Here is a 42,231-nt window from a genome sequence, read left to right on the forward strand (position 1 = left end):
CCTGACCCGGAACCCCGGGTTGCCCCGGCTCGCCCGCCCCATTGGACTGCCCCGGCCCTGGCGATGGACCGGGCTGCCCCGGCACCGAACCACCCGGACGCGGCCGCTGCTGATCGGGCCGGTTCGACCACGGCGTCACCGGCCCCGGCGGCGCCTCGGCTTCATCGCCCGCCTCTATCTGCGGCTCTACTTCTGTAGGTGGCATCTTGTATCCATCACATTCCGCTGCCGAGCACTCGCTTCACCCGCACGTCATCGGTGCTGGGTATCGCCTGCTCGACGAAACCGCGGGTCGCCGAATCGAGGGTGACGAGCATCGTGCCGCTGATCGCGATTCCGACTTCGGTGGGCGCATTCTTTCGGTAGTTCCAAAAGACCAGGTCGCCCCCCGATACAGCCGACAGGTCCACCCGTTGACCGCACGCTCCTTGCGCCGCGACCGTGTTCGGCAGCACAACCACCGTGGTTCCCGAACTGTCGGACTGCCCGCATGGCCGCCCAGTCGCACCGCTCGGTTGCTGCGCGACGTCCACTGACGGCGGCAGCGCCACCGCCGCCGTGACTTCGCACCGCCCGCTCGACTGTGCGGCGGAGGCCTGATAAATGACTGATCTGGTGAACTCGGCAGCATCCGCTGGGCCACCGGCGCGGCCCTGACCTCCGTTCGACGAGGCTCCGGCTTGTGCGAGCGCGAGCCGACGCGCGCATTCGGCGCCGATTCCCGAATTACCCGAGAGCAGGGGCGGATCTTGGTAGGGGGCGTCCTTCAGCGCAGTGGCACACGCGCGCTGCCAGTCGGACACATCGGTGTCGTCCGGTGCGATGGTCAGTTGCGCATACGGATTCGTCGTGGGAGCGGTGGTCACCCCAGCCGCAGGTGCGCTGAGCGCAGTGGGCCGTGCCGCCGTCGACGCCCGGGTCGCAGTCACGGTCTGGGAGGGGTCGGGTCCCACCGCACTGTCGCACTGGTAGTGCAGGTCGGAAGCGATCGCCGATGTCGCACCGCCGATGACCAGCACCAGGCCCATGAGGATCACGAACAGGACGCCGACGCCCCCCAGCACCAGCCATATCCAGAACGGCATCAGTACGATTGTTAGGAGACGACCGATCATCGACTGCCTTTCTGTGATATCTGCCCCGCTGTCTTGCCCTCATCGCGGGGTGATCAGCGGCCGCGTGGGTTTCTGAGGGGATTGAGGATCCGGCCCGGAATCGCAGGCAGCGGCTGTGCGGGGTTCGGCTGTGGGAGCGAGACAGCACCCGTGATATTTCGGCCCGCCTGCCATTGGTCGGTCTGAGCAGCTTTGTCGATTTCGGAACGCAGTACTCGGATCCGCTCGAAGTCGTTAGGATTTTCGGCTACCCAGTTGGTGGCCGCCTGGACCCGCAGCGCATGCTCGTTGGAGATCCAGCTCCTCAACCGATCCGCTTCGGTTTGATTCAGGTCCCGGCCGTTGATCCGCAGCCGTGCGGCGGTGCCCGGAACCGGGCCCTCGGCATGGGCCTGCAGTGCATCGATCCATTGCTTGTGTGGATTGTCGATGTAATCTCTGCCGAGCTGGGCCAGCTCTTCCGAAATGTGTACACCGCCCTGATAATCACCTCGATACCGATCGACGCTGGCCTCCAACCCGTGGAACCTGGCCATCATCATTCCCGGATTCGAATGGAAGTCCCGCTCGAAATGCTTATGCGCGGCGACTACACGGCCGAGGTGCTTCGATGCGAGCGGCTCGTCGTCCGCGTGCCGGATGATATCCGCTCGTGCGATGGTCGCCCGTTGCCCTCTTCCCCAGCTGATACCGGCCATCCGGAGGGCATACTGCACGCTGCCCATCATGCCTGTCGCATGCGCGACATTCTCTGCCGCGAAGGCGGCCGCTCTTTCACTGTTGCGGCGCGCCCCGGACCTCGTAATTCCAGCCCGCGCGAAATCGGCGGAGGACACCCGATCGTAGGCGGCACCGTGCGTGGCATTTCTGAGGTCCCGCGAACTCAGGCCCCTCGCCTTATTCTTCTTATCGATATGATCTACCCGCGAGAAGGGACTCAGCGGGTTGAGACGGCCCGCGAACATCCATGCGGTGACCGGCGAGCTGTTGATGGTACTGACCGCGCCGAGCATTGCCAGCGGAGACAACGAGTTGGCCGCGCCGGAGTTGCCCATCCCCAATCCCATACCCATTGCGGCGCCGGCGCCTGCGCCCTGTGGCGATCCGCCGCTGTGTATCGCCGCCCCGATGCGGTTGGTCACCCAGTCATTGGCCTCGTCGATATTTCTGCTCAGCCGCCGTACCTGGACGATGGCGACGACCTCGACGCACGCTCCAATGACGAACACCACCATGATCTGGCCATTCGCTGCACGAAACAGGCTGCCCAGCAGCAGCTCGTATATGCCGAGGGCAATGACGAAGAAGGCCATCTTACCGGCGGCAATGAAGCCGTGGACCACGCATCGGACGGTGAACGTCTGCGTCGGACCGTAGATGTATCCGCCTGCGGCGAACCCGAAGATCGACGCGAACCCATAATAGATGACGTCGAGTACGGCCCACATGATCTTGAAGGACAAGTACGCGGCGAAGGCCAACAGAATGACCGCGCACAGCAGCAGCAGCAGTCCGGCCCCGATCTGACCGGGACCCGGATTCTCCACCGCGGCATACGCGGCACCGTCGCCGCAGGACCTCATTCCGTTCTTCACCCGGTCTTCGCTCCCGGACGTCATGCCGGCCGACCACGCCGCTCGACAGGACGGGTTGCTGTCCACGACGTGTCCGAAGTTCCACACCTGTAACGGAAGCCGCACGAAATTGTCCGCGTTGGTCGCTTGCACCGTAGCCACCAACTGGCGCGGATTCGGGTTGTTTTGCCCGTTCAGACCCGCCGCCACCGAGAGTCCCAGGTCACGTCCTTGCACCAGCAAACCGTGGTCGGACAACGCCTCGGCCAGCGGGTTGGCCAAGAAGAACACGCCCGCGATCGCGAATACAATCATCGTGACGACCTGCGTCACGGCCTTCGCGTACAGGGCGCGAACGATGAAATAGCCCACGAAGAATGCGCCGATCGCCAGCGCCGTCGCCGCCATCAGGGGTGTCGCGATCTGCACAGTCAGGTTCTGGGCCATCGCTCGCAACGGCGCGCTGATCAGGTTCAGCCACCCGAAATCCATTGCTTGACCAGGGAACCAAACCCCTGTTGTCACGGTGACCAGCCAAAGCGCGAACATCGGCGTCAGGATCATCCACAGCGCGAAATTCCCCAGGTTGAACACTCCGCCGTGATCGATCACCAACATATAGCTCGAGACATTGACTCCTTGGGAATCCTTGACATTCATCCAGCTGGTCGCACTGTTGGGTGCCGCCCCCGGCGCAATCGTGCCGGTCTGCGCGATGGATACCGCACCGACGAGACCCGGGAAGACGAACAGCACGAAGAGGGCGATGAGAACCCACGCGGTCCGACGGCGACGGCGGGACGCGGCGATCCAAGCCCGGAATCGCCGGAACAACACCTGCGGTCGCCCACGATCGATGTCCCAGAACTGCGATTCCCATGGCATCCCGAAGGAAGGCTGATCGGTGCGAATGCGCTGGCGGAAAATAGATCTCATCAGCGCGCCAATCGCTCCGGTAGGGCCGAACGCGCACCGGCGCCACTGGTCGGAGTGCTCGTAATCGCCGCGGCGCGGTCCGGACGCGCGGGACCCAAAACCTTGCCGCGCCCGATGCGGTTCAGCGCGTCACGCATGAACATCTCGCCTCGGCGTTCCTCGGGGATCTGACGGCCGGGTCCGACCGGAGGCGAGGTCTCTTCGCGAAGAATCTGCAACAGGAAGGGCGCTTCCTCCAGATCGACGCCCAACCACTCCAAACTGTTGCGCGCCAGCGTCTCGTCGCGCTGCCGGAAGACGAACCGGTTCGGGATGAGGTTGTGCGCCGCGCCTTGGAAGTCGGTGGCCGGGTCGTGCGAGGCAAGCCCGATCGCGGCCAGGTGCTTACGGCCGTCGCGGCTGAAATCGGAAGTGACCGCGGAGCCGACCTGCGTCTGCGTGAAGTGGTGCGCCTCGTCGCCGACCAAGAGGCCGAACCTGCCGTTGTCGGAGAGGAACGCCTCGCGCGCCGCCACGCCGACCAGTTCGTACAGCGCCGTGCCGAGCCGTTTCGTCAGCGGCAACCGGTTGTACAGGTGCGGCGTGGTGAGTTCCTCGGCGCTCGGCAGTTGCAGGTTGTGGCTGCGCACGACGGTCGCGGCGGCATCGAGGCGCAGCGGTCGCAACTTGGGGTCGAACAGCACCGGCACCCGCTCCACCACGGTGCCGAGCCGCGCCGCGAGATCAGCGTATTCCTCGCCGCGATCGGGGTGGTCCCGTAACCGGCGCACGACGTGATACAGATCGAGCAGACTCTTGATCTTGTGCTCGGCCATGCCTCTGGGCGACAGCAGGTTGCTCACCGCTGCGCCCGTGCCGGAGGTCGGCGACAGATCCAGTAGCGGCAGGATCGAGTCGAGCGCACGTTCACCCGCGATCCGCGGGGGGAACAACCGCAGCGGATCCAGCGACACAGTGGGATTGGCCAAGTCGATGATGACCGCGTCATCGATCGACCGCGCGAAATGCTCCCACTCGCCGACCTGACTGCGGTCGATCGCGAGGAACTGCCCGCCCATGTCGTGCACGAGCACGGCCATCAGCTTGAGGAAATAGGACTTGCCCGAGCCGAGTTCGCCGGTCACCGCGAACGAGGCGGACAGGTCGTGCAGCGCGGCCTCCATGATGCCGAAGTGGATCGGCTCGAAATGCCCCGAAAGCAGGTTGACCCCGATCACCGGCCCGCTGTCGTCACCGATCTGACTGGTGGTGAACGGCACGAAACCGGCCCACATGTCCGAGGGAACGATATGCGCGAAGTCATCGAAGGCCCGGCGGGGCGGGCTGCCGGGAACCAGCATCGACCACATGTCGACCTGCGCGCCGACCGGCGCGACCATATCGACCTGGAACCGCTTGTAGCGGCGCTTGAGCGTGTTGACCGCGTCCATCGTGGCGTCCCGCGACGGCCCGCCGATCGCGATGACGGTGGTGAACGAGACCTCTGATTCACCGCCGTTGACTTCGAAGTGCTGGTTGTACTCACCGAGCATCTGCGCTTTCGACGCCAGCGTGTTCTGCGCGAACGAGATTTCCTGGTCCCGCTGGTCCATCTGCTCGCCGAGCCTGCGCAAGTTGAGCTCGTTGTTCTTGAGGACTTGCTCGGCGGACTTGGTCGAGATCCGCATGCCCCAGTCGACGGTGACGTCGCCGAGGCCCTCCAGCACGTTCAGGAACTCGCTGCCTCCGGGAAACGTCATGCCCGCGTACGGGAATGAGTGCGGTGTCAGCATGGCCTGGTAGGAGGGGCGGTATTCGAAATCCGGCTGCACGACCTTGATCACGGGCACGAACGACGGACGGATACGCCGGTTGCTATCGGCCTGCGCCCCCTCGTCGAGCGCGGCGGAGCGGAAGACCGCCGCGGTCGCGTCGTCCAGCGCACCCGCGCGGGTGGGCGCCACCGGGTCCCCGGCCGCGCCGCGCGAAAGGTAGTGCTCCCACAACCATTGGAAAAGGGCGGCGGGCACCGGCTGCGGATCGAAGTCCCCGCCGATCCTGGACAGGATCTCGTTCGCCTTCTCGTCGTAGGCGTCCAGGTCGGCGCGTGCGATCGCCGTCGCGTCGATCGTGGTGGTGCTACCGCGCCACAGGCGCGACAACGCGGACATACTGGAGTTGCTGGCCCCGACCGGGATGGACAGCAGGAAGATGCGGGTCTGCGGCATGATCGCGTGCACGCGCTCGTAGGAGGCGACCACCTCGTCGGCGTAGTCCTCGCACTCGTCCAGGTCGACGCCCTCCACCATCTTGGTGAGCACGTCGATCGTGTTCAGCCGCGCCTGGATGCCCAACAGCAACGATCCGCTCGGTAGGTTGGTGACCAGCGAGTGATGGGCCAGCTTCACGTCGTACTTGTCACCGGCCTTGCGCAAGCCGTAACCGAGCGGATTGATGAAATAGGTCGCGGTGACCAGACCCGAATGGGTGAACTGGAGATTGCCGCGAATCGCCGCGGTGGGCTGTAGATCTCGTCCGAGTGCCATCAGGGGCTTCCTTCGGTGGAAGTACCGTTGCCGTTGTCCTTGCCGTTCAGTCGCCTCCACAGGTCGGTGGCCTTGCCGCTCCCGTTCAGCACCTCGAGCATCCGGATACCGGACTTCGGCTTTGCGGCCACCGCCGCACCGGGGCGGTCGGGCAGCAAGAGGACCACGGTCTCCTCGATGAACAGGGTGTGGCGCACCGAGTCATTGGTGATCGGCATGCCCGAGGCGGACACCGGCTTGCGGTAGACGATGAGCCTGCCCAGCCATAGGGCCCGTGAGGTCATCCGGACGCCGGTGTACGGCACGAGTCCCAGCACGAAAACCGACAAGATGGTCATGGCCAGACCTGCGATGAAGGTTACGGCCGGGTTGACCGGAAAAGTCATGGCGCACACCGACGTCACCGACATCATCGCCACACCGGCGGCGACTTGGGGCAGGGTGTACGGGCCGAACGGAAGCTTCTGCCCGTTCTGCGCCTTGCCGATCATCGTGGGAACACGTTTGACCGGCGTGAACACCTTGATCACTTGGCTCATCGATAGCCACCGATGGGGTGATCGGGGACGATGAGGTTGGCGTCCGTTCGCGCGTAATTGATGGTCGTAGGCAGAATCCAGATCACCACCCCGGCCATCAGCCCCGATCCGAAGACGACGATGATCCGCGCAGGCGAGAGCCTGGATTTGGCTGCCTCCGAGATCACCACGCCGATCGTGACGATGGCGATGATGATCATCCCGCCCCACCGGACAAAGATCAGGACGCCATAGAGGATGTTGCTCAGATTACCCATCGGGCTGCCTCTCGGATCAGTTCTGCGTCGCCGGCGGAATCGTCACCGTCGGCGAGGAAGACGAGGTCGAAGTGGGCGGCGCTGCGCCGCGTGAATCCTGACCGACGACCACCGCGAGCGGACTCGACAGAGCGGGAATCGGATCTATGGACACCACCTGCCACTGGCCCGCGTTGCGGATCATGGTGAGCGGGTATGCCAATGTCGCGGCGGCGCCGGTGTCGGCTTTCGGGTTGACGGTGGCCAGCACCTGAGCCTTCGCACCGCCGGAACCGCAGCTCGAATCGTCCGTGGTGAGCGAGGTCAGCTCGACGGCGGTGTAGGGAGGCGGCTTCAACGCGGCCAGCCCGGCATCCGGCGTGGTGTAGCGGGCCACGTCACCGTTTCCGGCCAGCATGGCGTTGAGGAAGCCCGCGGCGACCTGGCCGAGCGGCGTGTCCGGTGCGCAGGGCGAGCCGTAGGCCAGCTTGAGATCGACGCCCTTCGCGGGCGGTTCGACCACCGCGGGCATCGACAACGCGCGCAGCCGTCCATCCGACACCGACACCGCGACGCGGTAGAACTGCCGATGTTCCGGCGCGGCGGCGGCGCCGGCCTTGCCGACTCGCACCGACACGGTCACCGACCAGACGTCGACCGCCCCCGTCGAGACCACGCGCGACACATAGGCGACCGACGGGTCGGACACTTGACGCGCGGACGAAGGCAACGTGATCTGCTGATTGGAACCGACGAATTCGCCGATCCGATCCTGTTGCCCCGCAACGGCGGTCAGATATGTGACGACGAACTGCTCCGCGAAAGAACTTGCCAATTGCGAGCGCCCGATAATCGCCGTCGTCGAAGCGTCCGACGGCGGAGGCGGAGGGGAGTCGAAGACACTGAGAATGGCGTGGCCGCCGCCGAGCACGGCGAGTACCGCCAGTACGCCGACCACGATGTTGTCACGACGGCGGCGGGCGGCCATCCGGCGAAGCAGTGCCTCACCCGAATCTGCCGGTCCACGAACCACTGTCCTCACTCCCGGAATGGTAGAGAGCACATGGGTTCTCAACCGGCCGGTAGTTCCCAGTCGTGGGAATCAATCGTCAGCAGGCGGGGCTGCTTTTCATCCTGCCCGCCAGCCAATGCCGCAATTGTTCGTCATAGCCGATCGGCGCGCCGCACTGCCGGGGTTCCAGCACCTGGCGATGGGTTTCCAGCAACGGAACATCGTCGGCGACGCGAACCAGTTGCGCGATGGCCAGCTGCCTGCTCGAGTACCCGGGATAGGGGTAGAGCAGTAGCGATGTAGGGGTGTAACCTCCGCCGTAGTTGAGCACCCGCAGGGTCACCCCGGCGCTGTCACCGGAGCGTAGCCGGTCGCCGAGTTCCGCCAGCCGGGGACGGTCGTCGGGATGGAACACGTCCACCGGCCGGAAGAGATAGTCCCACCGCACCCATGGCGCGGGATCGGTGAGCCAGTGCGAAATGCTGGTGTGCTCGAGCTGCACCACGGCCAGATGCGTACCCGCCCGGCGGTGCGCCTCGCGCAACCCGATGCGCTCCAGAGTCGGCCACGCCGACGGCGCGTTCTCCGACGTCACGTCCTCTATCAACCACCAGGCACCGCGCGTGCGCTCGTCGTCGCGGGCACGAACGGTGATCCGCCACTGGGCCGGGCGACCGAATCCGTGCATCACCGTGGTGTCGAACTGCATCCGCTCACCGGGCTTGGGGTCGTAGAGCAGATCGAGCATCTCCGCGTGCCGATCGAAGCTCGACACCCGATGGAACAGTTCGGCGATCGACATCCGCGGGACGTATTGTTCCGCGGTGCTGCCCGACAGCCGTGTGATGCCGCTCGGCTGCTGGATGGTCTGACTGCTCAGGTCCCAGATGGCGCCCACCGCAGGGCGCAACGCGGGCACCCGCTCGGACGCGGGGCCCAGCCACAGCCGCACCGCGTGCACGTCCCCCGCGGGGCCGAAGATCGGACGGATGAGCAGTTGATGCCTTCCCGCCCGCGTCTGGATGGCCAGATCCACGTCCTGCGCTTGGTCGTGCGCGGTATGGATGGCCTCGGTCAATGCCGCGGTCGTGAGCTTGTCGTACAGCGCGGGCATTTTCGACAGCGTTCGCTGCACCACCCGCTGCCAGCTCGCGAACTCACGCGGTGCATCTCCCACCGACGCCACGGACATGCCGTCCGGCGCCAACGTCTCGATAGTCACCCATGGAATCACTGCGCCACTTCGCTTCGCACTTGCCCGACCAGCCGTTCCTCCGGGTCCGCCTCAACCCGGATGAGACATCTTGTGACTCAGGCAATGTACCGTTATTTAGCGGCTCAATCAACCTGCGACCTCGGCCGCCCGTTCTCATGAAGTCTGCGGCACGTTCACGAGACACGCGTAGGGGTGTTCATTTTGTTCACGTTAAGTTCCGCCAGAAGCCCTCCTCGACCGGCGCACAGGGCAATGGCACATCTGCCGCAAACCGGCATACAAGATCAACGGAAGCTGCCTGCCGACGCTGACAGCATTCCCCTGGCAACTTCGTACGAGGGCTTGAACTCGCTCCCGCCCAGCGTATTACGCCGCGGTGCGATAGCTCAGGCATTCCTTCCGGAGAGCGCCAGCACACCCGCGCCCATGATCGTCGCGACCTCACCGAGCTGCGAAGGAATGACGCGCAATCCCGGCAGGAAGCTCAGCCGAGCGTGCGTGGCCACCGCCTCGCCGAGCGGTTTCCACAGTGCCGGCCCCGCCTCGGAGAGCGGGCCACCGAGCACCACGAGGTCGAGGTCGAGCAGTGCCGCCACCGAGGCGATCGCCCGTCCGAGCGCCGTGCCGGCCCGTCCGAGCGCCGCGGCGGGAATGTCCTCGCCGACGCGGGCGGATTCCAGCAATTCCGGGACCGACGTGCCCGCCCAGCCCTGCTCTCCGGCCCAGCGCACCATGGCCAGGCCACCGGCGACCGCTTCCAGGCACCCGCGGCCGCCGCAGGAGCACCGATCGTCGAAGCCGGGGACCAGGACATGACCTACGTGTCCCGCATTGCCGGTGCGCCCCACCAAGACGAAGCCGCCTACCACGACCCCGCCGGTGATGCGATCGGAGATACTCAGCGCCAGGCTGTCCATCACCGTGCTCGTCGCGCCGAAACCTCGCTCCGCCAGCGCCAGGCATACGCCGTCCAGCGCGAGCGGAACCTGCGCTTCCGGGAACAGCTTCCGCGCGGCTCGGACGATTTCGAAACCCGCTCGCCACTCCGGAACCTCGGAGGGGGCGATCACCCCGGCCGCCATATCGATCGGCCCTGCCGAGGCGACGCCGAGGGCGGTGACCTGGTCACCGCCCGCGACCTCGAGCAGCAGCTCCTGGCATCGGTCCCAGGCGCCCGTCGCCGGGATCGGGATCCTCCGGATGTCGTCGGTGTCGACATCGTCGGCGACTCGGGTCGCCGCGAAGCCCGACGACCCGATCTCCAATGCCAGGACTGTCATGAGTTACGCACCACCGAACGACTCGACGCGAAAAGCTGCACGCAGCATAGTCACAGGCCGTCGGTGCCGGTCGGCTTGAGGGGCTGCCCGAGCACGATGTGCCGACGAGGCGCGGGAAGCGTGGACACGGTGCGCAGCGGACGCGGTCCGGTGCGGATGATCCGCATGGGGCGTTTGTGGTCGATCGGCGCGGCCCGGTGCCGGTCCAGGTTCTCGATGACGCTGCCCGAGTTGTCGTAGGCGACACCCGCCCAGATCATCGCGCGGGGACCGTCTCCGCGGGTGGTGAGAGCCTGCGCCAACTGCTGGCACTGCGCGAGCAAGGGGCAACTCTGACAGGTGCGCACCGCCGCTCGCCAGGCATCCGGATTCCCGGTGTCCATGTCCCAGTTGTCCGGGACGTCGGCGCACGGGGGCCGCTGGTTCGACTTTGCCGGAATCGACGAGACCTTTGCTGATGCAATGGATCCCGTGTCCATCGGAAGGGTTCGCGTAATGCTCATAGCCATCTCCGGGGATGCCGAGCACACACCTATGGCAGGTGCGTGGCCCATGGATCGGACGGTCATCAGGGCTGCTCAACAGTCCCCGGAACCCAGCCGCGATAAGCTGGTCTACGCACGGTAGCCCACTGTTGCCCAGCACACAACCTCTTGTACCGCTATGTAACGGCTCGTTGACCTTGAAGCAACACACAGCTACCGTCTTTAACGGCACGTTATGAAACGGACCATTTTCCACGGGGGCCCGACTATGGTTTCCTTTTAAACATGGCTGCAGACTCTGAATTCACGATCGACGAACTGGCACGGGCAGCCGACACCACCGTGCGCAGCGTCCGCGTGTACCACGAGCGAGGTCTCCTGCCCTCGCCGGAGGTGCGCGGGCGGATCGGGTACTACGGGTCGGACCATCTCAACCGCCTGCAAACGATCAGCCGCCTGCTGGGGCGGGGCATGAAGCTGAACGGGATCAGGGAGCTGCTGGAAGCCTGGGATCGTGGCGACGGACTTGCCGACGTACTCGGAGTGAAGAACGCGAACGCGGCCGAAGCGGACGCGGAAGCAACCACCGAGCCACAGGACAGCTACGCCGAGTTACCGGAGTACGCCAAGCAGGCGCTGGCCTCCAGCGAGGACCCGCTCGAGGCCTACCGGGTCACGAATCCCCGGTGCTGCGATCTGGCCACCCGGCTCACCGACACCGGGCTGCCGATGCAGGACACGTTCCAGTTGGTCGAACGTCTGCGTGCCGACTGCGATCGCATCGCCGACCGCTTCGCCACCGAGTTGTTCTTTCGCCTGGCCGGGCAGACCTACGAAGACTCCGCGCGGACCCCGCGGGACCGCACCAAGCTGGAGACCGACCTGGCGATCGCCCGTTTGATCGTCACCCGCGCCACCTCGGAGCTGATCGACCAGGCGTTCGCCCGGCACTCCGAGCTGCCGCCGTCCACGGTGGCCTCCAGCCAACAGGCGCAAGCCGAGCAGTGACGGCGCGGTCGCGAACCGACCGTTCGCCTATTTCCATCCGGCACTATCGAATACTTACGTAGACATTCGCATTCGGGCTTTTTCGAACCGTCCGCCGGTCGCCGTGGGCGAATGACTCGAAGCCCGGTTCCGGCGCGACGAACACGACGCCCGGCGAATCGCTGAACATACCTACGTAGGACCAGTGCCGAAGAGTTGCCACGGGATGTCCCGGCGGCGACGCGGCGCCCCTCCCCCGTCTCCGTACATCGATCCCGGCAGTTCCCCCACACGTGTGAAACCCGGTGGGATGCGTGGGTGTACCGATCCGAGGAGACACGGCGCAGCCGCCGCTACCGTCGAGACCCGAGGACGAATCCCGCCCCCGAACGATGGTCGGGGTGACAGGATTTGAACCTGCGACCCTCCGCTCCCAAAGCGGATGCGCTACCAAGCTGCGCTACACCCCGTGGCCCTCGCGGTGGCGGGGCGGCCGCCGACGAGGATGAATGCTCCGTGGAGCGGGTGACGGGAATCGAACCCGCACCATCAGCTTGGAAGGCTGAGGTTCTACCATTGAACTACACCCGCAGGCATACGACACCGATGGGATCGCCACGATGTCGTGTGCGATCCGACTGTACCGAACCCGGCTTCCGAAACGCCAATCAGCCCCCCGCGCAGCGAGATCTCGCAGGTTGCCCGGCGGAGCGCTCCAGGGTTGCCGCGCCCAGTGTCGCACGGCGGGCCCGCCGGCACACGGTGACGCGCTCGAGAAAATTTAAAGGTTCTTTTTCATTGAAACTCTGGCGTGTCGGATTCCGGTGGGCGAAACTCGAATGACACACTTGTCACCCCAAGAACATCGCTCGAGGGATTTCCGATGAGGACCGCGCGACTCGCCGTCACGGCCGACACACTCGGTGTGTCGCCGAGCCACGGGCGCGCGGCCGCGAGCGACTCGACACGGCGCACGCGCGGACGAGGTCCATCCCGCGAACCCTCGGCCGATCGCAGAGCAACCCGTCCGCGGGGAGCGTCGGCGCATCGAGCGGCCATCCCGCCCCTCCCGCCGGTGCGCACCGCACCCCCGGCCGAGGCGGGCTCCGGTGTCGCGGCCCGAATCGACGGCGTAGGCGACCCGAACCGTATCGACCGGCCCACTGCCGGTAAGCGACTACCCTCGGAACACTCGGCACAACCATTCGGAACACGACAGGGAAGACGAGGACGTCGCGTGCGAGAACAGATTCTCGTGAGGCGAGCGGCGCCGGGCCGAACCGGACCGTCGCCGTTGCTCGCGCACCATTCCCCGCCCACCTCCCGCAGCGTGTCGCCAGCGCGTCGCGGCGCGATTTTGCAGCGAACGAGAATCGGGTGTAACACCAACGCGACGGGAACGATCACATACCCGATCGCTGTTCGCGAGGCATCGAGAACACGTTGCAAATCAGCGCTTTTCGATGCCGAGTGGCTTGCTAGGATCCTTTTTGCCGGACGGGGGTATCTGGAAAGGGGGCGGTGAGCGTGCGCCGAACCAGGTGGACACAACCGCGTAGCAGTGGGAACGATCAGGGTGACGCCGGCACCTGTGTGACTACAGGGCACCTGGGTACCGACGTCACTCACACCGGGTGAGTCCGATGTCGACCGACATCGAGCCCCCGGTAGCCGCCATGGCCCGCGCCTGGGCCCGTGCGGTCTGCGCCGAGCCCGGTTCGGGCGCGGCGCCCCAGCACTTGGAACCGGTGCTGATCGAGATCGTCGAGCGCTTGCTCAGGCTCGCCAGGTCCGAACCGTTCCCGGTGCCCGAAGCACGGATGCTCGGTGCCCGGCTCGCCGAGGCGCCGTTCGACCGGATCCGGATGCTGGCGCAGGCCACGCGCTGGCTGCTCGGTTTCCCCTCCGGCGCGCCCGGTTCCCTGGTGGCCACCCGCTGGCCGTTCATCGCCAGCCAGGCCATCGACAGTTACGCCCAGGCGCTGCAGGAGCGCGCCCTCGCCCAACAGGAGCAGAACCTGTCGGCCAAGGTGTCGCTGCGGGTGCAGGAGATCGCCGCCTTACAGCACCGGCTGCGCCACGAGGCCACCCACGACGCGCTCACCGACCTGGCCAACCGGACGCTGCTGCAGGACAAGGTGCGGCTGATGGCCACCGACCCGACCCGCGGCGTCGGACTGCTGCTGATCGACCTCGACCGGTTCAAGCAGATCAACGACGGCTACGGACACGCGATCGGCGACGAGGTGCTCGTCGAACTGGCCGGCAGGCTGCGCGAAGCCTGTCCACCGGACACGGTGATCTGCCGGTACGGCGGCGACGAGTTCGTGCTCGCGACCAACCCCCGCCACAACAACCTCGGAGATCTCGCGCATCGGATCGTGGCCGCCCTGCGTGACCCGGTCTGGTCGTCGGCGGGGCCGGTGCCCGTATCCGCCAGCGTCGGCACCGCCTACAGCCCGCCGGGCAGCCCGATCGATTTCACCGACCTGCTGCGCCGCGCCGACCGCGCGATGTACTCCGCCAAGACGGCAGGCGGTCGCCGTTTCGCCCTCGCGGACGAGCCGGACATCGACACCGCCGTCGCAGGCTGAGCCGCACCGACCGGCCGGGTCAGCCGGGCTGACAGGTGGGACACCAGAAGAGATTCCTGGCCTCCATCACCTGATGGGCGATCGGGGTCCCGCACAGCCGGCACGGGGCGCCCTGGCGGCGATAGACGTAGGTGCGCGGACGATCCTTGGCATACGACGGCTCGCCGTGATCGTGTTCGGGCCGCACCACGACCATCTTCCCGACGCGCACCCCCACCCGCATGAGCGCGACGAGATCCGACCACATCTGCGCCCATTCGCCCGCGGACAGCCCCGTGCCGGGGCGGTGCGGTGAGATCCGATGCCGGAAGAGCAGTTCCGCGCGATAGACGTTACCGACCCCGGCGACCACCTGCTGGTCCATCAGCAGCGCGCCGATCGGCCTGCGGGAACGCTGGATCCGCCGCCATGCCCGGTCGGGGTCGGCGCCGCGCCGCAGCGGGTCCGGGCCGAGCCGGTCGGTGAGCGCCGCCACCTCCGGTGGCAGCAGGATCTCGCACGCGGTGGGCCCCCGCAGGTCGGTGCCGAAGCCCGGCTGCCCGTCCTGGCCCCCGAACATGCGCATCCGGACCTGGCCGACCGGCTCCCCCATCGGCAGCGCGGATTCGGTGAAGGTGCCGTACAAGCCGAGATGCACATGCACGACCAAGCCCGAGTCGTAGTGGTGCAGCAGATGTTTGCCCCACGCCTCGGATTTCGTCAGCACCTGCCCGTCCACCCGGGCCGCGCCCGCGGCGAACTTGCCCTGCGGGCTCGACACCCGCACCATACCGCCCGCGAGTCGCCGCTGATGCAGCCGCGCGAGGCGGTGCAGTGTATGTCCTTCCGGCACAGCCCGTTACGACCTCGGTACGCTCAGTACGCGGGGACCGCGGGGGCGACGCCGGTCTTCTCGTACTCGGCCAGGATGTCGATGCGCCGCTGATGGCGCTCCTCGTCCGACCACGGGGTGGACACGAACGCGTCCACGATGGCCAGCGCTTCCTCGGTCGAGTGCATGCGGCCGCCGATACCGATCAGTTGCGCGTTGTTGTGCTCGCGGGCCAGCTTCGCGGTCTCCACGCTCCAGGCCAGCGCGCAGCGGGCGCCGGGCACCTTGTTCGCGGCGATCTGCTCGCCGTTGCCGCTGCCGCCGAACACCAGGCCGAGGCTGCCCGGATCGGCCACCGTCCGGCGGGCCGCCTCGATGCAGAAGGCGGGGTAGTCGTCGAGCGCGTCGTACTCGAGCGCACCGCAGTCGACGACCTCGTGACCCGCCTGCTCCAGATGGGCCTTGACAAGATTCTTCAGTTCGAAACCGGCATGATCGGCACCCAGGTAAACGCGCATGGCAGGCATTGTGTCAGGCGGCCGCCGCGCGGGCGGCAAGAGGGCATCCCCCGCGATCAACACCGGGACCCGCCTGCGCGAATCGAGTGATACGCCAGTTGTGTTGGCGGCCACAGGGCCCGGTGACACGACCGACGCGCAAGCCCCGTTCCCGGCAACTGAATAGAGTTCATCCCATGCAGCCGTTCGAACCCCAGCCGCCCGACCAGGCGGGCCGACAGGCCGACCCGTATGCCCAGCAGGGCGGGTGGGTCTCGGCTCAGGACACGCCTGCCGCACCCTACGGACGGCCGTACACCTCGGGCTCTTACCCGGCCGCTCCCCCCGCGTACCCCGCGCCGTACGGGTCCTACCCCGGCGCTCCGATGCCGCCCCCCGCGCCGCCGCAGCGGCAGCCTCGCGGTCTGTCGCCCTTCGGCATGCCCGCCCGGCACAGCTGGGAGATCCCGATGCTCGTCGTCGTGGTGGTGCTGACCGTGTTCGCGTACCTGATCGCGCTGGCGCTGCTCGCCACCGGGAACTTCGACCAGTACGTCCTGGCGTTCGCGGCCGCTCCGCTGCTGCTGTGGTTCGGCCGCGGCGTCAACTACGCGGGCCAGCGGGTCAACGGCGTACGGATGTCGCCGACCCAATTCCCCGAGGGCTACCAGATGGTGGTGGACGCCGCCGCCCGCTTCGGCATGGCGAAGGTGCCGGACGCGTACGTGGTGCTCGGCAACGGCCAGATCAACGCGTTCGCAAGCGGACACGGCTTCCGACGCTACGTGGTGGTCTACAGCGACTTGTTCGAGATCGGCGGCGCCGCGCGCGAACCGGACGCACTGGCGTTCATCATCGGGCACGAGGTCGGCCACATCGCGGCGGGACACACGTCGTATTGGCGGCAGCTGGGCATGTTCCTCGTGCCGTTCCTGCCGATCATCGGCAGCAGCCTGATCCGCGCGCAGGAGTACACCGCCGACAACCACGGTTTCTGCAATCGGCACACCGGGGCGTCCGCCGCCATGGGCACCCTGGCAGCGGGCAAATACATGAACAGGCTGGTCGGCTTCGACGAGATGGCCGACCGGGCCGTCGTCGAGAAGGGATTCTTCGTCTGGATGGTGAACGCCCTGTCCAGCCATCCGGTACTCACCTGGCGGATGTGGGCGCTGCGCGACCGCAGCAGGCACGGGAAGCTGTTCCTGCGCCCGGCGCCGCCCGCGGGCGCGAGCGTGCCCGCGGGCGGCTACGCGAGCTCCTACGGTCAGCTACCGGCGAGCCCGCCGAAGTCCGTGCTGTGACGATGCGCGGGTGCCGCACGTCGGCACCCGCGCACAGTGCTCAGTCGAACGACGGATCTTCCGTCCGCGTGCGCTTCAGCTCGAAGAAGTGCGGGTAGGACGCCAGCGCCACGGCGCCGTCCCAGACCTTGCCCGCCTCCTCGCCGCGCGGGATCCGGGACAGGACCGGGCCGAAGAACGCGGTCCCGTTGATGTGGATGGTCGGGGTCCCGACATCCGGCCCCACCTTGTCCATGCCCGCGTGGTGGCTCTTGCGCAGTGCCTCGTCGTAGTCGGTGCTCTCGGCGGCCGCGGCCAGCTCGGCGGGCAGGCCCACCTCGGCGAGCGAGTCGGCGATCACCGCGGCGAGGGACTCCTCGCGGTTCTCGCGTTCGTACTCGGCACGCCGGTTGTGGATGCGCGTGCCCATGGCGGTGTACAGCGGCAACAGGACCTTGTCGCCGTGCTCCTGCGCCGCGGCGATCGCGACGCGGACCGGACCCCAGCCCGTGGCGAGCAATTCCTGGTACTGCGGCGGCACGTCCTTGCCCTCGTTCAGTACCGACAGGCTCATCACGTGGAAGCGGGCTTCGATGTCACGTACCTGCTCGACCTCGAGAATCCAGCGGGACGTGATCCAGCACCACGGGCACAGCGGGTCGAACCAGAAATCGACGACGTCCTTGGTGGCTTTGTCGGTCACGGGCGGCTTCCTCTCGATCACATCTGGACGGACGGCGGACACACTCGGCCGCCCTACCGAGCAACCACGGCGGCTCGCGATTCGTTCCCATCCGCGGGGCCGTTTTCCCGAGCGACGCGCACGGCTGCCAGTAGGGTTGGTCGGCAGGAGCTTGGTTCCCTTCGGAGAAGGAGTCCGCGATGAGTTCTGACCGGCGTTTCGTCATCGTGGGCGGCGGGCTGGCCGCGGCCAAGCTCGCGGAAACGTTGCGCGCCAAGGACTTCGACGGAACCGTGACGCTGATCGGGGCCGAGGAGCACTTGCCCTACGAGCGGCCGCCGCTGTCGAAGGAGCACCTCGCGGGGAAGAAGTCGCTGCCCGAGTTCACCGTCGTTCCCGCGCAGTGGTACCGCGACCACCACGTCGAGGTCCGCCTCGGCACCACCGTCACCGGACTCGACCCCGCCGCGAAGACGATCACCCTGCCCGACGATTCCACCCTGCCCTACGACAAGCTCGCCCTCGCCACCGGTTCGACGCCGCGGACGCTGCCGGTTCCCGGCGCCGACGCGCCCAACGTGTACACGTTGCGGACCATCGAGGATTCCGACACCTTGATCGAACTGTTCGGCAGCGCGCGCCGGATCGTCATCATCGGAGCGGGCTGGATCGGCCTGGAGGTCGCGGCGGCAGCGCGCTCGGCCGGGGTCGAGGTCACCGTCGTCGAACGCGCCGACCTGCCGTTGCTGGCGGTGCTCGGCCCCGAGATGGCCCAGGTCTTCGCCGACCTGCACCGCGCCAACGGTGTCGATTTCCGGTTCGGCGCTCAGGTCGACGCGATCACCACCGAGGAGGCCATCGCCACCGACGTCGCCAACGGCGTCCGGCTCGCGGACGGCAGCACGATCGAAGCCGACGCGATACTGGTCGCCGTCGGCGCGCGCCCGAACGTCGATCTGGCCGCCGATGGCGGGCTCGCGGTGGACGACGGCGTGCTCGTCGACGAACGCCTGGCCACCAGCGATCCGGATATCGTCGCGGTCGGTGACATCGCGGCGCAGCAGCACCCGGTCCTCGACCGGCGGATCCGGGTGGAGCACTGGGCGAACGCACTCAACCAACCCGCGGTCGCCGCCGCGACCATGCTCGGCGAGCAGGCCGCCTACGACCGGCTGCCCTACTTCTTCACCGATCAGTACGACCTCGGCATGGAGTACACCGGGTTCGCCGCACCAGGTGAGTACGCCAGGGTCGTCGTGCGCGGCGATACGGCGGCGCGCGAGTTCGTGGCGTTCTGGCTGGACTCCGACAACCGAGTGCTCGCCGGGATGAACGTGAACGTCTGGGACGTGACCGACCGGATCAAGGAACTGATTCTCGCCGGCGATCCGGTCGACCCGGACCGGCTGGCCGACACCACCACCAAGCTGTGACGTGGATCACCGACGAGTTGGGTCGAATCCGCGCGCGGGCCTCCGACCTGCTTGCGAGCGCCACCGGGGCGCTCCACGCGGCCGGAGGCCGGAAAAGAGGACACGAATCGTGAAGTACATGCTGCTGAAGACCTACGGACCTACCGCGTACTGCGACACACCGATCAACGAATGGTCCCCGGAAGAAATCCAAGCGCACATAGACTTCCAGCGCGCGCTGGGTGCGCAGCTGGCCGAGGCGGGCGAGCTGGTGGACGCGCAGGGGTTGGCCGGGCCGGACGAGGCACGGATCGTCAATTCCGACGGCCGGTCGGCGCCGGTGGTCACCGACGGGCCTTTCCCGGAGACCAAGGAGTTCCTGGCCGGGTACTGGATCGTCGACGTGGACAGCCCCGAACGGGCCTACGAGATCGCCGCGCAGGCCTCCGCCGCACCCGGTCCGGGCGGTAAACCGATCGGCGAGTACATCGAAGTTCGCGCGGTGATGGGCGCCCCCGCCACCGAGCAATGAGCGACCGGCGTGCGGTGCCCGACGACACACCGCTCCCGGCGAGCACCGAGGACCTGCTGCGCGCACTGGCGCCGCAGGTCCTCGGAACGCTCCTCCGCCGCTTCGGCGACTTCGACACCGCCGAGGACGCGTTGCAGGAAGCGCTGCTGGCGGCCGCGACCCAGTGGCCGAAGGAGGGCCTGCCGGACAATCCACGGACCTGGCTGATCCAGGTCGCGCAGCGCCGCATGGCCGACGCCGTGCGCGCGGAGGTGGCCCGGCGGCGCAGGGAGACCACCGCCTTCGACCGCGAGGTGACCGACGCCGTCCCGGTGGACCACGACGACACGCTCACCATGCTGTTCCTGTGCTGCCATCCGGCGCTGACGCCCGCCGCCGCCATCGCGTTGACGCTGCGCGCGGTGGGCGGCCTGGCCACCGACCAGATCGCCCGCGCCTTCCTGCTACCCGAAGCGACGATGGCGCAGCGGATCACCCGGGCGAAGAAGAAACTGGCCACGGTCGAGCGGCCCTTCGCGCAGCCGGGTGACCAGCGGTGGCGGGAGCGGCTCGGCGCGGTCCTGCACGTGCTGTACCTGATCTTCAACGAAGGCCACACCAGCAGCTCGGGGCACACCTTGCAGCGGACGGACCTGTCCGACGAGGCGATCCGGCTCACCAGGGCGGTGCACCGGCTGCTGACCGACGACCCCGAGGTCACCGGCCTGCTCGCATTGATGCTGCTCACCGACGCCCGGCGCGCGGCACGCACCGGACCCCACGGCGAGCTCATCCCGCTGGCCGAGCAGGACCGCGCGCTGTGGAACCGGGCGCTGATCACCGAAGGAACGACTCTCGTCACCGGCACGCTCGCCGGCGGCCTGCGTGGCCCCTATCAGATCCAGGCGGCAATAGCGGTCCTGCACGCACAGGCCGCGCGCGCCGAGGACACCGAGTGGGCCAAGATCCTGGCGCTGTACGACCGGCTCGAACAGCTCTCGGACAATCCGATGGTGACGCTCAACCGGGCGGTGGCGACGGCGATGGTGGCGGGGCCGCGAGCCGGTCTCGCGCTGGCCGAGGCCCTCGACGACCGGCTGCCGGGGACCCACCGGCTCGACGCCGTACGCGGCCACCTGCACGAGATGGCCGGTGCGGTGGACGCGGCCATCGATTGCTACACCAAAGCCGCCGCCCGCACGACGAGCGTCCCCGAGCGCGACTACCTCACGATCCGCGCGGCACGGCTGCTCCAGGAAGCGCGGGCGAATCTCGCCGGGTGAGGCGGATGCCGAGGCTTCGCGCATCCACGGTCCGCATCGCGCAATCCGGGCGGCTCGATATGCGAGCGGTCGAAGCCTGGCGAGCGGCGACGACGGGGCGTTCGCCGCGCAACGCTGCTCCGGCGACGCGCCCGGCGGAACGGCCGAGGAGGCTCGACCGAGCACGACCGGGCAGACTACGCGTGTGGCAGGCAGACACAGTGCGGGAGTCCTTCTCTTCCGCCGGAACTCCGACGGCGCCGTCGAGGTGTTGCTCGGGCACATGGGTGGTCCGTTCTGGGCGCGAAAAGACCTGGGCGCATGGTCGATTCCGAAGGGCGAGTACGAACCGGAGACGGAGGACGCGCGAGCCGCGGCGAGCCGCGAGTTCACCGAGGAACTCGGACTTCCGGTCCCGGACGGTACGTGGCGGCCGCTGGGCGAGATGCGCTACAGCAGCGGTAAGAAGGTTCTCACCGCCTGGGCCGTCGAAGGCGATCTCGACCCCGCCGCCGTGGCGCCGGGAACCTTCGAACTGGAATGGCCGCCGCGCTCCGGCCGGTTCGCGCAGTTCCCGGAGATCGATCGCGCGGAATGGTTCGACACCGCCACCGCGCGCGACAAACTGGTGGCCGGCCAGCGGCCCTGTCTGGACCGGCTGGCCGAGCTGCTCACCGACTGAGCGTTACCGCGGCACGCCCGCCCAGGTCCGGCCGGTGATGAGTTCGTAGGCCTCGACATACTTCTCGCGCGTCGCCGCGACGACATCGGCCGGGATCTCCGGGCCGGGCGCCTCCTTGTTCCAGCCCGTGGAGGTGGACCAGTCGCGAACGAACTGCTTGTCGAACGAACGCTGCGCGCGGCCCGGCTCCCACTCGTCGGCGGGCCAGAAACGCGAGGAATCGGACGTGAGCACTTCGTCGCCGAGGGTGAGCACGTCACCGTCCCAGCCGAATTCGACCTTGGTGTCGGCGACGATGACACCGCGTTCGGCGGCGTGCGCGGCCCCTCGGGTGTAGAGGTGCAGGGTCAGCTCGCGCAGCCGCTCGGCGACCTCGCGCCCCTCCTGGTTCACCACGTCCGCGAAGGTGATCGGTTCGTCGTGTCCCTCGGACGCTTTGGTGGTCGGTGTGAAGATCGGCTCCGGCAGCTGGTCGCCCTCGCGCAGTCCGGGCGGCAGCGCGACCCCGGACACCGAGCCCGTCCGCCGGTATTCCACCAGCCCCGACCCGGTCAGGTAACCGCGCGCGATGCACTCCACCTGCACCATCTTCAACGGCTTGACCCGGATGCCGCGACCGGCGAACTCGGCGGGCATGTCGGTCGCGGAGACCACGTGGTTGGGCACGTCGGTGAAGTACTCGAACCACCAGTTCGACAGCTGCGTCAGCAGCGCGCCCTTGTCCGGGATCGGCGTCGGCAGCACCACGTCGTACACCGACACCCGGTCGGAGGCGACCAGCAGCAGCGTGTCGCCGTCCTCGTACAGGTCACGCACCTTCCCGGCGTGCACATGCTTCAACGTCGAGCCTCCGAATCCGTGGTGGTGAACCTGTGCTGTACCAGGCACAATACCGCCGCCCCCGAGCACGGCCGTCGCGCCGTCCGCGTCGCACCGCCGTCCCGGCGCGCAGGAGGGCCCGATCATCGAGGTTCGTCGGGAAAGTCCCGCGCGGCCCGCTACGCCGAGGTGGCATTGTGGGTGTCGCCCGTGCCAGTTCTTCGACTCCGAAGGAGCCTTATGTCCGCACCCAATCTCACTCGCGACCAAGCGATCGAACGCGCCGCGACAGTGTCGGTCGAGAACTACCGCGTCGAGCTGGACCTCACCGACGGCGCGGGCGAACCGGGCGAGCACACCTTCTTCTCCCGCAGCACCGTGACCTTCACCGCGACGCCGGGCGCGAGCACGTTCATCGACATCGTCGCGCGCGACGTGCGCTCGGCGGTACTCAACGGCACCGCGCTGGACGTCTCCGACTACGACGAGTCGACCGGGATCACGCTGACCGGCCTGGCCGAGCGCAACGAGCTGGTGGTTGAGGCCGACTGCGAGTACTCGCACACCGGCGAGGGCCTGCACCGGTTCGTCGATCCCGCCGACGAGGCCGTGTACCTGTACTCGCAGTTCGAAACCGCCGACGCCAAGCGCATGTTCGCCTGCTTCGACCAGCCGGACCTCAAAGCCACCTTCGACCTCGCCGTCACCGCGCCGGAGGACTGGCAGGTCATCTCCAACGCCGCCGTCGTGCAGACGCTCGCGCCGGAGCCGGGCAAGCACGTGTTCCGCACCACGCCGAAGATGAGCACCTACCTGGTCGCGCTCATCGCGGGCCCGTACGCGCAGTGGACCGACGTCTACACCGACGAGCACGGCAGCATCCCGCTGGGCATCTACTGCCGGGCCTCGCTGGCCGAGTACATGGACGCCGAGCGGCTGTTCACCGAGACCAAGCAGGGTTTCGGCTTCTACCACCGCAACTTCGGCGTGCCGTACGCGTTCGGCAAGTACGACCAGCTGTTCGTCCCCGAGTTCAACGCGGGCGCGATGGAGAACGCTGGCGCGGTGACCTTCCTCGAGGACTACGTCTTCCGGTCCAAGGTCACCCGGGCGTCCTACGAGCGCCGCGCCGAGACCGTGCTGCACGAGATGGCGCACATGTGGTTCGGCGACCTGGTCACCATGAAGTGGTGGGACGATCTGTGGCTGAACGAGTCGTTCGCCACCTTCGCGTCGGTGCTGTGCCAGTCCGAGGCCACCGAATACGCCAGCGCGTGGACCACGTTCGCGAACGTGGAGAAGTCCTGGGCCTACCGGCAGGACCAGCTGCCCTCCACCCACCCGATCGCCGCGGACATCCCCGATCTCGCCGCGGTCGAGGTGAACTTCGACGGCATCACCTACGCCAAGGGCGCCAGCGTCCTCAAGCAGCTCGTCGCCTATGTCGGCCTGGAGCCGTTCCTGGCCGGTCTGCGCGCCTACTTCGCCGATCACGCCTACGGCAACGCCACCTTCGACGACCTGCTGTCGGCGTTGGAGAAGTCGTCCGGTCGCGATCTGTCCACGTGGGGCGCGCAGTGGCTCAAGACCACCGGGCTGAACATCCTTCGCCCGGATTTCGAGGTGGACGCCGACGGGAAGTTCGGCTCCTTCGCGGTGGTGCAGGAAGGCGCGCAGCCCGGCGCCGGTGAGCGGCGCGTGCACCGCCTGGCCATCGGCGTGTACGACGAGCAGGACGGAAAGCTGGTGCGCACGAAGCGCGTCGAGCTCGACCTCGACGCCGCCGAACGGACCGAGGTGCCCGAGCTGGTCGGCGTGCCGCGCGGCACGTTCGTGCTGGTGAACGACGACGATCTCACCTACTGCTCGATCCGCCTCGATGCCGATTCGCTCGACGTGCTGGTCAACCGCATCGCCGACATCGCGGAGCCGCTGCCGCGCACGCTGGCTTGGTCGGCGGCCTGGGAGATGACCCGCCAGGCGGAGTTCCGCGCCCGCGATTTCGTGGCGCTGGTCGAGCGTGGCGTCGGCGCCGAGACCGAGATCGGAGTGGTGCAGCGGCTGCTGATGCAAGCCAACACCACGCTGAGCAGCTACGCCGATCCCGAATGGGCCGCGGCCACCGGCTGGCCGGAATACGCGAACCGACTGCTGGAGCTGGCACGCGAGGCCGAGCCGGGCTCCGACCACCAGCTGGCCTTCGTCAACGCGCTGACCGGAGCGAAGCTGTCGGCCTGGCACACCGAGGTGCTGCGCGAACTGCTCGACGGCGATCCGGCGAAGGTCGGGCTGCCCGGTCTGGTCGTCGACACCGATCTGCGCTGGCGGCTTCTCGCCGCGCTCGCGGCGGCGGGCGAGGTCGACGCCGACGGGCTGGACACGCCGGTCATCGACCAAGAGCTGTCCAACGACCCGACCGCGGCGGGCAAGCGGCAGGCGGCCGCCGCGGCGACGGCGCGTCCGATCGCCGAGGTGAAGGAGCAGGCGTGGGCGACGGTGATGGGCGACGACTCGGTGCCCAACGTCACCGCCCGCTCGATCGTCGGCGGCTTCGCGCCCGCCGGACAAGGTGAGCTGCTCACGTCCTACGTGGAGCGATATTTCGCCGAGGTGCCCGGCGTCTGGGAGCGCCGCTCCAGTGAAGTCGCCCAGACCGTGGTGGTAGGCCTCTACCCGCACTGGGCGATCAGCGAGGACGCGGTGGCCGTCGCCGACAAGTTCCTCGCGGGCGACCACCCGCCGGCGCTGCGCCGCCTGGTCAGCGAGGGCAAGGCGGGCATCGAACGCTCGCTGCGCGCCCGCGCCTTCGACGCCCAGCCGTAGACGAAACCGGCGCTCCACCCGAACGGGTGGAGCGCCGGACTACGACAGCAAACTACCTGCCGATGGCAGCGGCCATCACGCGCACCGCGGAGACCACGCCGTCGATCAGCTGACCCTGGCGGAACGAGCTCAGCGCGGCGGTGACGCCGAGCTGGCAGACGCGATCGTTCGCACGGTCGGCGACCTCCTTGCCCGATCGCACCTCGATCGCCTTCTCGTTGGGCGAGACGGCGATCAGCACCGAGTGCGTCGCCTCGGGCGTGCCGGGGAAGATCGCGTCCGCGGCCGCGGCCGGGTCCTCGCCCAGATCGCCGATGTAGACGTTGAAGCGCACCTTGGTCGCGCGGGTCGCCTCGGTCAGCACGTTGTCCATGGTGAGCCGCTCTTCATCGTTGAACGGCGCTTCCTTGAACACGTCGCCCGCCTCGTGCACGCCGGAGACGCGCCCGCTGGTGGTGATGGCGTATCCGTGCGGCAAATCGGCTTCGACCACCGCGGGCCACTTAGAACCTGCCACTTGCCCGTCCTCCGATCAGCTCCACCTCGGTGGACTCGATGGCCGCATGCTGTCCATGCGGCGTTTCCGGAAAGTGGTGACCCGAGCCGATCACCTCTTCAGTGGCACTCCACAGCACCGGCGGCTGGGTCCACTTCTGGCCGAGGGCGAAGTGGACCGGCTTCTCGCCAGGCAGCGGCTTACCGAGGAACGACAATCCGGCGATCACGCCGTAGATCACCAGCGGGATGCCGGCGAAGATCAGCACTGTCTCGAGAATGCTCACGGGTCAAAGGTAGACGATCCTCTGTAGTAGTTCTCCGTCCGGTGGCGCCGGAACGCCGTCCGAGTCGACGGCACCGGCGCCGAGCTGGGAGTTTCGCCGTGTCTCAGACCAACCAGGCCGCCGCGTTGGGCGGCAGCTGGCCGCCCTCGGCCGGCGCGCTGGCCAGCAGCACGTCTCCCGGCGGTAGCTGGATCGGCGCGTCCGAGGCATTGAGCACGCAGACCAGTCCGCCCGGTCGGCGGAACGCGAGACAGCCCGGCGGGCTGCCGTACCACTCGACCCGCTCCCCCGCGAACTCCGGACGCAGCGAGCGCAGCTCGATACCGAGGCGATACAGCGACAGGGTCGACCCCAACTCCTCGAGCTGAGCCTCCACGGTCAACGGCGCCCAGTCCGGCGGCATGGGCAGCCACGGCGTTCCGGTGGTGAACCCGTACGGCGGCGTGGCGCCCTCCCACGGCAGCGGCACCCGGCAGCCGTCACGGCCGCGCTGGGTGTGCCCGGAGCGCTCCCACACCGGATCCTGCAACACATCGTCCGGCAGGTCGTCGACGTTGGGCAGCCCCAGCTCGGAGCCGTTGTAGATGAACACCGCGCCGGGCAGCGCCAGTTCCAGCAGGATCATCGCCCGAGCGCGCGCGACGCCGAGCGCGCCGCCGCCGTACCGGGTGACCTCGCGCTCGATGTCGTGGTTGGACAGCGTCCAGGTGGGGACGGCGAAGACCGGGGCGACGGCGGCGAGCGAGTTGTCGATCGCGTCGCGCACCGCCTCGGCGTCGAACGACGATTCCGCGAGGCGGAAGTTGAACGCCAGGTGCAGTTCGTCGGGGCGTACGTACTCGCCGAAGCGGGTGTTGTCGTTCACCCACACTTCGCCGATGGTCACCGTGTCGGGGTATTCCTCGACCACCTTGCGGATCCGGCGGTGGATGTCGTGGACAGCGGGATTGTTGAACCGCGGGTCGCTGTCGTCGTGCGCCAGCAGGGCCGAGACGGACAACTGGGGCATATCGGGCAAACCTTCGGGCTTGGCCATGCCGTGCGCGACGTCGATCCGGAACCCGTCCACCCCCCGGTCGAGCCAGAACCGCAGCGTCTGCTCGAAATCGGCGGCGACCTCGGCATTCGACCAGTTCAGGTCCGGCTGTTCCCGGGCGAAGATGTGCAGGTACCACTGGCCGGGTGTGCCGTCGGGTTCGGTGATCCTCGTCCAGGCCGGGCCACCGAAGATGCTCGGCCAGTTGTTGGGCGGCTCGGCGCCGCCGGGCCCACGGCCGTCGCGGAAGATGTACCGGTCGCGCTCCGGGCTGCCGGGGGCCGCGGCCAGTGCCGCGCGGAACCACGGATGCCGGTCGCTGGTGTGGTTGGGCACCAGGTCCATGGTCACCCTGATCCGGCGGGCGTGCGCCTCGGCGATCAGCGCGTCCATCGCGGCGAGCCCGCCGAAGAGCTGATCGATGTCACGCGGGTCGGCAACGTCGTAGCCACCGTCGGCCATCGGCGAACGCATGACGGGGCAGATCCACAGCGCGTCGACCCCGAGCAGTTCGAGATAGCCCAGTTTGTCCCGGACTCCCCCGAGATCGCCGACCCCGTCTCCGCTCGAGTCCGCGAAAGATCTCGGATAAACCTGGTAGAACACGGCCGACCGCCACCACGACTGAGTGGTGGGATCCACCGGCGCCATTACGGCTGGTGCATCACTCACATCCGCAATAGTGCCAAAGTTTCGGCGCGAAAGCCTTCAGGCGAGATGAGCTTTCGAATCGCGGGCAAATGTTCAGCAGCGACCCGTACGGAGGCGAAAAACCCTGCTCTACACCGTCTCTCAGGCGCAATGCCTCCGCCACCCGTGTTCGCCAGCGAATCCGCCGTCACCACAACGCGGTAGAAAACACACCGCCGCCCCATGGCGAAGGCATTGTCAGAACGGGGCGTTCACCAAGGAGTTGGCCGCCATCTCCAAGTAGTCCAGCAGCGCCTTGCGATGCTCGTCATCCAGGGTTTCCGGCTCGATCTCGGCGACCGCGATGCGCATACACCGCAGCCATGCGTCCCGCTCGATGGGTCCGATGGTGAACGGCATGTGCCGCATGCGCAGGCGGGGGTGGCCGCGCTCGTCGGAGTAGGTGCGCGGACCGCCCCAGTACTGCTCGAGGAACATTCGCAAGCGCCGCTCCGCCGGGCCGAGATCCTCCTCCGGATACAGCGGGCGCAGCACCTCGTCGGCGGCCACCTCGCGATAGAACGTCGCGACGAGCCGCTGGAACGTCTCCGCCCCACCGACCGCCTCGTAGAACGACGTCGCCGTCTGCTCGCCCGAAGTCATAGACCCTCTCGATTCACCGGATGCGCCGCTGTCCATTGTGCCCGCGCGGGGGGACTGCCGCCGCACTGCCCTCGCGCTGCCGCTCGGCAACCGGAACATCGCGCTGAAATGGCACTTCAGCCACAGTTAACCGGACATTGTTGAAAATCACCGTGCAATGCCCGACATTCCATGGTCAACTGGGTGACAGTCTCTGCTTTGCAGATACCACATGATCCTGCCAATCATGAAATCGAGGTCGAGATGAAGCAGCGGCACAGCGCCCGATCACACGAGGCGCGAGCGCACCGACAACTCCAGCCCGCCGACGTCCACAATCGTGGGTCGGGGGCTACTCCGCTGCACATCGTGTCCGACCATCATCCGGGTGGACATCGTGGCCATCACGACCACGGCCCCCGCCCCACCGCCCCGCCCGCCGAAGGCACGAACTGGCTCAAGACCAGGGTGTTGCTGTTGAACGCCACCTACGAGCCACTCACCGCTCTGTCCGCGCGCCGCGCGATCGTCCTGCTCATCTGCGACAAGGCCGACGCCATTCATCACAGTGACGAAGGGCCGGTAGTCCACTCCGCCGAGACGGCGGTGGCCATCCCCTCCGTGATCCGCCTGCGCAGCTACGTCCACGTCCCGTACCGCGCCCGGGTGCCGATGACCCGCGCCGCCCTCATGCACCGCGATCGCTACCGCTGCGGTTACTGCGGCGGCAAGGCCGAGACCATCGATCACGTCATCCCGCGCAGCCGCGGCGGGGAACATTCCTGGGAGAACTGCGTCGCCAGCTGCGCGCCGTGCAACCACCGCAAAGCCGACAAGCTGCTCAGCGAGCTGGGCTGGACGCTGCGAGCCCCGCTGGTCTCGCCGAAGGGCCCGCACTGGCGCCTGCTGTCCACCACCGCCGAACTCGACCCCGTGTGGTTGCAGTATCTCGGCGAAGGCGCCGCCTGAGGGTCAGGTGTATTCCACCACCAGCGTCGCCCAGGTCGGCGAGGCCAGCGCCTCGAACACGTGCGGCCGGTCACCCGGGTACGCGATGTAATCGCCCGGGTGCAGTTCGACGGGCGCGTCGACCGGTCCGACGAGCGCGCGCCCCTCGGCGAGCAGTACATGTTCGACCACACCGGCGATGTGCGGATCCGATCGGCGCGCATGCCCCGGCTCCGCGGTGATCCGAAACAGATCGCGGCGGGAATTGGCCGGTCCGGCCGCCAGCAGGGTCGCCCGGTATTCGGATTGCTCGGCCGCGACGACCGGGCCCTCACCGGCACGAATCACGTGCACGCTCGGGCGCGGCGGGTCGAGCAATCGGGAGAACGGCATATCCAGGGTGACGCACAACGCCCACAGGGTTTCCAGGCTCGGATTCCCGGTGCCCGATTCCAACTGTGACAGCGTGGATTTCGCGATACCCGCCCGGCCGGCGACCTCGCTCAGCGACAACCCGGCCCGAGTGCGCTCGCGGCGCAGCGCGGCGGCGATCACCGCCTGGGGTGTTGTCGTCGCGTCCTGCTCGGTCATACCCGCTCCGTTTGTTCTGCGTCGTCCGTGGCGCTACGTCTTCGGTCTCGCTTCGCTCGAAACCTGTGGTCGTGCGAATAGCGACAGAAAACCATATTGACGGAACCGGGCGCCATGTTCACTATAAACAACATGCGTTCGATATGGCGAACACTCGATCGGGATGTGATGGCGGGCATCGGGGCGGTGTGTCTCGCCGTCGGCGTGATGGGGGTCTCCTACGGGGCGACCGCGGTCGCGTCGGGCCTGCCGATCTGGCTCCCGATCCTGCTCGGCTGCGTGGTGCTCGCCGGAAGCTCGGAATTCCTCTTCATCGGCATCGTCGCCGCCGGGGGCAGTCCGATCGCGGCGGTGCTGGCGGGTTTGCTGGTGAACGCCAGGCATGTGCCGTACGGACTGTCTGTCCCCGACGCGGTGGGCACGGGTTGGCGCAGGTCACTGGGCGTCCATCTGATGAACGACGAGTCGGTCGCCATGACCATCGCGCAGCCCGACGCGCGGCGCAGGCGGGCGGCCTACTGGCTCACGGGCGCGGGGGTACTGCTCGCCTGGCCCGGCGGCGCGGCCATCGGGGCGTTGATCGGATCGGTGGTTCCGGACACATCGGCGTTCGGGCTCGACGCGGTGTTTCCCGCAGTCCTGCTCGCGCTGGTGCTGCCGGCTCTGCGGGATCGCACCACCCTCGCCGCGGTGGGTGCGGGCACGGCGATCGCGCTGGCCTGCGCTCCGTTCCTGCCCACCGGACTGCCGGTCCTCCTCGCCCTCTGCGGGGTGCTGGTCGCGGCGCGGGGGAAGCCTGAGCCGTCGGCCGCACAGGGAGCCGCGTGATGCTGGCCGCCGGAATCATCGCCCTCGCCGCGGGCACCTACGCGTTTCGCTGGGCCGGGCCCGCGCTGCGCGAGCGGGTGCGCATTCCGGCGCGCGCGGTGCGCATGCTGGAAATCGGCGCCGTCGTGCTGCTGGCCGCGGTGGTGGCCGTGACCACCCTGCCGATCGGCACCGCGAGCCTCGGATTCGCCGTGCCCGCAGGCGTTCTCGTCGGCGGAGGGTTGGCCTGGTACCAACGCCCCATCTTGCTGGTCATGCTCGCCGCCGCCGCGACGGCGGCACTCCTTCGCTCGATCGGCGTCCCCTGACGGGCCCGAACACGCTTTCTGCCACCTTTTTTCGCGAAGGGCGGCGCCGTCCCCTCCTGCCGACGGCGCCGCCCATACCATCGATCGTTCCCGGGCGTCCACGTGCTACCGGGTCCGCCTCGCGCGCACGAATAACGCCGCGTACGGCACAGCTGAGCTCGATGCTGACCGTCCGGAACGAATTCGATTCTCGCGAAAGGCCGGTCCGGCGCACAACGATCCGTCGTCAGCGGATCATGCGCGCGACCGACGGCAGCACGACCGGCCGTCGGCACCAGCGGGCGCCCCACCCTCGAAGTGGGCCGACGGCGCCGCAATACCCCGCGCAGACAACTGTCGAACGCGCGCCCACTGGCCGCACACCGCCCACGGGGGCACCAGCGGGCGACCCACCTTCGAAGCGTGCCAACGGCGCCGCAACACCCCGCGCGGGCAACCGTCGATACGCGCGACCGCTGGCAGCACACCGCCCACCGGCACCAGCGGGCGATCCACCCCTCGAGGCGAGCCTACAGCGCCGCGAAACCGCCACATCGTGGAGCGAAAGTATTGCGAGGCAGCACAATCGGTGGTCCGGGAAGCATTTTCGGTCCCCGAGGACCGTCGCGCGTCGATAGCGACTCTCGCACCGCTCTCCCGCTGCTCCGGGCCGAGCGCATCGACGGGACGCGGCGTCTACGTGGAAGCAGCGAGCTGAAGGTGCACTCGACGACACGGACGTAGCATTCGAGCAGCGCAACGGTGTCCAGCCCGCGGCGGTTTCGGCGCGCGGCACGCTCAATGCGGCAGCACTCAATGCGGCAGCAGGGGAATCCCTCCGCCGAGCCGCCGAGCCACGGAGCCGTAGCGGGCGTCGAGCCGCAGCCATGTCCTGGTCGCCCGGACACGCACGATCTCGGCGGTCGGGATACGGCGGGCGTCGGCCTTCTCCCCCGAATGCGGGATGAAGTCCATGGCCGTGAGCGCGAAGACGACCCGCATCGGCACCTGCACGCGGGCGCCCGCGCCGGACACGGTCAGCACCGCCTGATCGAGCAACGAGGCGGGCGGGCCGTGGCCGCTGGAGTGTTCCTTCGCCAGCTGTGCACCCTGCTCGGCGAGTTCCACCAGGGTGCGCGCGGGCACGTCGTCGACGTGCGCGAAACCGTCCGTGGGCGGCAGCGCGCCGCGCCACGCGGAATCCATCGAGAATCCCAGGTCGATCGGACCGCCGCTCGCCGAACCGGCCAGCACGAGATCGGCGCCGACGGTCACGTCGTCGACACCGAGCTCGGCGACCACCGTGCGCATGGCCAGCGCCTCGAAACCCGTCGCCACCCAGGCCGCGACATACTTCTCCCCGCGGCGGCGCAAGCGCACCACCGCCGCCGGGTCCAGCCGCACGGCCCTGCTCAGAAACGTCGCGAGGTTCTCTCGCTCCGCCGGATCCGGCACACGCAGCACTCGTTGTTCCGCTATCACGGCAGCTCCGCCGTCAGCACTCGACGATCATCGACGCGCGGCCACTCACTCCATCCATTCGGACAGGTAATCACGCTCGGCGTCGGTGAGCCTGCGCAATCGCTGCGCCCGCATGTCGAACGCCGCGATCTGCGTGGACGCGACCACGGCCGCGGGCGAATCGGGCTGCGCGCCCGCCGCCCGCACCTCGTAGCCGATGGTGAAGTCGACCGCGCGCAACTGCTCGATCCACATGGCGATATCCAGCGGCGTGTCCTCGTGCCGCAGCTGGCCGCGGTAGCGGACCCGCAGGTCGGCGAGTACGCATCCCTCGCGCAGCGGGGCGGTCGGACGACCGTCCTCGAACAGCCACGGAATCCGCGCCTCCTCCAGCAACGTCACCATCCGGGCATGGTTGACGTGCTGGAACACGTCCATGTCCGACCACCTGACGTCCACCTTGGCGTGGAAACGCCTGGGCAGCACGAGGCTGCCCGCCGCTTTCCCAATTCCGCTCACCGAACTCGTCAACGTGGTACCTCCGATTGAGCGCCCACCCCGCTCACCATGCTCCGCACTTGCCGCGCTGCAACCGACAACGTGGCGAGATCGTGGGTTCCGGACTCGAACAATTCCGACAGCGCCGCCCTGGCTCGGCCGAGGCGGGACTGATTCTTCGACTCCCAGTATGCAATCTTCTCATCCGCCGTCTCCTCGGGGTCGCCTCCGGAGAGCACGTCGAGGGTGAGCGAGCGCAGCGACCCGTACATGTCGTCGCGCAGCGCGAGCCGCGCCAGCGCGTGCCAGCGGTCGCCGCGTTCGAGGTGGCTGACCGCCTGCAACAGCCAGTCGATCTTGAGGTGATCGTTGAGCGCGTAGTACAGCGAGCCGACCTCGTCGCCGTCCCGGTCGGTGATGTCGGCGATGTCCACGATGTCCAGCAGGGGGAACAGGTGGAGCAGGCCGAAGACCTCGGTGGCCAGATCGGTCGGCGCGCCGCGGGCGATCAGCTCGGCGGACCGGTCGGTGAGGGTCGAGACGTGGTGTCCGCGCAGCCATCCCGGCACCTTCGGGGCCAGTTCGCGCACGTCGGCGCGGTACCGGCTGATTTCCGAGCCCACCGCGATCGGCTGCGGCCGGTTGCTCAGCAGCCAGCGGGACGCCCGGTCCAGCGTGCGCTTCGTCTCCAGCTCGAGCAGGTCGCGCACCGACGTGGGCGCGTCGCACGCGCGGATTCGCGTCCACGTCTTGTGCAGGTCGAAGATCCCACTGGCGGCGGCGAAAGCGCGCACCGCGTCGGTGGTGGTGGCGCCGGCCTCCTCGTTCAACCGGTGCGCGTAGGTGATGCCGCCGTAGTCCACCATCTCGTTGGCGATCATGGTGGTGACGATCTCCCGGCGCAGCCGGTGCCGCTTGATCGCCGCCCCGAAGCGGTCGCGCAGCGGTGTCGGGAAATAATCCGGCAGCCGCATGGCGAAGTACTGGCTGTCGGGCAGGTCGGAATCGAGCAGATCGGCCTTGAGCGAGAGCTTCACGTGCGCCATCAGATTGGCCAGCTCCGGCGACGCCAGCCCGGAGCCTTCTTCCAGCCTGCGCTTCATCTCCTGATCCGAGGGCAGCGCCTCGAGTTCGCGATCCAGGCCGCGACGCTCTTCGAGATCCTCGATGAGCCGCATCTGCACGCTCAGCATCTGCGACGCCTCGGTGCGCGAGATACCCATGAGGAAGTTCTGCGCCACGTTGTCCCGCAGGACCATCTGCGCGACCTCGTCGGTCATCGAGGCCAGCAGCGGATTCCGGTCGTCCGGCGGCAGCTGACCGCCGGAGACGACGGCATCGAGCAGGATCTTGATGTTGACCTCGTGGTCGGAGCAGTCCACGCCCGCCGAGTTGTCCAAGGCGTCGGTGTTCATCTTGCCGCCGTTGCGGCAGAACTCGATGCGGCCCAGCGCCGTCGCACCGAGGTTGCCGCCCTCGCCGATCACCTTGACCCGCAACTTGTTCCCGTTGACGCGCACCGGGTCGTTGGACTTGTCGCCCACTTCGGCGTTGGTCTCGGTGCTCGCCTTGATGTAGGTGCCGATCCCGCCGTTCCACAGCAGATCGACCGGTGCGAGCAGGATGGCGCGGACCAGATCCGGCGGCGACAGCGAGACGACGTCATCGCCGAGGCCCAGCGCCGCCCTGGCCTGCGGGCTGATCGGCACGGCCTTCACGGTGCGGTCCCACACACCTCCGCCGGAACTGATCAGCGACGTGTCGTAATCCGCCCACGACGACCTGGGCAGCGCGAACATCCGCTGCCGCTCCCGGTAGGAACGCGCCGCGTCCGGATCGGGATCGAGGAAGATGTGCCGGTGGTCGAAGGCGGCCACCAGGCGGATGTGCTCGGACAACAGCATGCCGTTACCGAAGACGTCGCCGCTCATGTCCCCGATGCCGACCACGGTGAAGTCCTGGGTCTGCGTATCGATGTCCATCTCGCGGAAGTGCCGCTTCACGCTCTCCCACGCGCCCTTGGCGGTGATGCCCATCGCCTTGTGGTCATATCCCGCGGATCCACCGGAGGCGAACGCGTCGCCCAACCAGAAGCCGTAACTCTGGGCCACATCGTTGGCGATGTCGGAGAACGTCGCGGTGCCCTTGTCGGCCGCCACCACCAGGTAGGTGTCGTCACCATCGCGCCGCACGACTCGGGCGGGGGGCAGCACCTCCCCGCTCGCGCGGTCCACATTATCGGTGACATCCAGCAGGCCGGAGATGAACGTGCGATAGCAGGCCACGCCCTCGGAACCCAGCGCCTGCCGGTCCGCGACCGGATCGCCCGTCGCCGCCGGCGGTTGCTTCACCACGAAGCCGCCCTTCGCGCCGACCGGCACGATCACCGCGTTCTTCACCGCCTGCGCCTTGACCAGACCCAGGATCTCGGTACGGAAGTCCTCCAAGCGGTCCGACCACCGCAATCCGCCACGGGCCACCGGACCGAACCGAAGGTGCACGCCCTCCACCCGAGGCGAGTACACGAAGATCTCGAACTGCGGCTTCGGTCTGGGCAATTCGGCGATCTCCCGGGGTTCCACCTTCACCGAGACATAGTCGCGCGGCTTGCCCTCCGCGTCGGTCACGTAGTAATTGGTGCGCAGCGTCGCCTTGATCAGGCCGAGGATCGCGCGCAGGATGCGGTCCGCGTCCAGGCTGACCACCTCGTCGATCCGGCCGCGCACCTGCGTCTCCAGTTCCGCGGCGTGCTCGGCGGAGACGGTGTCGGGATCGAAGCGCGCCGCGAACAGGTCGACGAACAGGCGCGCGATATCCGGATAGGTGAGCAGCACACGGCAGATATTGGCCTGGCTGTACGGAAAACCCGCCTGCTGCAAATACTTCGCGTAGGTGCGCAGGATCGAGACGGCCCGCCACGGCAGCCGGGCGCGCAGTACGAGTTCGTTCAGGCCGTCCGCCTCCGCGCGGCCGTACCACATCGCCTCGAAGGCTTCCACGAACCGCTCCCGCAGCCCGCGCACCTCCGCCTCCAGCACGTCGGCGCGCTTGGAGGACTCCAGCAGTTCCGCGTCCAGATCCCGATCGAGCGAACTGCGCAGCAGTTCCGCGCGGGCGAGCAGGCCGAAGTCGTAGATCCACCGCTCACCGCCTTCAGTGCCGTCGGCGGCCTCCAGCTCGATCTGGTAGGGCCGCTCGTCGACCACCTCGACGCCGAGGCTCTGCAACAGCGGAAGCACCTGGCTCAATGAGATCCCGCTTCCACCGATGTAGAACGTGAAGCGCCATGAGCCCGGCGCCGAACCCGGCTTGCGGTACAGATATTGGTCGATACCGCCGTCGCGCAGCCGCTCCAGGCGCACGATGTCCCGCAGCGCGCGGGGCGCGGCGAAATCCTGCTTGTAGCCCTCGGGAAAGGCTTCCGCGTACTGCTGCACCACGGCGGGGTCGAGCACCGTCGACGTGCTCACCTCGTCGTTCAGGCGGTCGTCCCAGGTACGAGTCGCCTCGGCGAGCAGGTTCTGCAGACGCAGCCGGTTGGGCTCGGAAGTGTCGGCGACGGGCGGCGTCCGCCGCGGGGCACCGTGCTCGGCTTCCGGCATGCGCACCGTGAAATACACACGCGCCAAATCACTTTCGCCCACTCGCGCGGAGTAGTCGATGGATACCCCGCCCAGTTCGCGGACCAGGATTTCCTGCATCTCCAGCCGCGCCCTGGTGGTGTACCGGTCACGGGGCAGGTAGACCAGGCAGGCGACATAGCGGCCGTAGGTGTCCGCGCGCAGGAAAAGGCGCACCTGGCGGCGCAAGCCCACGCTCAGTACGGCGGTGGCGGTGCGGCGCAGCGTCTCGCCGTCGGCGGAGAACAGCTCGGTGCGGGGGAACGACTGGATGACCTCGAGCATCGCCTGACCGGAGAACGATTCCAGGTCGAATCCGCTCTCCTCGATCGCCGTGCGCACTCGGCGCTCGATCACCGGGATGTCCAGGACGTTCTCGTGTACGGCGGTGACCGTGAAGACGCCGATGAACAAGTGCTCGCCGACCACCGCTCCGTTCGCGTCGAAGTCGGCGACGCTGACGAAGTACGGGTACACCGCACGATGCACGGTAGCCGGAACCAGTCCCTGTGTAAGGGTCAGCAGCGGACGGTCGCCGCCGTTTACCGGCACGTGGAAGTCGGTGCCCACGTCCGGACGCAGTACGCCGAGGCAGGTGGCGGGCAGGACGGTGGTCATCTCCCTGCCCTGATCGGTGCTCAGCCGGTAGCGCGCGTATCCGAGGAGGGTGAAATTCCCCCCGGCCAGCCAGCGCAGCAGGTTGGCGGTGTCGGTCAGTTCGGCCGGTTCGAACGGCGCCGTCCCGGATCGCGCGGCCCGCTCCAGGTCGTCGGCCAGCTTGCTCTGCGCTTCCTTGATGGCCTCGGTGTCACCGATCACCTGACGCACGTCGTCCACCACATCCGGCATCGCGGATTCGACCTTGGCCAGCAGCGCCGCACTGGTCGACGGGTGCAATTGCACATGCATCCAGGATTCGCGCAGCCCGGCCGCGCCGGTGCCGTCCACCTCGTGCGCGGCGGCGTGCGTCAGCCGGCCCTGCTCGTCCCGCTCGACCTCGAAGATCGGGTGGATGATCTCGCTGACGCTCACGCCGATCCGGCTCAGCGACGAACTGATCGACTCGACCAGCAGCGGCATGTCGTCGGTGACGATCTGCACCGCCGCACCGATCCCGGAAGCGTCATCCGGGTGATAAACCCGGACCAGCGCACGACCCGGGCGACGGGTCACGGCCAACTCCAAATGCCTGCGGAAGATCTGGGTGATGCCGGTGATCGCACAGTCCACATCGCCCGCGTCGACGTGGCGGAAGTACGCTTCCTCGAGCGTCGCGAGTTCGCCGCGCAGTGACTGCGGCAAACCCGCGGCCCACGCCGCGCTGGACAATTCGGACGAGACGGTCATTTTTCGCCAACTCCCTCGGATATCGGTTCCGTAACAAAGTGACGCCGGTCCGAGAGTAACTGTGCGCCGAGGACGCGTGGGTGAATTCCCTTTCGACATGCAGGAGTTCACCGCGACCGCGCAGTTCGCCGCTCGTGTGCCGAGATCGCACGCGATGACCTCGGGCACAGCACAGAATCGGACCCGCGAACGTCAGGTGAGCGCTACAGGTCGTATCCGCGGCGGCAGCGGCGCCGCACCGGTACCTCGGGTCAGCTCGGCCACCGCGCCGGCGACCGAAGCCACCGATTGCTCGAACTGCGCCTGCGCATTCACATCTCCACACTAGCGAGCTACGCGCGGGTAGGTGTCACTCCTGTTTCCGCGTTCGGCCGCAGAGACTTTTCGCGCCGTCCCACCGAGAGCGTTCGTCGCCCGCTCCCGGCTCTACTATCCGGCCTCGCCGCCTCCCACGGCGCACCAGCAAACGCTGGGCAGCAGCAGAAACCGCCGCCCGACCTCCGCGCGTTCTCCGCGGTGGCAGCGGATCACGCACGACGAAATCGACTCGCCGCCATCCGGTCCGAGCGCCGCCCGCATCGAACGGTGGCGGACAGCCGTGGTCGGGCCACCGGATCGCCCGGCAAGAGGGACAGCGATCCCGCCCGAGGTTGCGCACAAATCTTTCGCCACTCCGGGCAGGGTGGGTGCGTCCTACGTCGTGCACCCACCCGCCGTGACGAAGTCAGCCGCGGGTCAGCTTGCGGTGCGTCACCCGATGCGGGCGGGCCGCGTCCGGGCCGAGCCGCTCGACCTTGTTGGCCTCGTAGGCTTCGAAGTTGCCCTCGAACCAGAACCACTTGGCCTCGTTGTCGGAGTCGCCCTCCCACGCGAGGATGTGGGTGCAGGTGCGGTCGAGGAACCAGCGGTCGTGCGAGATGACCACGGCACAGCCGGGGAACATCTCGAGCGCGTGCTCCAGCGAACCCAGGGTCTCCACGTCGAGGTCGTTGGTCGGCTCGTCCAGCAGGATCAGGTTGCCGCCCTGCTTGAGGGTCATCGCCAGATTCAGCCGGTTGCGCTCACCACCGGACAGGACGCCCGCCGGCTTCTGCTGGTCGGGGCCTTTGAAGCCGAACGCGCTCACATAGGCGCGCGACGGCATCTCCTGCTGGCCGACCTCGATGTAGTCCAGCCCGTCGGAGACCACCTGCCAGACCGTCTTCTTAGGGTCGATGCCCGCGCGGTTCTGGTCGACGTAGCTCAGCTTGACCGTATCGCCGACCTTCACCTCGCCGCTGTCGGGCTGCTCGAGCCCGACGATGGTCTTGAACAGCGTGGTCTTGCCGACGCCGTTCGGCCCGATCACGCCGACGATGCCGTTGCGCGGGAGGGTGAACGACAGGTCCTTGATCAGCTGGCGGTCGCCGAAGCCCTTGTCCAGGTGCTCGACCTCCACCACGACGTTGCCCAGACGGGGGCCCGCGGGGATCTGGATCTCCTCGAAGTCCAACTTCCGCATCTTCTCGGCCTCGGCCGCCATCTCCTCGTACCGGCCGAGACGCGCCTTGTTCTTGGCCTGCCGGGCCTTCGCGCCGGAACGCACCCAGGCGAGTTCTTCCTTGAGCCGCTTCTGCAGCTTCTGGTCCTTCTTGCCCTGCACCTCGAGCCGCTCGGCCTTCTTCTCCAGGTAGGTGGAGTAGTTGCCCTCGTAGGGGTAGGCGCGGCCGCGGTCCAGCTCGAGGATCCACTGGGCGACGTTGTCCAGGAAGTACCGGTCGTGGGTGACCGCGAGCACGGCGCCCTGGTACTGCGCCAGGTGCTGCTCGAGCCAGTTCACGCTCTCGGCGTCCAAGTGGTTGGTCGGCTCGTCCAGCAGCAGCAGGTCGGGCTTGCTCAGCAGCAGCTTGCACAGCGCCACCCGGCGGCGCTCACCACCGGAGAGGTTGGTGACCGGCTCGTCCGGCGGCGGGCAGCGCAGCGCGTCCATCGCCTGCTCGAGCTGGGAGTCCAGATCCCACGCGTCGGCGTGATCCAGATCCTCCTGGAGCTTGCCCATCTCCTCCATGAGCTCGTCGGAGTAGTCGGTGGCCATCAGCTCGGCGATCTCGTTGAAGCGATCCAGCTTCACCTTGATCTCGCCCATGCCCTCCTCGACGTTGCCGCGGACGGTCTTCTCCTCGTTGAGCGGCGGTTCCTGCTGCAGGATGCCGACGGTGGCGCCCGGGGCGAGGAAGGCGTCACCGTTGTTCGGCTGGTCCAGTCCGGCCATGATCTTCAGCACGCTGGATTTACCTGCGCCGTTCGGGCCGACGACGCCGATCTTGGCGCCGGGAAGGAAGTTCAAGGTGACATCGTCGAGCACGACTTTGTCGCCGTGCGCCTTGCGAACCTTCTTCATCTGGTAAATGAACTCAGCCATATACACAAGCCTATCGGTCTGGGGAATCATGATCGCCGCCCCACTGCCCCACCTTCGCAGCTCACGGCCTGCGTTCATTCAACCAGCACCAGAGCCGCAGGATTCCCCGCCCCGCCCGGATTCACGCCGACAACTGCCTCAGGCCGTGTGCAGGCCGTCTCAAGCTGAGCGCCAGGCCGTAGAGCCGCCCCGATCGCCACCCGAGCACGGTCGTAGCTCGACGGGATCAGGTGCGCGTAGTACTTCAACGTGATCGACGGATCGGCGTGCCCGAGGTAGTCCGCCAACTCCTTGACCGAGACACCATTGCCGAGCAGATCCGACGCGTACAGGTGGCGCAGTGCGTGCAGGCCGTCGATCCGCCGACGCCGTGTCAGCCCCGCTGTCCGGAACGCACCCGCCCACACCGTCGCGTTGAACAGTTCGCCGTACCAGGTCTTGCCGTCCTCGCGCGTCATCAGCAACCGCACCGTCTCCGGGCGCCCGCCAGGATGACGCCACGGCAAGGTGACCTCTACCGGCTCGAACTGCTCGGTGTACCGATCAATCTCGTCCAGTACCTCCACCGCCAGCGGAGCGACCCGAGTCTTATTGCCCTTGGGCAGCGAGAACACCGGGACGCCTTCTACCCGCCGAATCTGGCGTTGGATGTCGACCAAGCCGTCAGCACGCCGAATGTCATCCGGAGACAACCCCAGAATCTCCCCCTGGCGCATTCCGATACCACGCCCCAGCGGAACCACGATCTTGTTGCGATCGGGCAACGCCGCCCATATGGCACTCGTGCGCGCTTCGGTCCAGGGAATGAACTTGCGTTGCCCGACTTTCGGACGCGCGATCTCCTTCGACTTACAGGGGTTTTCACGAACCATGTGACGCGCGGTAGCCAGCTCCATGATCGAGGAGAGCTGGCCGAACAGCTGCGCCTGGTACGCCGGATCGAGACCGCGATCATCCAGCCATTTCAGCCAGTCCCGGACCGCCGTCACCGTCGCGGCATTGGCAACGGTGCGCTTGCCGAAGAACGGCAGGATCTGATTGTCCAACTGGCTCTGTTTTGTACCCCGGCTGGATCGATCCGCCGACGTACCTTCCAGCCAATCGACCGTGAGATCACGGAACAACCTGCGACCGGCGCGAGGATCGACGTAGCGTCCTTCCAGCATCGCAGAATCCACCGACACCCGGAACGCTTCGGCCTGACTCTTACGCTTGTCCGGAAAGGTCTTCGAATCCTCGGTACCGTCCGGCGCGATGAACCGGACTTTGTACCGATTACCCTTGCCATACAATTTGGTCTTGACCCGAATGACCTTGCCCGGATTCTCCGGATCAGGCACGTCGGTGAACCACCGGTCTTGCACATGCGACATGGCAGGCCCCGCCTATGCCGCGTCGTCCACGGGCAACTGGTCGAACCAGTCACGAACCGCAGCCGGGTACCAGCGCAGGTGTTTGCCCACCTTGCGCGCCGGAGGGCCGTAACCCTTCTTCCGCCACTCGCGCACTGAATCCGGCGGAACATTCAGGAACTCGGCTACGTCATCAATCGTCCAAAGCCGCTCGATATCCACGCCTCCCCCTCCCTACGCTGCTATCTGATCTATCGAATTCTGTTGTGCTGCAACGGTTTCACGTGGAACCGTGCCGTCACCTGGTGGTCCTTCGCTGTTCACGAGGCGGGCCATCGTGTATTGCGCATGCTGGCTGATGCGGGCCGAGACGCGTGCCATGACCAGATGCGAGCGCGGAGGCGCGTCCTGGTCGCCGGGGCGGACCGGGGTGATGCGTAGGTGCGAGGTGTCGGGCGGGATGATGCCGATCGCGGCGAGTTCGTTGCGTACGAACTCCAGGCGTTCGGCCTTGTGGTCGGGGATGG

At 67.6% G+C, this 42,231-nt stretch carries 36 protein-coding genes, 2 tRNA genes and 2 pseudogenes; 11 read left to right on the forward strand and 29 right to left on the reverse strand.

All coding sequences use genetic code 11. The features are described 5' to 3' along the window. From NG1_RS37945 to NG1_RS31975, 10 genes and pseudogenes are all read right to left on the reverse strand, one after another. Nucleotides 1-205: pseudogene (locus NG1_RS37945) on the reverse strand (hypothetical protein); the annotation flags it as partial. Between the two features lie 10 nt (nucleotides 206-215). Then, entirely contained in the window at nucleotides 216-1,085 is an 870-nt protein-coding gene (locus tag NG1_RS31935; RefSeq protein ID WP_062977146.1) for an NlpC/P60 family protein, read from the reverse strand. A gap of 83 nt (nucleotides 1,086-1,168) precedes the next feature. Beyond that, nucleotides 1,169-3,625: a hypothetical protein gene (locus NG1_RS31940; RefSeq protein ID WP_157114366.1), complete on the reverse strand. Its 2,457-nt coding sequence runs from the start codon at nucleotides 3,623-3,625 to the stop codon at nucleotides 1,169-1,171. After that, on the reverse strand, nucleotides 3,625-6,150 hold the full coding sequence (locus NG1_RS31945; protein ID WP_062977150.1) for an ATP-binding protein: 2,526 nt from the start codon (nucleotides 6,148-6,150) through the stop codon (nucleotides 3,625-3,627). Before NG1_RS31945 ends, NG1_RS31940 begins: the two co-directional genes overlap by 1 nt. Continuing rightward, nucleotides 6,150-6,689 (reverse strand): hypothetical protein, encoded by a 540-nt coding sequence (locus tag NG1_RS31950; protein ID WP_245660143.1) that lies wholly within the window; start codon nucleotides 6,687-6,689, stop codon nucleotides 6,150-6,152. The genes NG1_RS31945 and NG1_RS31950 overlap by 1 nt, the downstream gene beginning before the upstream one ends. After that, the gene (locus NG1_RS31955) at nucleotides 6,686-6,946 is read right to left on the reverse strand and encodes a hypothetical protein (RefSeq protein ID WP_040865441.1); all 261 of its coding nucleotides are present in this window, start codon (nucleotides 6,944-6,946) and stop codon (nucleotides 6,686-6,688) included. The genes NG1_RS31950 and NG1_RS31955 overlap by 4 nt, the downstream gene beginning before the upstream one ends. A 16-nt stretch (nucleotides 6,947-6,962) precedes the next feature. Continuing rightward, nucleotides 6,963-7,967: a conjugal transfer protein gene (locus tag NG1_RS31960; protein ID WP_245660144.1), complete on the reverse strand. Its 1,005-nt coding sequence runs from the start codon at nucleotides 7,965-7,967 to the stop codon at nucleotides 6,963-6,965. A gap of 67 nt (nucleotides 7,968-8,034) precedes the next feature. Beyond that, complete coding sequence (locus NG1_RS31965) at nucleotides 8,035-9,159, reverse strand: GAF domain-containing protein (RefSeq protein WP_040865439.1); 1,125 nt, start codon at nucleotides 9,157-9,159, stop codon at nucleotides 8,035-8,037. A gap of 380 nt (nucleotides 9,160-9,539) precedes the next feature. Then, entirely contained in the window at nucleotides 9,540-10,433 is an 894-nt protein-coding gene (locus NG1_RS31970) for an ROK family protein (protein ID WP_062977154.1), read from the reverse strand. A gap of 50 nt (nucleotides 10,434-10,483) precedes the next feature. Next, nucleotides 10,484-10,936: a hypothetical protein gene (locus NG1_RS31975; RefSeq protein ID WP_157107009.1), complete on the reverse strand. Its 453-nt coding sequence runs from the start codon at nucleotides 10,934-10,936 to the stop codon at nucleotides 10,484-10,486. Nucleotides 10,937-11,203: 267 nt separating this feature from the next. On the opposite strand from NG1_RS31975, the gene NG1_RS31985 reads away from it, so the two are divergent. After that, the gene (locus NG1_RS31985; RefSeq protein ID WP_062977160.1) at nucleotides 11,204-11,926 is read left to right on the forward strand and encodes a MerR family transcriptional regulator; all 723 of its coding nucleotides are present in this window, start codon (nucleotides 11,204-11,206) and stop codon (nucleotides 11,924-11,926) included. 372 nt (nucleotides 11,927-12,298) lie between these two features. On the opposite strand, the gene NG1_RS31990 is transcribed toward NG1_RS31985, so the two are convergent. Then, nucleotides 12,299-12,375, reverse strand: a tRNA-Pro gene (locus NG1_RS31990). A 47-nt stretch (nucleotides 12,376-12,422) separates the two neighbouring features. After that, nucleotides 12,423-12,496: transfer RNA gene (locus NG1_RS31995), tRNA-Gly, on the reverse strand. Between the two features lie 1,052 nt (nucleotides 12,497-13,548). Between NG1_RS31995 and NG1_RS32000 the strand changes: the two genes are divergently transcribed. Next, on the forward strand, nucleotides 13,549-14,499 hold the full coding sequence (locus tag NG1_RS32000) for a GGDEF domain-containing protein (protein WP_040865435.1): 951 nt from the start codon (nucleotides 13,549-13,551) through the stop codon (nucleotides 14,497-14,499). Nucleotides 14,500-14,518: 19 nt separating this feature from the next. Here the strand turns inward: NG1_RS32000 and NG1_RS32005 are convergent, their stop codons facing one another. Next, complete coding sequence (locus tag NG1_RS32005; RefSeq protein WP_062977161.1) at nucleotides 14,519-15,331, reverse strand: Fpg/Nei family DNA glycosylase; 813 nt, start codon at nucleotides 15,329-15,331, stop codon at nucleotides 14,519-14,521. Between the two features lie 23 nt (nucleotides 15,332-15,354). Then, nucleotides 15,355-15,828, reverse strand: a complete 474-nt coding sequence (locus NG1_RS32010; protein WP_062977163.1) for a ribose-5-phosphate isomerase — start codon at nucleotides 15,826-15,828, stop codon at nucleotides 15,355-15,357. A gap of 176 nt (nucleotides 15,829-16,004) precedes the next feature. Between NG1_RS32010 and NG1_RS32015 the strand changes: the two genes are divergently transcribed. Beyond that, nucleotides 16,005-17,111, forward strand: a complete 1,107-nt coding sequence (locus NG1_RS32015; protein ID WP_062977165.1) for a M48 family metallopeptidase — start codon at nucleotides 16,005-16,007, stop codon at nucleotides 17,109-17,111. Nucleotides 17,112-17,151: 40 nt separating this feature from the next. Here NG1_RS32015 and NG1_RS32020 read toward each other — a convergent pair whose 3' ends face one another. Continuing rightward, nucleotides 17,152-17,793, reverse strand: coding sequence for a mycothiol-dependent nitroreductase Rv2466c family protein (locus NG1_RS32020; protein WP_084499355.1), 642 nt, complete (start codon nucleotides 17,791-17,793; stop codon nucleotides 17,152-17,154). Between the two features lie 179 nt (nucleotides 17,794-17,972). Between NG1_RS32020 and NG1_RS32025 the strand changes: the two genes are divergently transcribed. The 4 genes from NG1_RS32025 to NG1_RS32040 all read left to right on the forward strand — a co-directional run bounded on the left by NG1_RS32025 (nucleotide 17,973) and on the right by NG1_RS32040 (nucleotide 21,639). Then, on the forward strand, nucleotides 17,973-19,205 hold the full coding sequence (locus NG1_RS32025; RefSeq protein WP_062977169.1) for an NAD(P)/FAD-dependent oxidoreductase: 1,233 nt from the start codon (nucleotides 17,973-17,975) through the stop codon (nucleotides 19,203-19,205). Nucleotides 19,206-19,314: 109 nt separating this feature from the next. Continuing rightward, nucleotides 19,315-19,716: a YciI family protein gene (locus NG1_RS32030; RefSeq protein ID WP_174315502.1), complete on the forward strand. Its 402-nt coding sequence runs from the start codon at nucleotides 19,315-19,317 to the stop codon at nucleotides 19,714-19,716. After that, nucleotides 19,713-20,978, forward strand: a complete 1,266-nt coding sequence (locus NG1_RS32035) for an RNA polymerase sigma factor (protein ID WP_062977172.1) — start codon at nucleotides 19,713-19,715, stop codon at nucleotides 20,976-20,978. The genes NG1_RS32030 and NG1_RS32035 overlap by 4 nt, the downstream gene beginning before the upstream one ends. 184 nt (nucleotides 20,979-21,162) lie before the next feature. Beyond that, on the forward strand, nucleotides 21,163-21,639 hold the full coding sequence (locus NG1_RS32040; RefSeq protein WP_062977174.1) for an NUDIX hydrolase: 477 nt from the start codon (nucleotides 21,163-21,165) through the stop codon (nucleotides 21,637-21,639). Nucleotides 21,640-21,642: 3 nt separating this feature from the next. Here NG1_RS32040 and NG1_RS32045 read toward each other — a convergent pair whose 3' ends face one another. Further along, nucleotides 21,643-22,479 carry a phosphoribosylaminoimidazolesuccinocarboxamide synthase gene (locus NG1_RS32045; RefSeq protein ID WP_062977176.1) on the reverse strand — a complete coding sequence of 279 codons (837 nt, stop codon included), beginning with the start codon at nucleotides 22,477-22,479 and terminating at the stop codon, nucleotides 21,643-21,645. 219 nt (nucleotides 22,480-22,698) lie between these two features. On the opposite strand from NG1_RS32045, the gene pepN reads away from it, so the two are divergent. Beyond that, nucleotides 22,699-25,281 carry an aminopeptidase N gene (pepN, locus tag NG1_RS32050; protein ID WP_062977178.1) on the forward strand — a complete coding sequence of 861 codons (2,583 nt, stop codon included), beginning with the start codon at nucleotides 22,699-22,701 and terminating at the stop codon, nucleotides 25,279-25,281. A 52-nt stretch (nucleotides 25,282-25,333) separates the two neighbouring features. Here pepN and NG1_RS32055 read toward each other — a convergent pair whose 3' ends face one another. The 4 genes from NG1_RS32055 to NG1_RS32070 all read right to left on the reverse strand — a co-directional run bounded on the left by NG1_RS32055 (nucleotide 25,334) and on the right by NG1_RS32070 (nucleotide 28,392). Continuing rightward, entirely contained in the window at nucleotides 25,334-25,798 is a 465-nt protein-coding gene (locus NG1_RS32055) for a DUF5130 domain-containing protein (RefSeq protein WP_062977180.1), read from the reverse strand. Further along, nucleotides 25,785-26,063 carry an aa3-type cytochrome oxidase subunit CtaJ gene (gene ctaJ / locus NG1_RS32060; protein ID WP_062977182.1) on the reverse strand — a complete coding sequence of 93 codons (279 nt, stop codon included), beginning with the start codon at nucleotides 26,061-26,063 and terminating at the stop codon, nucleotides 25,785-25,787. The genes NG1_RS32055 and ctaJ overlap by 14 nt, the downstream gene beginning before the upstream one ends. A gap of 103 nt (nucleotides 26,064-26,166) precedes the next feature. Further along, nucleotides 26,167-27,750 (reverse strand): glycoside hydrolase family 13 protein, encoded by a 1,584-nt coding sequence (locus NG1_RS32065; protein ID WP_062977183.1) that lies wholly within the window; start codon nucleotides 27,748-27,750, stop codon nucleotides 26,167-26,169. A gap of 237 nt (nucleotides 27,751-27,987) precedes the next feature. Next, nucleotides 27,988-28,392 carry a globin gene (locus NG1_RS32070; protein ID WP_062977185.1) on the reverse strand — a complete coding sequence of 135 codons (405 nt, stop codon included), beginning with the start codon at nucleotides 28,390-28,392 and terminating at the stop codon, nucleotides 27,988-27,990. Nucleotides 28,393-28,635: 243 nt separating this feature from the next. On the opposite strand from NG1_RS32070, the gene NG1_RS32075 reads away from it, so the two are divergent. After that, a complete protein-coding gene (locus tag NG1_RS32075) occupies nucleotides 28,636-29,340 on the forward strand; it encodes an HNH endonuclease (protein ID WP_174315501.1) in 705 nt (234 codons plus the stop codon). A 3-nt stretch (nucleotides 29,341-29,343) separates the two neighbouring features. Here NG1_RS32075 and NG1_RS32080 read toward each other — a convergent pair whose 3' ends face one another. Then, on the reverse strand, nucleotides 29,344-29,910 hold the full coding sequence (locus NG1_RS32080; RefSeq protein WP_062977186.1) for a helix-turn-helix domain-containing protein: 567 nt from the start codon (nucleotides 29,908-29,910) through the stop codon (nucleotides 29,344-29,346). Between the two features lie 132 nt (nucleotides 29,911-30,042). Here NG1_RS32080 and NG1_RS32085 point away from each other — a divergent pair, with 132 nt between their 5' ends. After that, on the forward strand, nucleotides 30,043-30,738 hold the full coding sequence (locus NG1_RS32085) for an AzlC family ABC transporter permease (RefSeq protein ID WP_062977188.1): 696 nt from the start codon (nucleotides 30,043-30,045) through the stop codon (nucleotides 30,736-30,738). Beyond that, complete coding sequence (locus tag NG1_RS32090) at nucleotides 30,738-31,046, forward strand: AzlD domain-containing protein (RefSeq protein WP_062977190.1); 309 nt, start codon at nucleotides 30,738-30,740, stop codon at nucleotides 31,044-31,046. The genes NG1_RS32085 and NG1_RS32090 overlap by 1 nt, the downstream gene beginning before the upstream one ends. Before the next feature lie 792 nt (nucleotides 31,047-31,838). Here the strand turns inward: NG1_RS32090 and NG1_RS32095 are convergent. The 8 genes and pseudogenes from NG1_RS32095 to NG1_RS37645 all read right to left on the reverse strand — a co-directional run. Continuing rightward, nucleotides 31,839-32,507 (reverse strand): DUF8185 domain-containing protein, encoded by a 669-nt coding sequence (locus tag NG1_RS32095; RefSeq protein ID WP_084499356.1) that lies wholly within the window; start codon nucleotides 32,505-32,507, stop codon nucleotides 31,839-31,841. A gap of 45 nt (nucleotides 32,508-32,552) precedes the next feature. Continuing rightward, entirely contained in the window at nucleotides 32,553-33,005 is a 453-nt protein-coding gene (locus NG1_RS32100; RefSeq protein ID WP_281032518.1) for an acyl-CoA thioesterase, read from the reverse strand. 8 nt (nucleotides 33,006-33,013) lie between these two features. After that, a complete protein-coding gene (locus NG1_RS32105) occupies nucleotides 33,014-37,951 on the reverse strand; it encodes an NAD-glutamate dehydrogenase (RefSeq protein ID WP_062977192.1) in 4,938 nt (1,645 codons plus the stop codon). Between the two features lie 192 nt (nucleotides 37,952-38,143). Continuing rightward, nucleotides 38,144-38,266: a hypothetical protein gene (locus tag NG1_RS38905; protein WP_281218377.1), complete on the reverse strand. Its 123-nt coding sequence runs from the start codon at nucleotides 38,264-38,266 to the stop codon at nucleotides 38,144-38,146. A gap of 409 nt (nucleotides 38,267-38,675) precedes the next feature. After that, nucleotides 38,676-40,352 (reverse strand): energy-dependent translational throttle protein EttA, encoded by a 1,677-nt coding sequence (gene ettA / locus NG1_RS32115; RefSeq protein WP_062977196.1) that lies wholly within the window; start codon nucleotides 40,350-40,352, stop codon nucleotides 38,676-38,678. 74 nt (nucleotides 40,353-40,426) lie between these two features. Then, nucleotides 40,427-41,725, reverse strand: a complete 1,299-nt coding sequence (locus NG1_RS32120; protein WP_062977198.1) for a tyrosine-type recombinase/integrase — start codon at nucleotides 41,723-41,725, stop codon at nucleotides 40,427-40,429. A 12-nt stretch (nucleotides 41,726-41,737) separates the two neighbouring features. Then, complete coding sequence (locus NG1_RS32125; RefSeq protein ID WP_217275408.1) at nucleotides 41,738-41,926, reverse strand: helix-turn-helix transcriptional regulator; 189 nt, start codon at nucleotides 41,924-41,926, stop codon at nucleotides 41,738-41,740. A 12-nt stretch (nucleotides 41,927-41,938) separates the two neighbouring features. Further along, a pseudogene (locus NG1_RS37645) lies at nucleotides 41,939-42,231 on the reverse strand (hypothetical protein); the annotation flags it as partial.

The organism is Nocardia gamkensis NBRC 108242 (assembly GCF_001612985.1).
Lineage (GTDB): Bacteria > Actinomycetota > Actinomycetes > Mycobacteriales > Mycobacteriaceae > Nocardia > Nocardia gamkensis.

What these genes read in the sequence shown, in the direction of transcription:
- NG1_RS32000 (WP_040865435.1), top strand. Translation starts at nt 13,549, where the DNA reads ATGTCGACCGACATCGAGCCCCCGGTAGCCGCCATGGCCCGCGCCTGG.
- NG1_RS31970 (WP_062977154.1), bottom strand. Translation starts at nt 10,433, where the DNA reads ATGACAGTCCTGGCATTGGAGATCGGGTCGTCGGGCTTCGCGGCGACC.
- NG1_RS31975 (WP_157107009.1), bottom strand. Translation starts at nt 10,936, where the DNA reads ATGAGCATTACGCGAACCCTTCCGATGGACACGGGATCCATTGCATCA.
- NG1_RS32090 (WP_062977190.1), top strand. Translation starts at nt 30,738, where the DNA reads ATGCTGGCCGCCGGAATCATCGCCCTCGCCGCGGGCACCTACGCGTTT.
- NG1_RS31940 (WP_157114366.1), bottom strand. Translation starts at nt 3,625, where the DNA reads ATGAGATCTATTTTCCGCCAGCGCATTCGCACCGATCAGCCTTCCTTC.
- NG1_RS32120 (WP_062977198.1), bottom strand. Translation starts at nt 41,725, where the DNA reads ATGTCGCATGTGCAAGACCGGTGGTTCACCGACGTGCCTGATCCGGAG.
- ettA (WP_062977196.1), bottom strand. Translation starts at nt 40,352, where the DNA reads ATGGCTGAGTTCATTTACCAGATGAAGAAGGTTCGCAAGGCGCACGGC.
- NG1_RS31950 (WP_245660143.1), bottom strand. Translation starts at nt 6,689, where the DNA reads ATGAGCCAAGTGATCAAGGTGTTCACGCCGGTCAAACGTGTTCCCACG.
- NG1_RS32105 (WP_062977192.1), bottom strand. Translation starts at nt 37,951, where the DNA reads ATGACCGTCTCGTCCGAATTGTCCAGCGCGGCGTGGGCCGCGGGTTTG.
- NG1_RS32010 (WP_062977163.1), bottom strand. Translation starts at nt 15,828, where the DNA reads ATGCGCGTTTACCTGGGTGCCGATCATGCCGGTTTCGAACTGAAGAAT.
- NG1_RS32035 (WP_062977172.1), top strand. Translation starts at nt 19,713, where the DNA reads ATGAGCGACCGGCGTGCGGTGCCCGACGACACACCGCTCCCGGCGAGC.
- NG1_RS32025 (WP_062977169.1), top strand. Translation starts at nt 17,973, where the DNA reads ATGAGTTCTGACCGGCGTTTCGTCATCGTGGGCGGCGGGCTGGCCGCG.
- NG1_RS32015 (WP_062977165.1), top strand. Translation starts at nt 16,005, where the DNA reads ATGCAGCCGTTCGAACCCCAGCCGCCCGACCAGGCGGGCCGACAGGCC.
- NG1_RS31935 (WP_062977146.1), bottom strand. Translation starts at nt 1,085, where the DNA reads ATGCCGTTCTGGATATGGCTGGTGCTGGGGGGCGTCGGCGTCCTGTTC.
- pepN (WP_062977178.1), top strand. Translation starts at nt 22,699, where the DNA reads ATGTCCGCACCCAATCTCACTCGCGACCAAGCGATCGAACGCGCCGCG.
- NG1_RS32080 (WP_062977186.1), bottom strand. Translation starts at nt 29,910, where the DNA reads ATGACCGAGCAGGACGCGACGACAACACCCCAGGCGGTGATCGCCGCC.
- NG1_RS32065 (WP_062977183.1), bottom strand. Translation starts at nt 27,750, where the DNA reads ATGGCGCCGGTGGATCCCACCACTCAGTCGTGGTGGCGGTCGGCCGTG.
- NG1_RS31955 (WP_040865441.1), bottom strand. Translation starts at nt 6,946, where the DNA reads ATGGGTAATCTGAGCAACATCCTCTATGGCGTCCTGATCTTTGTCCGG.
- NG1_RS32085 (WP_062977188.1), top strand. Translation starts at nt 30,043, where the DNA reads ATGCGTTCGATATGGCGAACACTCGATCGGGATGTGATGGCGGGCATC.
- NG1_RS32070 (WP_062977185.1), bottom strand. Translation starts at nt 28,392, where the DNA reads ATGACTTCGGGCGAGCAGACGGCGACGTCGTTCTACGAGGCGGTCGGT.
- NG1_RS31985 (WP_062977160.1), top strand. Translation starts at nt 11,204, where the DNA reads ATGGCTGCAGACTCTGAATTCACGATCGACGAACTGGCACGGGCAGCC.
- NG1_RS31945 (WP_062977150.1), bottom strand. Translation starts at nt 6,150, where the DNA reads ATGGCACTCGGACGAGATCTACAGCCCACCGCGGCGATTCGCGGCAAT.
- NG1_RS32075 (WP_174315501.1), top strand. Translation starts at nt 28,636, where the DNA reads ATGAAGCAGCGGCACAGCGCCCGATCACACGAGGCGCGAGCGCACCGA.